Origin of the sequence: Niallia laureatilytica (assembly GCF_046613985.1) — a bacterium.
Taxonomy (GTDB): Bacteria; Bacillota; Bacilli; order Bacillales; family Cytobacillaceae; genus Niallia.
The window spans coordinates 115,343-173,013 of the sequence record NZ_JBKKHP010000007.1 but is presented as its reverse complement, the minus strand read 5'-3'; the positions used below and the strand labels follow the sequence as shown (position 1 = coordinate 173,013).

56 protein-coding genes (2 of these 56 running past the window's edge) are annotated in these 57,671 nt (G+C 38.0%); 11 read left to right on the top strand and 45 right to left on the bottom strand.

Annotated features, from left to right (window positions below; genetic code table 11):
• The 7 genes in view from ACLIJJ_RS17615 to ACLIJJ_RS17585 are tightly spaced (at most 60 nt apart) and all read right to left on the bottom strand, a layout consistent with a single transcriptional unit that may run on beyond the window.
• A protein-coding gene (locus tag ACLIJJ_RS17615; RefSeq protein ID WP_251646736.1) for a pectinesterase family protein crosses the window boundary here: on the bottom strand, positions 1 to 424 show its start. The gene continues 500 nt to the left of window position 1, outside the view; the window shows 424 of its 924 coding nt (coding positions 1-424); the start codon lies at positions 422 to 424; its stop codon lies beyond the left edge, outside the window.
• Positions 394 to 1,293: a dienelactone hydrolase family protein gene (locus ACLIJJ_RS17610; protein WP_411411400.1), complete on the bottom strand. Its 900-nt coding sequence runs from the start codon at positions 1,291 to 1,293 to the stop codon at positions 394 to 396. The genes ACLIJJ_RS17615 and ACLIJJ_RS17610 overlap by 31 nt, the downstream gene beginning before the upstream one ends.
• Positions 1,290 to 2,624 carry a glycoside hydrolase family 28 protein gene (locus ACLIJJ_RS17605; RefSeq protein WP_341079677.1) on the bottom strand — a complete coding sequence of 445 codons (1,335 nt, stop codon included), beginning with the start codon at positions 2,622 to 2,624 and terminating at the stop codon, positions 1,290 to 1,292. The genes ACLIJJ_RS17610 and ACLIJJ_RS17605 overlap by 4 nt, the downstream gene beginning before the upstream one ends.
• 2 nt (positions 2,625 to 2,626) lie before the next feature.
• Positions 2,627 to 3,748, bottom strand: a complete 1,122-nt coding sequence (locus ACLIJJ_RS17600) for a glycoside hydrolase family 88/105 protein (protein ID WP_233314874.1) — start codon at positions 3,746 to 3,748, stop codon at positions 2,627 to 2,629.
• A 60-nt stretch (positions 3,749 to 3,808) separates the two neighbouring features.
• A complete protein-coding gene (locus ACLIJJ_RS17595; protein ID WP_237943188.1) occupies positions 3,809 to 5,335 on the bottom strand; it encodes an extracellular solute-binding protein in 1,527 nt (508 codons plus the stop codon).
• Entirely contained in the window at positions 5,286 to 5,948 is a 663-nt protein-coding gene (locus ACLIJJ_RS17590) for a YesL family protein (protein ID WP_233314872.1), read from the bottom strand. Before ACLIJJ_RS17590 ends, ACLIJJ_RS17595 begins: the two co-directional genes overlap by 50 nt.
• A gap of 24 nt (positions 5,949 to 5,972) precedes the next feature.
• Entirely contained in the window at positions 5,973 to 6,884 is a 912-nt protein-coding gene (locus ACLIJJ_RS17585) for an ABC transporter permease (RefSeq protein WP_282581473.1), read from the bottom strand.
• 367 nt (positions 6,885 to 7,251) lie between these two features.
• Here ACLIJJ_RS17585 and ACLIJJ_RS17580 point away from each other — a divergent pair, with 367 nt between their 5' ends.
• On the top strand, positions 7,252 to 8,136 hold the full coding sequence (locus ACLIJJ_RS17580) for a carbohydrate ABC transporter permease (RefSeq protein ID WP_233314870.1): 885 nt from the start codon (positions 7,252 to 7,254) through the stop codon (positions 8,134 to 8,136).
• Positions 8,137 to 8,192: 56 nt separating this feature from the next.
• Here the strand turns inward: ACLIJJ_RS17580 and ACLIJJ_RS17575 are convergent, their stop codons facing one another.
• Positions 8,193 to 10,424 (bottom strand): helix-turn-helix transcriptional regulator, encoded by a 2,232-nt coding sequence (locus ACLIJJ_RS17575; protein WP_233314869.1) that lies wholly within the window; start codon positions 10,422 to 10,424, stop codon positions 8,193 to 8,195.
• A 298-nt stretch (positions 10,425 to 10,722) separates the two neighbouring features.
• Here ACLIJJ_RS17575 and ACLIJJ_RS17570 point away from each other — a divergent pair, with 298 nt between their 5' ends.
• Positions 10,723 to 11,454: a rhamnogalacturonan acetylesterase gene (locus ACLIJJ_RS17570; protein ID WP_411411399.1), complete on the top strand. Its 732-nt coding sequence runs from the start codon at positions 10,723 to 10,725 to the stop codon at positions 11,452 to 11,454.
• Positions 11,455 to 11,564: 110 nt separating this feature from the next.
• Positions 11,565 to 12,464, top strand: a complete 900-nt coding sequence (locus tag ACLIJJ_RS17565) for a LysR family transcriptional regulator (protein WP_233314867.1) — start codon at positions 11,565 to 11,567, stop codon at positions 12,462 to 12,464.
• A gap of 38 nt (positions 12,465 to 12,502) precedes the next feature.
• Here ACLIJJ_RS17565 and ACLIJJ_RS17560 read toward each other — a convergent pair whose 3' ends face one another.
• Both ACLIJJ_RS17560 and ACLIJJ_RS17555 read right to left on the bottom strand, forming a co-directional pair.
• Positions 12,503 to 13,402 (bottom strand): 3-hydroxyacyl-CoA dehydrogenase, encoded by a 900-nt coding sequence (locus tag ACLIJJ_RS17560; protein WP_233314866.1) that lies wholly within the window; start codon positions 13,400 to 13,402, stop codon positions 12,503 to 12,505.
• 130 nt (positions 13,403 to 13,532) lie between these two features.
• Complete coding sequence (locus ACLIJJ_RS17555) at positions 13,533 to 14,129, bottom strand: TetR/AcrR family transcriptional regulator (protein WP_411411398.1); 597 nt, start codon at positions 14,127 to 14,129, stop codon at positions 13,533 to 13,535.
• A 156-nt stretch (positions 14,130 to 14,285) separates the two neighbouring features.
• Between ACLIJJ_RS17555 and ACLIJJ_RS17550 the strand changes: the two genes are divergently transcribed.
• The gene (locus ACLIJJ_RS17550) at positions 14,286 to 15,056 is read left to right on the top strand and encodes an SDR family NAD(P)-dependent oxidoreductase (RefSeq protein ID WP_233314864.1); all 771 of its coding nucleotides are present in this window, start codon (positions 14,286 to 14,288) and stop codon (positions 15,054 to 15,056) included.
• 50 nt (positions 15,057 to 15,106) lie between these two features.
• On the opposite strand, the gene ACLIJJ_RS17545 is transcribed toward ACLIJJ_RS17550, so the two are convergent.
• The 6 genes from ACLIJJ_RS17545 to ACLIJJ_RS17520 all read right to left on the bottom strand — a co-directional run bounded on the left by ACLIJJ_RS17545 (position 15,107) and on the right by ACLIJJ_RS17520 (position 21,320).
• Positions 15,107 to 16,966, bottom strand: coding sequence for an ABC transporter permease (locus ACLIJJ_RS17545; protein ID WP_411411397.1), 1,860 nt, complete (start codon positions 16,964 to 16,966; stop codon positions 15,107 to 15,109).
• Positions 16,941 to 17,705, bottom strand: a complete 765-nt coding sequence (locus ACLIJJ_RS17540; protein ID WP_233314862.1) for an ABC transporter ATP-binding protein — start codon at positions 17,703 to 17,705, stop codon at positions 16,941 to 16,943. Before ACLIJJ_RS17540 ends, ACLIJJ_RS17545 begins: the two co-directional genes overlap by 26 nt.
• Before the next feature lie 86 nt (positions 17,706 to 17,791).
• A complete protein-coding gene (locus ACLIJJ_RS17535) occupies positions 17,792 to 18,793 on the bottom strand; it encodes a sensor histidine kinase (protein WP_411411430.1) in 1,002 nt (333 codons plus the stop codon).
• Complete coding sequence (locus ACLIJJ_RS17530; protein ID WP_411411396.1) at positions 18,790 to 19,494, bottom strand: response regulator transcription factor; 705 nt, start codon at positions 19,492 to 19,494, stop codon at positions 18,790 to 18,792. The genes ACLIJJ_RS17535 and ACLIJJ_RS17530 overlap by 4 nt, the downstream gene beginning before the upstream one ends.
• A 323-nt stretch (positions 19,495 to 19,817) precedes the next feature.
• Complete coding sequence (locus tag ACLIJJ_RS17525) at positions 19,818 to 20,420, bottom strand: NADPH-dependent FMN reductase (RefSeq protein ID WP_411411395.1); 603 nt, start codon at positions 20,418 to 20,420, stop codon at positions 19,818 to 19,820.
• Between the two features lie 33 nt (positions 20,421 to 20,453).
• On the bottom strand, positions 20,454 to 21,320 hold the full coding sequence (locus ACLIJJ_RS17520) for an SDR family oxidoreductase (protein ID WP_411411394.1): 867 nt from the start codon (positions 21,318 to 21,320) through the stop codon (positions 20,454 to 20,456).
• 204 nt (positions 21,321 to 21,524) lie between these two features.
• Between ACLIJJ_RS17520 and ACLIJJ_RS17515 the strand changes: the two genes are divergently transcribed.
• On the top strand, positions 21,525 to 21,971 hold the full coding sequence (locus ACLIJJ_RS17515; RefSeq protein ID WP_411411393.1) for an Rrf2 family transcriptional regulator: 447 nt from the start codon (positions 21,525 to 21,527) through the stop codon (positions 21,969 to 21,971).
• A gap of 66 nt (positions 21,972 to 22,037) precedes the next feature.
• Here the strand turns inward: ACLIJJ_RS17515 and ACLIJJ_RS17510 are convergent, their stop codons facing one another.
• From ACLIJJ_RS17510 to ACLIJJ_RS17500, 3 genes are read right to left on the bottom strand one after another with little or no spacing between them, the layout of a single operon-like run.
• On the bottom strand, positions 22,038 to 23,174 hold the full coding sequence (locus ACLIJJ_RS17510) for a zinc-dependent alcohol dehydrogenase (protein WP_233314856.1): 1,137 nt from the start codon (positions 23,172 to 23,174) through the stop codon (positions 22,038 to 22,040).
• A gap of 15 nt (positions 23,175 to 23,189) precedes the next feature.
• Positions 23,190 to 23,558 (bottom strand): spore coat protein, encoded by a 369-nt coding sequence (locus ACLIJJ_RS17505; RefSeq protein WP_411411392.1) that lies wholly within the window; start codon positions 23,556 to 23,558, stop codon positions 23,190 to 23,192.
• Positions 23,551 to 23,778, bottom strand: a complete 228-nt coding sequence (locus ACLIJJ_RS17500; RefSeq protein WP_233314854.1) for a spore coat protein — start codon at positions 23,776 to 23,778, stop codon at positions 23,551 to 23,553. Before ACLIJJ_RS17500 ends, ACLIJJ_RS17505 begins: the two co-directional genes overlap by 8 nt.
• A gap of 417 nt (positions 23,779 to 24,195) precedes the next feature.
• Between ACLIJJ_RS17500 and ACLIJJ_RS17495 the strand changes: the two genes are divergently transcribed.
• Positions 24,196 to 24,405: a hypothetical protein gene (locus ACLIJJ_RS17495; RefSeq protein WP_411411391.1), complete on the top strand. Its 210-nt coding sequence runs from the start codon at positions 24,196 to 24,198 to the stop codon at positions 24,403 to 24,405.
• Complete coding sequence (locus ACLIJJ_RS17490) at positions 24,402 to 24,710, top strand: spore coat protein (RefSeq protein WP_411411390.1); 309 nt, start codon at positions 24,402 to 24,404, stop codon at positions 24,708 to 24,710. Before ACLIJJ_RS17495 ends, ACLIJJ_RS17490 begins: the two co-directional genes overlap by 4 nt.
• 61 nt (positions 24,711 to 24,771) lie before the next feature.
• On the opposite strand, the gene ACLIJJ_RS17485 is transcribed toward ACLIJJ_RS17490, so the two are convergent.
• Complete coding sequence (locus ACLIJJ_RS17485; protein ID WP_411411389.1) at positions 24,772 to 25,572, bottom strand: carbonic anhydrase; 801 nt, start codon at positions 25,570 to 25,572, stop codon at positions 24,772 to 24,774.
• A gap of 970 nt (positions 25,573 to 26,542) precedes the next feature.
• Here ACLIJJ_RS17485 and ACLIJJ_RS17480 point away from each other — a divergent pair.
• Positions 26,543 to 28,249, top strand: coding sequence for a methyl-accepting chemotaxis protein (locus ACLIJJ_RS17480; protein WP_411411388.1), 1,707 nt, complete (start codon positions 26,543 to 26,545; stop codon positions 28,247 to 28,249).
• Between the two features lie 111 nt (positions 28,250 to 28,360).
• Positions 28,361 to 28,882, top strand: coding sequence for a CBO0543 family protein (locus ACLIJJ_RS17475; RefSeq protein WP_233314849.1), 522 nt, complete (start codon positions 28,361 to 28,363; stop codon positions 28,880 to 28,882).
• 47 nt (positions 28,883 to 28,929) lie between these two features.
• Here ACLIJJ_RS17475 and ACLIJJ_RS17470 read toward each other — a convergent pair whose 3' ends face one another.
• From ACLIJJ_RS17470 to uxaC, 13 genes are all read right to left on the bottom strand, one after another.
• Positions 28,930 to 29,574: a HupE/UreJ family protein gene (locus tag ACLIJJ_RS17470; RefSeq protein ID WP_233314848.1), complete on the bottom strand. Its 645-nt coding sequence runs from the start codon at positions 29,572 to 29,574 to the stop codon at positions 28,930 to 28,932.
• Between the two features lie 15 nt (positions 29,575 to 29,589).
• Positions 29,590 to 30,072 (bottom strand): nickel pincer cofactor biosynthesis protein LarC2, encoded by a 483-nt coding sequence (gene larC2 / locus ACLIJJ_RS17465; RefSeq protein WP_411411387.1) that lies wholly within the window; start codon positions 30,070 to 30,072, stop codon positions 29,590 to 29,592.
• Positions 30,069 to 30,938 carry a nickel pincer cofactor biosynthesis protein LarC gene (gene larC, locus ACLIJJ_RS17460; protein ID WP_411411386.1) on the bottom strand — a complete coding sequence of 290 codons (870 nt, stop codon included), beginning with the start codon at positions 30,936 to 30,938 and terminating at the stop codon, positions 30,069 to 30,071. The genes larC2 and larC overlap by 4 nt, the downstream gene beginning before the upstream one ends.
• Complete coding sequence (gene larB, locus ACLIJJ_RS17455; RefSeq protein ID WP_411411385.1) at positions 30,919 to 31,698, bottom strand: nickel pincer cofactor biosynthesis protein LarB; 780 nt, start codon at positions 31,696 to 31,698, stop codon at positions 30,919 to 30,921. The genes larC and larB overlap by 20 nt, the downstream gene beginning before the upstream one ends.
• Positions 31,699 to 31,771: 73 nt before the next feature.
• Positions 31,772 to 32,599, bottom strand: coding sequence for an ATP-dependent sacrificial sulfur transferase LarE (larE, locus tag ACLIJJ_RS17450; RefSeq protein ID WP_233314846.1), 828 nt, complete (start codon positions 32,597 to 32,599; stop codon positions 31,772 to 31,774).
• Between the two features lie 58 nt (positions 32,600 to 32,657).
• Positions 32,658 to 33,428 carry an SDR family oxidoreductase gene (locus ACLIJJ_RS17445; RefSeq protein WP_411411384.1) on the bottom strand — a complete coding sequence of 257 codons (771 nt, stop codon included), beginning with the start codon at positions 33,426 to 33,428 and terminating at the stop codon, positions 32,658 to 32,660.
• Positions 33,429 to 33,447: 19 nt separating this feature from the next.
• Positions 33,448 to 34,716 (bottom strand): nickel pincer cofactor-dependent isomerase, group 22, encoded by a 1,269-nt coding sequence (locus tag ACLIJJ_RS17440; protein ID WP_411411383.1) that lies wholly within the window; start codon positions 34,714 to 34,716, stop codon positions 33,448 to 33,450.
• Positions 34,717 to 34,968: 252 nt separating this feature from the next.
• Positions 34,969 to 35,820 (bottom strand): sugar phosphate isomerase/epimerase family protein, encoded by an 852-nt coding sequence (locus ACLIJJ_RS17435; RefSeq protein WP_341081561.1) that lies wholly within the window; start codon positions 35,818 to 35,820, stop codon positions 34,969 to 34,971.
• A complete protein-coding gene (locus ACLIJJ_RS17430; protein WP_411411382.1) occupies positions 35,820 to 36,830 on the bottom strand; it encodes a Gfo/Idh/MocA family protein in 1,011 nt (336 codons plus the stop codon). The genes ACLIJJ_RS17435 and ACLIJJ_RS17430 overlap by 1 nt, the downstream gene beginning before the upstream one ends.
• Before the next feature lie 26 nt (positions 36,831 to 36,856).
• The gene (locus ACLIJJ_RS17425; RefSeq protein WP_237943217.1) at positions 36,857 to 38,020 is read right to left on the bottom strand and encodes a Gfo/Idh/MocA family protein; all 1,164 of its coding nucleotides are present in this window, start codon (positions 38,018 to 38,020) and stop codon (positions 36,857 to 36,859) included.
• Positions 38,020 to 38,907, bottom strand: coding sequence for a sugar phosphate isomerase/epimerase family protein (locus ACLIJJ_RS17420; RefSeq protein WP_251646764.1), 888 nt, complete (start codon positions 38,905 to 38,907; stop codon positions 38,020 to 38,022). Before ACLIJJ_RS17420 ends, ACLIJJ_RS17425 begins: the two co-directional genes overlap by 1 nt.
• 19 nt (positions 38,908 to 38,926) lie before the next feature.
• Positions 38,927 to 39,772, bottom strand: coding sequence for an AraC family transcriptional regulator (locus tag ACLIJJ_RS17415; RefSeq protein WP_233314840.1), 846 nt, complete (start codon positions 39,770 to 39,772; stop codon positions 38,927 to 38,929).
• A gap of 201 nt (positions 39,773 to 39,973) precedes the next feature.
• On the bottom strand, positions 39,974 to 41,377 hold the full coding sequence (uxaC, locus tag ACLIJJ_RS17410; protein ID WP_411411381.1) for a glucuronate isomerase: 1,404 nt from the start codon (positions 41,375 to 41,377) through the stop codon (positions 39,974 to 39,976).
• A 229-nt stretch (positions 41,378 to 41,606) separates the two neighbouring features.
• On the opposite strand from uxaC, the gene ACLIJJ_RS17405 reads away from it, so the two are divergent.
• Positions 41,607 to 42,776 (top strand): ROK family transcriptional regulator, encoded by a 1,170-nt coding sequence (locus tag ACLIJJ_RS17405; RefSeq protein WP_411411429.1) that lies wholly within the window; start codon positions 41,607 to 41,609, stop codon positions 42,774 to 42,776.
• An 85-nt stretch (positions 42,777 to 42,861) separates the two neighbouring features.
• Here ACLIJJ_RS17405 and ACLIJJ_RS17400 read toward each other — a convergent pair whose 3' ends face one another.
• From ACLIJJ_RS17400 to ACLIJJ_RS17375, 6 genes are all read right to left on the bottom strand, one after another.
• Positions 42,862 to 44,268: an MFS transporter gene (locus ACLIJJ_RS17400; RefSeq protein WP_411411380.1), complete on the bottom strand. Its 1,407-nt coding sequence runs from the start codon at positions 44,266 to 44,268 to the stop codon at positions 42,862 to 42,864.
• A 339-nt stretch (positions 44,269 to 44,607) separates the two neighbouring features.
• Entirely contained in the window at positions 44,608 to 45,342 is a 735-nt protein-coding gene (locus ACLIJJ_RS17395; RefSeq protein ID WP_411411379.1) for an alpha/beta hydrolase, read from the bottom strand.
• 9 nt (positions 45,343 to 45,351) lie between these two features.
• Positions 45,352 to 46,347: a FecCD family ABC transporter permease gene (locus tag ACLIJJ_RS17390; RefSeq protein WP_411411428.1), complete on the bottom strand. Its 996-nt coding sequence runs from the start codon at positions 46,345 to 46,347 to the stop codon at positions 45,352 to 45,354.
• 13 nt (positions 46,348 to 46,360) lie between these two features.
• Complete coding sequence (locus ACLIJJ_RS17385; RefSeq protein WP_233314836.1) at positions 46,361 to 47,371, bottom strand: FecCD family ABC transporter permease; 1,011 nt, start codon at positions 47,369 to 47,371, stop codon at positions 46,361 to 46,363.
• A 60-nt stretch (positions 47,372 to 47,431) separates the two neighbouring features.
• Entirely contained in the window at positions 47,432 to 48,388 is a 957-nt protein-coding gene (locus tag ACLIJJ_RS17380) for an iron-hydroxamate ABC transporter substrate-binding protein (protein WP_411411378.1), read from the bottom strand.
• An 89-nt stretch (positions 48,389 to 48,477) separates the two neighbouring features.
• Positions 48,478 to 50,094, bottom strand: coding sequence for an ABC transporter substrate-binding protein (locus tag ACLIJJ_RS17375; RefSeq protein ID WP_411411377.1), 1,617 nt, complete (start codon positions 50,092 to 50,094; stop codon positions 48,478 to 48,480).
• Between the two features lie 121 nt (positions 50,095 to 50,215).
• Here ACLIJJ_RS17375 and ACLIJJ_RS17370 point away from each other — a divergent pair, with 121 nt between their 5' ends.
• Positions 50,216 to 51,031, top strand: coding sequence for an alpha/beta hydrolase (locus tag ACLIJJ_RS17370; RefSeq protein ID WP_411411376.1), 816 nt, complete (start codon positions 50,216 to 50,218; stop codon positions 51,029 to 51,031).
• A 143-nt stretch (positions 51,032 to 51,174) separates the two neighbouring features.
• On the opposite strand, the gene ACLIJJ_RS17365 is transcribed toward ACLIJJ_RS17370, so the two are convergent.
• The 6 genes from ACLIJJ_RS17365 to ACLIJJ_RS17340 form a co-directional block, all read right to left on the bottom strand.
• Positions 51,175 to 51,327: a hypothetical protein gene (locus ACLIJJ_RS17365; RefSeq protein ID WP_233314833.1), complete on the bottom strand. Its 153-nt coding sequence runs from the start codon at positions 51,325 to 51,327 to the stop codon at positions 51,175 to 51,177.
• A gap of 345 nt (positions 51,328 to 51,672) precedes the next feature.
• A complete protein-coding gene (locus ACLIJJ_RS17360) occupies positions 51,673 to 53,754 on the bottom strand; it encodes a TerD family protein (RefSeq protein ID WP_411411375.1) in 2,082 nt (693 codons plus the stop codon).
• A 158-nt stretch (positions 53,755 to 53,912) separates the two neighbouring features.
• A complete protein-coding gene (locus ACLIJJ_RS17355) occupies positions 53,913 to 54,833 on the bottom strand; it encodes a hypothetical protein (RefSeq protein ID WP_233314831.1) in 921 nt (306 codons plus the stop codon).
• Positions 54,834 to 54,980: 147 nt separating this feature from the next.
• Entirely contained in the window at positions 54,981 to 55,655 is a 675-nt protein-coding gene (locus tag ACLIJJ_RS17350) for an aspartate/glutamate racemase family protein (protein ID WP_411229600.1), read from the bottom strand.
• A 25-nt stretch (positions 55,656 to 55,680) separates the two neighbouring features.
• The gene (locus ACLIJJ_RS17345) at positions 55,681 to 56,562 is read right to left on the bottom strand and encodes a LysR family transcriptional regulator (protein ID WP_341079731.1); all 882 of its coding nucleotides are present in this window, start codon (positions 56,560 to 56,562) and stop codon (positions 55,681 to 55,683) included.
• Between the two features lie 70 nt (positions 56,563 to 56,632).
• A protein-coding gene (locus ACLIJJ_RS17340; protein ID WP_411411374.1) for a four-carbon acid sugar kinase family protein crosses the window boundary here: on the bottom strand, positions 56,633 to 57,671 show its 3' portion. It continues 239 nt past the right edge of the window; only the last 1,039 of its 1,278 coding nucleotides appear in the window; the start codon falls outside the window, past its right edge; the stop codon is at positions 56,633 to 56,635.

Below are 57,671 nucleotides of genomic sequence, written 5' to 3'. Positions count from 1 at the left end.
GATAACCTTTAAAAGAACAACTCTTGAACATAACATTAGTTCCTTCATTATAGAGAGCTACCGCCTGCCCCACCTTCTCTCCTGGTCCTGCATTATTAATCATGTCAATATTTTCGATTGCTATATTAGATCCATTGATAAAAAAAGTGGCTGTTTGAAAGGTTCCTATTTCCTGCTGCTGCTCATTTTTTTGTAAGGCAAACCGATTGCCAATAATTCTTACCGTTCCAACACCAATTATGGAAATGTCTGATTGATACAGAAGGATGTTTTCATAATAGTCTCCACTCAAAACCGTTAGCTCAAATGGTCCTTGTTCATCCTGCCAATAATCTAATGCAGATTGAATACTGGAAAAATCACAAAATTCATTTCTGCCAACAATTAACCTCTTTAAAGATGTTTCTTTAAGAACTTTTTCCATAATGCCCTCATCTCCCTTGTTTCTTGATGCCCTCCTGTAAGCATAAAGCCTTCAAAGTTTTGAGGAACGTGTTGGTTTGTATATGTTTTCTGCAGTTGTTCGTTTAAATATTTGGCACCTTCTATTGGACACATTCTGTCATCCCTGCCTGCCAGGCTTAAGCGCGGCCTTGGCGCTATCAGCTCTTGAACTCCCAAAGTGGAAAAATACTTTAAAAACCGAGGCACATAATAGTAGAAACCGTGATGATCCAAACCGCGTTTTTGAATCAGTGTCTCGATATGAACCTGACCAGCTATGTCAACAGACACTTTAATACGGTCATCAAGTGCAGCTAACCACCAGCTCATCAAACCGCCCATAGACATACCGATGGTTGCTAGTCTGCTAGAATCTACATCCGGCCGGGTTTCTAAATAATCAAGCAGTGTCAAGTTATCGTATAAACGCATCCCCCACAATGTCTGGCCATTTAAGAGCATCTCTTTAACAAGTTCACTTTCCTGTCTCCCTTTTCGCTCATTAAATCCCCACATATCAATGCAGCAAACAGCAAAGCCAAGCCCTGTAATCTCTTCTACAAAGGAGGGATTTTGTAAATACATACTGCTAGTTAGGAGTTCTTCTTTCCCTTGATCAAAATTCCCGCCATGGGAGTGATTAAAGATAATTGTTGGTAGTGCGCCGTCTGCGTTCTGCGGTTTGGCAAAATAGGCTGGCACCTTTTCGAAGCCATTTAATCCCAGCATTAAACTTTCCAATATATATCCGTTTCGTTCCTCCAACCTAACTATCTCTGCAGATAAGGCTTCTGGTTTTGAGCGTTCTCCTAAAAGTTCAAATAATTTCCTTAGCTGTTTGTCTTTCACTTGACCTCCACTTCTTTAAGAAGTTCTTCTTCCGCTTTAGTATTCTTGGACTTACAATGAGTTACCTCAATATCCTCTGAATATTCAATATGGAAGGCTGGGCCTTCATGGTTCTCAACTGACACGCGATTAAACAAGACATCTTTGGCATAGCCAACATAAAAACCGCGATTATTCATATCCTCAATTCCAGCCATCATTGCCGGTTTCCCTGGAATAGCATTTTCAGCCATGGAGATATCGATATGATTAAAGCTGAGTTCTGACACATACTGTTCCGCTAACCCATAAATAAAGCCTGCTGCTGCATGGACATTGCGAGCTGTAATATGGGAGAAATGGATCCGTCTAAACATCGGAGTCTCCTCTGTTATTGGGTAAGGATTTTTATCCCATACATATTTATCTTTTCCGCGGGGACCACAGAAATAATACAAGTTTAATATAAATGGACACATTACTCTGTCCATCACAATATTATCAACGCGAATGTCCTCTACTACACCGCCGCGTCCCCGGCGTGATTTTAGGCGAATCCCTCGATCTGTATCTTGAAAAACACAGTTACTAATGGTCACATTGCGGATATCACCGCTCATTTCACTGCCCAATACAACAGCTCCATGCCCATGAATCATCGTACAGTTTGAAATCGTGATATTCTCGCAAGGAACACGTTCTGCTGTATCTTCTGTTCCGGATTTAATGGCGATACAGTCATCTCCTACATCAATGTGGCAATTGCTGATTCTTACATTGGAGCAAGATTCCGGATCAATTCCATCTGTATTCGGTGAGTCTGATGGATTAAAGATCGACACATTATCAATGGTCACATTGTTGCAACGGATTGGATTAACCGTCCAGCTTGGTGAGTTAATTAGTGTCACATCTTTAATGGTGATATTTTCACATCCATCAAAACTAATTAGCTTGGGACGTGGATAGGCGAGCTTCTCCCGTTGATTTCGGAATATGTCCCACCACTCCATTCCATTTCCATCAATCGTTCCAAATCCAGTTACAGAAATGTTTTTTGCATTTTCAGCATACAAACAAGATGCATAAACCTCTCTTTTGACACCTTCCCAACGAGATGTTACCACAGGGTAATGATGCTGCTTGTTGGAAAATTTCAATACAGCACCTCTCGACAAGTTCAATTCAATATTGTCTTTTAAAAATAACGCTCCGGTTAAGTATTCACCTGCAGGAATATTTATCGTACCACCGCCATTTTCATAGGCTTCATCAATCGCTGTTTGGATAGATGTGGTACATAATTCACCATCCTTTAGTACTTCAATCCCTTTTATCGTATAAGTTGTCATGGCTACACCTCTTTTATTACTTCTTCAAATTCAGCTAAAGCCTGCAGAAAAGCTCCCAACCCTTTTTGGTCGTTACAAATAATCGGTTCACTAATATAATAGGCATACGAGCCATCCCTTTTATCAGCACCGCCTAGTCCTGCAACTTGGCAAGTTTTATTTAGATTCACCCAGCCTTCCTTCGTTAACAGAACAAATTCCTCTAATAAGCCTTGATGAGATTTCTTTAATTGTGCTTCCCATGCTTTTCGATTCAAAACTCCTAAACGGATACCTTTTGCTATCGCACACACATACATACTGCTGCATGACGCTTCTAAGTAATTTCCTTTTTCATTTCCTTTATCTGTTACCTGATACCAAACACCGCTCTTCTCATCTTGGTAGTTTACTAGTGCTTGCAGTGTGTTCTCTAAAATTCGGACAAGATAATCACGGCCTAACGTTTTTTCCGGAAGTATTTCCAGCGTATCGACTACTGCTAACAAATACCACCCTATCGAACGGCCCCAGAAATTTGCTGACAATCCTGTTCTTTGATCGGCCCATGGCTGCACTTTTTGTTCATCCCATGCATGATACAAAAGCCCTGTCTCTCGATCTAGTAAATGCTCATAGCTTAGCTTAAACTGCCGAATGATATCCTCTAAACCTTCCCCATTAGCGAAAGTTGTCTGATACTCTGCATAGAAAGGAGAGCCCATATACAATCCGTCCAGCCAAATTTGGTATGGATAAATTTGTTTATGCCAGAATACACCTTCAGATGTGCGCGGATGTTCTTCTAACTGTCTCCGCAATAGTTCACAAGCTTTTTTATACTTCTCTTCCCCGGTTTCCCTATATAGCACAAATAGAAGCTTTCCATTGTTAATGTGATCAATATTATATTCCTCTAAGTGATAGCCTCTTATGGAACCATCTTCCTGTACAAAATAATCTATATTGTCCTTAATAAAGTTGAAATACTTCTGTTCTCCCGTTTGCCTCCACACTTTTTCAAAGCCTTTTAATATAACTCCATAATCATAGGACCATTTTCCATTGTTGCCTCTGTCTTCATATAAGCGGGGCAGTCTTTCCATAATGGAGTTCGCTGTTTTAACAGACCAGTTCATTTTCATGTTCTACTCCTTTTCTTTCAGAAGTTAACTTTTTAATTCACCATTCAATGGAGAAAACCATTAATTTGTAGCTTTATATGCTTCCTTATATTCTTCTTTGATTGTTTTTCCTCCTTGTTCATTCCAATTCTTAACTGCTTGCTTAAAGTCAGCTAGGGAGATTTCACCTAAGATATATTGATAGGTAGCGTCCGTAATAATCTTTTGTAATTCAGAACCTTGAGTTGTAAAAGTTGGAGATTCTAATGGAACTGCAGGATTCATCAGGGCGTATTCTGCGTTTTCAGCTATTTTTTCATCAGCTTCGGCCTTGATTGGGTTAGGATCCTTCAAGTTGTAACCGGTTTCATTAGGTCGCGAAGATGCAAATGGCTGAACTTCCTGCTGCCATAAATCCTGATTAATAATTTCATAGGCACCATCATCGTTAAGCTTATAATGGGTACCTTCAATTCCATATGTCATTAATGTATAGTTATCTTCTTCTATTAAATCATTAACAAATTTTAATAGCTTTTTCAATTCCTTTTCATCCTTAACTTCTGAACGTGGAAATGCTAATAATCCGCCAATCCCATTACCTCCAGACCAAATCGCTCTATCAGAATTAGACGCTGATGTCATATCGTTAACTAGAGCAAGTTCCATATTATCCTGGATTCCTGCTGCCATGGTTTCGAGATTTTTCGCGTCAAATAAGGCACCAACATAAATACCTCCTTTTCCTTGAGCAAAGTTTTGCTGCTGGTCAGTCTTCGCTGTTACAGCAAAATCTTTATTTATCCAGCCATTTTCATATAACTTTTTCATATAATCCATTGTTTCAATGTATCCGTCTGTTTCAAACTCTGCTACAAAGTCGCCTTTGGAGTCCACTTCCCAAGTGTTTGGTGTTCCAAAATAAGAACTTACTGTTTTGAATACGCCATACACTAAATCACTGCGGTCCATGAAACCAGTTGTATCATCTTTACCGTTGCCATCTGGGTCGTTCTCTGTAAATGCTTTTGCAACCTCCATTAATTCTTCTGTTGTTTTAGGAACCTCAAGACCTAAGTTATCTAACCAATCTTTACGAAGAACCACACCATTTCTTGCTAAGTCTTTTTGGAATGGTACACCATAAAGCTTCCCCTCTGTAGAAGCTGATTTTAGCATATCTTCGGGAATGGCTTTTAAGTTAGGGAATTCATCTAGATACTCTTCAATATTCCAGAACATACCAGATTTCAGTGCGTTTCTGACTGAAGAATTTTCTAAAATCGTTAATGTAACAATATCTGCCAAAGAGTCTGAAGCTAATGCAGTATTTATACGTTCCTCTTTTGAAGCATCGGGAATCCACGAGAATTTAATTTCTGTATCCGTTTTCTTTTCAAGTTCATTTAATATAGTATCTGTTGGAGGTGAAGCGGTATGGAGAATATTCAGCCAGGTGATCTCTGCTTTGCCATTATCCTTTTCACCATCTGCTGAATTATTGCTAGTTTTTGCCCCACTGCATCCTGCAAGCAGCAGCATGCTTGCAAGACTAACGCTAGCTAACTTTGATACCATTGGTTTTTTCATTACAATTCTCCTTTTCATTTATATTTGCTTCTTTAGCATCTTCGATTTCCATTCTGGTAAACACTTGATTGGCAGTCCAAGTGATTAGGAAGAAGAGGAAACTTACTCCAAAAAAGGTTAAAACGCCTGGAAAAAAAGTGATCGCTGCCCAATAAAGTACACCTGCCACTAGAAAAAAGATCAGCGAATATTGCAGACAGGCTATGCCAAATAGAAAGGACATCTTTATTTTCAAGAATATTCCATTCCAATTATAATGGGCCATAATTGGAAAGATATATACGAGAGATAACAAATAGATGCAGCCTACAATCAATAATGCCACTCTTAAGTACCAATTGGTCACGGTCAATAAGTCGACAACTAAAACAAAGCCAACAAAAAGATAAATCCAACTAATGATAACCGATTCCTTAAAGTTTTCTTTATAATACTGCCAATAGGTCTTAAAAACAGGGACGCTGTTTCCGCGAATCCATTGCCGGCATATACTAACTAAGGCGTAAGTAGAAGGGCCGATCCCAAACACACCTAATCCTAATAAAGTAAATAAAACCCACAATATATTTACATAAACTAAATTTAGGATGCTGGTAAAAATGGAATTTATTTTTTCTACCGATTTGAGCATCGTAGTCCCCTCTTTCTGGAATTATTAGTACACGCCATCTTCTCCAAATTTTTTAGCTAGTTTGTTAGCTAAAATAACTAATATCAATCCAACAATACCTTTAAATAAACCTACTGCTGTACTAAAGCTTAGCTGCCCATTCTTCAGCCCAGCTGTATAAATATAGGTGTCGAATATTTCAGCAACACTTCTGTTTAATGAATTAAGTAAAAGATACATATGCTCAAAGCCTAAATCTAAGGTACTTCCGATTTTTAAGATTAGGAGCGTAATTATAACAGGACGAATCGCTGGTAGCGTAACATGCCAGGTTTTTCTTAAAACACCAGCACCGTCCATTTCAGCAGCTTCATATAATTGTGTATCAACAGCAGTAATAGCAGCTAGATAAATAATCGTTGACCATCCTAATTCCTTCCATATTATTTGACTAATATAAACCGTTCGTGTCCAATCGGGGGACGTTAAAAAGCTGATTTTCTCAAATCCCATGGTTGCTAATAATTCATTAATAACCCCACCATCTACATTTAAGAAAACATAAGTGATGGATACAATGATTACCCAAGACATAAAGTGCGGAATATAAATCAAGGTTTGGATTCCTGATTTGAAATATTTGTTTTTCACTTCATTTAGCATGAGTGACAGGATAATCGGTAATGGAAAGAAGATTACAATATTTAAGGCAAACAAAATTAACGTATTATTCAATAACATGAAGAAAGTAGGTTCCGTAAATAATCGGATAAAATGTTTAAGACCCACCCACGGACTTTCCAGAATTCCTAAGTATGGTTGATAATCCTGAAATGCGATGATAAGTCCCGCCATCGGTAAGTATTTAAATATTAAAAAATAAAGCACTCCAGGGAAAATCATCAAATATAGGAGCTTATTCGTTTTTATCCCTGCCAGGATCTTTTGCCTCCGCATTACTTTTTCCTGCTTAACAGACAAGGTTGGCAAAGTATGATTTGGGTTCACAGCACCTCCCATTTTACTCCTCCTTTAATTGTGAAATATCTTTCTGGTTTAAGCTTACTGAATCTAAATAATTACGTACATAATCATTTTATGATTACGCTTACAAACTTTGTTTTATCAACGTTTGTAACGATAATATTTGATTTTGATTATCCTTCTTTCCCTGAAATGATTATCCTGTTTTTTCTCTTCACGAACACATAGAAAGCGTTTTCTTCATTCTTTTTTATCAATGTAGGATAGTGATTATATACGTAATATTATTTTGAATGATAAGGTAGGCTTATCTTTAAACTGTAAATGAAGGAGGATTTATATGATGAAAACAAAAAAGAAAAAAATGACTAAAGGAGGCCGGGCTTTTTCCATAATTAATGGAACGATATTAATTATTATCGCACTCATTTGTTTCCTCCCATTTGTCAATGTGATTGCCAGTTCGTTTGCATCCACACAGGAAGTGGTAGCGAGAAAGTTTATCTTATTTCCTCGTACCTTCTCTCTCGATGCTTATCGGTATATTTTATCAACTCCAACTCTATTTAAATCTTTAGCCGTTTCGATTGGGGTTACTGGTATTGGAACCTTGGTGAGTATGGTTCTTACTGCTTTAATGGCATATGGTCTATCCCGGAAATATTTATTCGGAAGAAATTTCGTTAATTTCATTGTTGTGTTCTCGATGCTGTTCAGCGGAGGAATGATACCAACCTTCTTAGTTGTTAAATCAGTCGGATTGATTGATTCTTATTGGTCTTTAATTCTGCCAGTCGCCATTAATGCTTTTAACCTTATTATAATGAGGAATTTCTTCCAAGCCCTTCCCGATAGTTTGGAAGAATCTGCGAAAATGGATGGCTGCACCGATTTTGGTGTATTCTTAAAAATCATGCTGCCTCTTGCCTTGCCATCCATTGCAACTATTTCCCTCTTTTATGCAGTGACCTATTGGAATACGTATATGACAGCAATCTTATACATCAATGATTCCTCTAAATGGCCGATTCAAGTATTATTACGCCAGATAGTTATTGTATCTAGCGGTATGCAAGCCGAGGGTTCCTCTGTAGATGTGGTTCCTCCTGCTCAAACAATTAAAATGGCTGTCATTGTAATTGCAACGGTTCCAATGCTTATTGCTTATCCATTTGTACAGAAGTACTTAGTAAAAGGTGCCTTGGTTGGATCTGTCAAAGGGTAATGTCTAACAAGAAAAAGCTTCTGGAAGCGCAGCAGAAGCTTTTTCTATTGTATTCTTTAGGAATGCCGATATTCTTTTCGGTAGTCCCCTGGCGTTATGCCCAATTTCTTTTTAAAAAAACGGATAAAATTTTGCGGGTTCCGATATTTCAAACGCTCTGCGATATCTTTTATCGCTAAATCTGTGTCTTTTAACCAGGTTTGAGCCATTTGTAAACGATAATTCATTAAATAATCCACGAAGGTCTGCCCATATTCTTTTTTAAAGACATTGCTTAAATAGTTAGGATTATAATGCAAGCGGTCAGCAATTATATCAAGAGATATCTCCTCATCAAATTCCGTTTGGATAATATAGACCATTTTTTCTGACAGAGATTTAAAGCCACGCTCTGTTTTATCTTGCGTGCTAATGATTACTGGCTTTATTAAATCAATGATTAGCATTTGCTTAATTTTTTCCGGATGATAGACTGTTATCGCTGCTTGATACATCTTTTTTATATTTTCAAAGATTTTTGATTCTGCACCTAACAGCTGGCCTAACTGGACTAACTCATTTATGACTCTTATTAAGGTAACTCCTAAGCTTATCGGGTTTTTATTTAAGCGAAAAATTTCGTCCACTAATACTCCAACCATCGCAATGACAACTTCTTCGTCCCCCGACCGGATCGCATTCATTAACTCATTCTGTAACTCGACAGGAAATTTTGAAATGGACGCATCATTTAGAATCGAAGCGATATCATAATAGAATATAATCGATTCTGAACCAACATTCACGCGATAATGAAGTGATTCTTTAGCTAAGTCCACTGCCTTTTTACTTTCTATTAAAGTATCATAAACAGGGCTTATACCTGCGCTTATCACAATATTCAAGTATTTTTTTACAGCTATTTGAATTTCTTCATAATACTTCATAATCCGCCGCTCAGCTTCTTGGTCCTCTTTATCAAGGACAAAGATGACTGCTTGCATCTCATCATTTAAAACAATCGGAATTAATCGTTCCGTCTTCGGAATCATTTCTTCCACAATATTATTAATAGCCAATAAAAATATGTTTCTATCGTCCATTAGCTGTTCATCTATGCTGTCTATTTGAATTAACCCAGTATAAAATACCTTATTTTCATCGAAATGGTAACCAAACTGCTCCAGACGGTGAATGACCTCGTTTTCTGTTATGCGTTTTCTAAATAAACTCAAAACAAATAAGGTTTCTAACTGTGGTTTTTGCATGGTAAGACTTGCTGTCAGAACCTCTTTTTGTCCAACTACTCTTTCTACAGATTCTGCTAACAAGGAAAGTTCATTTTGCTTAAGATTTACCCTTTGAATGTCTAGCTTGTCTTGGATTCTTTTTATCGGACGTGAAAAGGACTCAGCTAACAGAAAAGAAATGAAGCCAACAAGCAGAACTAAAATTGCTGATGCAATCAAAAGCCCTATTCGCGTATTATGGATGATACTTCCTATTTCCCCCTCATTAATCTCTACTATGTAAAGCCAATGATTATAATCTGAGCGGGTAAAAACGTATTTTTTGCCGTCTTCAGTATCTATTACACTCGAACTTTGTCCATTTTCCATTGCAGCTGCTGTTAGTTTTTTAGAGCTTTCCTCCGACAACTTCCTATCATTTCCTGTACGTGAATAAATCAACTCTTCCTTTTGATTATATATTTGCACCAGTTGTTTATTATCACCAACGATCTTATCAATGCTTAACTTGGGAATATTGGCTATTCCTAACGCAAATTTTTCACTTTGATAAATAGGTAAAGTCATAACCATTTGAATACCATTCTTGATTGGTTTCCAAAAAAGACTTCTGCTCGAATCAGATACATAATCTTTTTGATAAGTTGTTACTTCATCCTTCGGCAGAGTTTTTAAAGAACCTTCGATAATTCCCCAATGCTCTGTTAAGCTAATCAAACTATAGTGACTTCCTTCAATCCCCATCATTTCGATATAGCTCATTTCTTTTTTGATATCGCGATAAACAGAGAAATCTTTTCCTGATAATGGATTATTAAAAATATTTTCAAAATTGGAAGTGGAACTGTATGCCGTAAATCCATATTCGATTGTTCTTACCTTCTGTTCCACGTTCTGAAGGATTTGGTTTGTATAATTTTTCTTATCTGTTAAAAAACTTTCCTCAACAGATTCGTAGGTAGAGTTATAAATAAAAATACTAAACCCTGCAACAAGTCCGACTCCTACTAAGAAAAACGGAATAAAAAGACTGTAAAACACTCGCGTTTTTTTAAACAATACCATCACTCCTTCATTAAAATTCCTCGCAACTTGTAAGCGTTATCATTTTATAATACCTTAATTTCCATCATATTAGGAGGTCTAATTAGCTTTCTTCATATGCCACTAGTCTATAGTAATCCAGTTTTCTAATTGTAATTGACATTTAAACCTTTAAATTATAATATGTAAGCGTTAACTCATAATTCATAATTATCAAAAACAATCGTACTAATATGATTATACATAATAGTGTTAACGTGTGCATATACCTAATTTGAAAAAATTGGATAAATAATAAGAAGAGGTGGTATAAATGCGAAAAAAAGCAACTATTTTCATAGCTGGAGATTCGACAGCTGCGATTAAAGTACCGGAAAAGCGACCAGAAACAGGCTGGGGTGAAGCCTTCCAAGCTTATGTTAAGGAGAATGTCAGACTTGATAATCGTGCGATTAATGGCAAAAGTACGAAATCATTCATTAAGGAAGGTCATTTAGAAGCAATTGAAAAGAGCATTAAATCAGGAGATCACCTGATTATTCAATTTGGCCATAATGATCAAAAACTTGAAGATCCTGAAAGAGGTACACATCCTTATGAAGATTATCAACAAAACCTACTTAAATATGTTCAGGTTGCACAAAGTGTAAATGCCCATCCCTTATTATTGACATCTGTTACTAGACGCAATTTTGTTGGAAATAAGATTGCCGAGAACTCAGTTGGCGATTATCCAAACGCAATGATTGAATTTGCCAAACAAAACAAGGTGCCAGTACTGGATATTCATAAAATAACTCGCGAGTTTTTGAATGCTGCCGGTGAAGAAAAATCAAAGGATTATTTTTTACATCTACCTCCTGGCCAATCTGAAAACTATCCAGAAGGTATTATAGACAATACCCACTTTAATGAAGCAGGAGCTGCAATGACAGCTCAATTAATTGTCGCGGCAATGCAGGAAAGTAATCTACCGATAAAAGAATTATTAAACGGCTTAGATACTTCGGACAAGGAAAAGCTCAGCGGTTTTCTCCACAACTAGGAACTTACTTTAAGTTTTTCACCTATCATTTTACCCCTCTTCTCAAAATATTTGATAAAATATCTTTAAGGAACAAAAGCTAATCTTAAAAAATATTTAAGGTGACAAACATGAATATAACCCAGCTTCAATATTTAGTGGACGTCGGAGAACTAGGCTCCTTTACTGATGCCGCTAAAAAGAATTTAATGACAGTCCCAGCAATCAGCCTCTCGATTACGCAATTAGAGGCAGAATTAGACGTATTGCTGTTTACACGTTCACGAAAAGGTGTAACCCCAACAGCTGAAGGCAAAAAAGTTATCCAGCATGCTGTTACCGTTTTGAAAACAATCGACAGGCTCAAATATGATATTGCTGTTTCAAAAAACAATCAGTACGGAAATATTGTTATTGCCACGATTCCCGGGCTAGTCTCACAAATCATTAATAATACCCTCGAATTCCGTGAAAACTATCCTTATATTAATGTCCAGGTGATGGAGGAAGATACAGCTGCAGTGCTCGAACAGGTTAAAAACGGCCATGCAGATATGGGATTTGTTTCACTTGGATCAAACAATCATGATGTGGCTTTAGATTGGGAACCGATTAAAAGGGTCGAAGTGGTGCTTGCCGTGAATAAAAGCTCTATCTTGAGATTCAACAATAAAATCTCTCTTGACCAAATCATTAACGAAATGAATGAATCAATTGTCCTGTACAATGATCCTTATTTGAAGAAAATTGCCGACGATTTGTTTCCAGATAACTTGAGGAACAGGATTGCATTGACAACAAATAATGGGGACGTGCTTTTACAAATGGTGCTGCAACGGAATGCGATCACGATTACAAATGACTATATTATTCGAGCATTGCCGCCACATCTAAAAGATGAGGTGGTAACGATTTCTATCAATGAGTATCTTACCCTTTCTAATTATTTATGGCGTGTGACACGAAAAAATGAAAAATGCCCAGAAATGATTGATCAGTTTACAGAGCATCTGTTGCAGGATTTAATATAGCAAAAAAGCCTTCCGAATTCGGAAGGCTTTCTATTATATTAATTTCCCAAGAAATCAGGGTCCATAAATCGAGGATTTGGGTACTTATAGAAGCCTTCTCCTGTTGCAACCCCAAGTTTACCTTTGTCAACATACTCTGTTTTCAAGAGCTCTGCCAACTTTTTGAATTCTGGATTTCCTGTTGCTTCTGCTTTGGCTTTCACAATATTGTAAGATGTAGTGATGCCGACAACGTCAAGGATTGCAAAAGGTCCTTTTGGAGCGCCAGTAGCAATCATCCATGTTTTATCGATAGTTTCAACGTCAGCAACCTCTCTTGACAAAAGCAGCTCAGCAGCGTCTAAAAGTGGCACAAGCAAGGAATTCAAAATATATCCTGGCTGCTCCTTATGTAGAGGCAGCGCCACCATTCCAATTGCTTTTGCAAAATCGACTACTTGATCAAACACTTTCATGTCTGTACCTGGATGCTTCATAATCTCCGCTGTATTGTTAATCCAAATCTCATTAGCAAAGTGAAGTGCCAAAAACTTCTCTGGACGCCCAGTTGCTTCAGCAAACTGGCTCGGCAATAATGTCGATGAGTTTGTGGCAAAAACAGTTTTTTCTGGTGCTACTTTGCTAAGATTTTGATAAAACTCTGTTTTTATTGGCACAATTTCTGGTATTGCTTCAATTAGTAAATCTGCATCAGCAGCTGCTTTTGCCAGGTCACTGTAATAAGAAATACGGCCAAAGGCTGCATCTACCTGCTCTTGGCTGGCATTTAGATCCTTTTGATAACGACCTTTTAATATGTTGATTTTTTCCTTCGCTGATTGCAGTGCTTCATCATTAATATCATAAATTGTTACATTGAAACCGTGGAAAGCTGATTGGAAAGCGATTTGGCTTCCTAAAACCCCGCTGCCTGCAACTGTGATTTGTTTGAATTCCATGATTTATACCATCCCTTTGTACAATTAATAAACTATTTAGTACTACAATACTATTTTAAAATAGATTATATATTAAATAAAGTTAATAAAACTTAATTTACTTTAAGTTTTATTTAAGATAAGTGCTGTCTTATTTCTTTACGGACACTGTTGGTGTAGAAAACCTTAATATATGTATAAGCTGTTTTCCCATATAATCGGACTGTTCCTGAAAATCACTGTCGATCCACTGCAGCAGAATGCCGATTATCCCATGAATTCTATAAGTAGAAAAAAGGTTGATATCAATATCAGAATCTACATCATCTGTGAAGAACTCAAATTCGGACCTGAAAAGCTGATCTAGCCTGTTAATCATTTTTTCCTTAAAGGAATAATTTGTTTCAGGAGACAGCATCAGCTTGTAAAACTCCTTATGCTCCAAAAAATGATCAAATAATACAATAGCGTTGGCAGACAGCTTGTGAAAATCAATGATAGATAAATGCTCATATGGCTTTTTATATGCTTCATCCATCAACTCAAACATGTCCTCTATAATCTCATCTAATAGCTCTTCTTTACATTTATAGTGTGCATAAAAGGTGCCTCTATTATAATCTGCAGCATGAACAATTTCAGTGATGGTAATATCTTGAAAACGCTTCTTTTTCATTAATTCCAACAACGCTGCCTTGAAATTTTCAACTGTTCTTTTAACCCGTTTATCTGGATAAATAGTAGACAATGGAAGGACTCCTTTAATAATTTTACTAGACAAATGATTATCATTTGTATGTTTTCGTACATATTCATTATTATTGCATATTGAAGCCCTTTCATAAATAATCTAAGCTTTAATTGCAGATAAATATAATCTAAAACTCGAAAGGATTGATATAGTATGACATTTCCTGTACTAGACGGAAAAGTTGCCATAGTAACTGGTGCTGCAATGGGCATGGGTCTTGCAACGGCAAAACTATTTGCAGAAGCAAAGGCAAAAGTGGTAGTAGCTGATTTTAATGAAGAAAAAGGACAAGCAGCAGTAGCTGAAATCGAAGCTGCTGGCGGTACAGCTTACTTTGTAAAGGTTGATATTTCTAAATCAGAGCAAGTCCAAAACCTTGTTGCAAAGACAGTAGAAAAATTCGGCCGTCTTGATGTTGCAGTAAATAACGCAGCATTAACTCCAGACAATGCTCCAGCGGCTGAATTTGATGAGGCATATTGGGACAGATTAATCTCTGTTGATTTGACTGGAACAGCTCTTTGCATGAAATATGAATTACAGCAAATGATTAAACAAGGTGAAGGCGGCAGCATCATCAACATTTCTTCTGTGAGCGGATTCCGTCCTCAGCCGAACAATATTGCATACGTGGCTGCAAAGCATGGCGTTGTTGGAATGACAAAGGTTGCTGCATTAGAAAATGGCGACAAAAATATCCGTGTCAACACAGTTGCACCAGGTGCAATCGATACACCAATGCTGCGCGGCTCCTTGGAAGAAACAGGGCAGACAGAAGAAGAATTCGCTCCTCAGCTCAGCTTGTTAGGAAGATTTGGCCAACCGGCTGAAATCGCACAAGCAAGCCTATGGTTAGCTTCCGACCAATCATCTTATGTAACAGGAACAACTATCCATGCTGATGCTGGTTATACAAGCAGATAATCATACGAAAGCAGCAGCTCCATCATCGGGCTGCTGCTTTTTTTCCTTCATCAAAGGACATTTTTAACCTGCTTTGTGTAAAAAAAGCGGACAATCGCAAAGTAAATTATTTGGATTAATGTAAATACACCTAGTACTGCTGTGGATATTTTTGTTAAATCATAATAAAATAAATGTGATAACGCTGTTAGTGCAACTGCCCCATGAATCAGTGCCACCAAAATCGGCGTAAAGAATAGAATTGCCGTTTGTCTTGTAAGAACGTTCTTCAATTCTTTCTCTGTTAATCCCATTTTGGCAATAGACCGAAACTTCTGTTTGTCTTCCTCTAAATCTGCGTACAGTCGGAAATATAGAAAGCTTCCCGCTGAAACAAAAAAGACTATTCCAATAAACAAGCCTACAAATAATACTAAGCCATATTGCTTGTTGAGCTGATAGATACTATAATCCTTAGCAGAAAATTCATAAGGAGGAACTACTTCTTCTATCTTTTTGGAAGCTGCTATAATATTGTCTTGCCCTTCTGTGACTTGCCATGCATGATAGCTCTCCTCACTTAAAGGAGCTGGCAGTTCCTCAAAGTCCTGGTCAGAAACTACATAATAAGAATCCGTTGCTGGAAGGGCTCTGGAATAAATCACTTCTTTTGGAACCAAGGATGTACCTGAATTCAATTTTAACGGTTGTTTAAGTAATTCTTCCGTTTGGCCAAATTCATTGCCGGTAAATTCAACTACCTTAACCTCACCTTTGCCAATATTAATTGTGTTTTCTCCCAATAAAACAGCAAATCGATTAAATTCTGTTTCACTAGTTATAACGATATGATTTTGTCCTACCTCATAATAGCGGAGCTGGGTTTGCTCATGATTTGCTTCCATCTTTTCTTCCTTGATTGTTTCATTTATAAAAGCAACATCTTCCTTGTCTTGATCTACCGTTATATAGTCAAACGTATAAGGATTGTTATTTTTCAGCCCTGCCGTTAGGAAGGTTTGAAACCCAAACAATGTTCCGATTGCACTAAAGGCTACTGTAGATATAATGGCAACCATAAAAAAAGTACGGGCATTATCCTTCATCCGGAAGGATAAATCAGAAAAAAGAATCATATTTGTTTTTCGCCAGAATATGTTGTTGTTATGTTTCAATCTGCGGATGATATATACACTCAGCTGTGTAAACAACAGATAAGTACCGATAATTACGACTATTACTACTGGCAGCATCGCGACAATCACGACAGCACCTTCTACTATTAGAGCAGCTGCATAGCCAACTCCAATCAGCAATACTGCAGAAATCGTTAAAAAGATATTAGCTTTTGGTTCACCTTTTGACTTCTTATTTCCTTTGATTAAATCGATGAGCTTGCGACTGCGTAGTATATAGGAAACAAATAACGAAATAAACAAAAACAACAATATAAACGAAAGAAATGTGATGATAATGGCTTGTGTAGGAAAATAAAAGTTTAGCGCGTCATCCAAAACAAGCACATTTTCTGCGATTAATAATATCACTTTAGAAAAAATCAATCCTAATAAAATACCGCCTAAGGTTGCAAAAAAACCGATTACCATGTTCTCCATGAATATCATGAGACGAACTTGCCTAACGGACATCCCTTGCATCATCAATAACCCTAACTCTTTCTCCCGGGTGCTCAAGAATGAACTCATAGAATATAGTATGAAGAAGAAGGAAAAGACATAGATGATTCCTCCTGCAATATTCATCCCTTGTTGTACGGAGGAATTCATGTCACTTCCAGATATAACGTGATGGTAGGCGAAAATCGCAAATGTGAAGAATACCATCACCGTAAACATACTGCTTAGGAAGTAGGCTGCATACAGTCGTTTGTTGCGGATAACATTATTAAACGCGAATCTGCGAAAGGTCATGCCCATCTCCTCCTAGTAAAGAAAGTGTATCAATTATTCTTTGGAAGAAGGCTTGGCGATTATCGCCGCGATGAATTTCCGAATAAAAATTGCCGTCCCGAATAAAAATTACCCGATTACAGTAACTGGCTGCTTGCGGATCATGAGTCACAAGTAGCATCGTTGTGCGCTCCTGTTTATTTATCGTTTCCAGCATTTCCATGACATCTTTGGACGACTTCGAATCTAAATTTCCGGTTGGTTCATCAGCAAGCAGCAATTTAGGGACATGTATCATCGCCCTTGCCACTGCTGCCCTTTGTGCCTGACCTCCAGAAATCTCATAGGTGCGCTTATTCATAATAGCGGTAATCCCCAATTTTCCCGCGATTTCCTGTGCCTTTTGTTTCATCTCTTTTACTTTTTTGCCATCGAGTGTCAACGGAAGAACAATATTTTCTTCTACCGTTAAGGTATGCAGCAAATTAAAATCCTGAAATACAAAGCCCAGCTCCCGTCTGCGGAATTTTGCCAGCTCCTCTCTTTTGAGCTGATGCGGATTATTACCATTGATCAATATCTCGCCAGTCGTTGGCTCATCAATTGTTGCTATCATATTTAAAAGAGTCGTTTTCCCACTGCCAGAGGGTCCCATAATTCCTACAAATTCGCCGTTTTCAACAGATAAATTTATATTATTTAATGCTTTATAAGCAATTTTGCCTTCATATATTTTACTGACCTGGTTCACTTCTAACATCACAAGATCTCCTTTTCTGCTTTTGACCTGTGATTAGTATACCTTGCAAAAGTAGTGCTTAACTATCGATTCTTCTTACACTTTCCTTACAAGCTTGTAAGGTTTTGCGTGTCCGAGAAAACGATGCGAAAAGTTGTACCTTTACCTGATGCTGACTCCATTTCAATCTGGTGACCGAGAATATTCAGCGTCTCCTTCGTTAAATACAGTCCCATCCCTGTAGATTCCCGAAACCTTCTGCCATTTTCTCCGGTAAAAAAGGGATCGAAAATCCGCTTTTTATCGCTTTCTGGTATGCCAATTCCAAAATCCTTTACTTCCAGAATGGCTTGTTTCTCTCTTTCATAAATGGAAATAACAATCCGATTACTAATCCCAGAAGAATATTTAACTGCATTACTAATAAGCTGGGTGAGAATAAAAAACAGCCACTTCTCATCAGTCTCGACTGTCATTCCTGGCTTTTGCACCTCTAGCTTAGGATAAACCTTGTTCCTGATATAAAAGCGTTTATTCTCACCGTTCACTTCATCTATCAATTTTGCTAGATTTACCGGCTTGATATGAAAATCCTGCTCTATTGTTTTTAACCTGGCTATATACAAAACTGTGTTCAGACCAGTCTTCATTACTTCCGTCTCTTCGCGGATGCTGGATGACTCAGGTTCATCTAAATTTTGGGCAGTGAGTTCAATTACTGATAATGGGGTTTTCATCTGATGCACCCATTGGTCCATAAACTTACGATGCTCTTCCTGCTCTTTTTCAACTAGTTTCAATTGATTTTGAAAAAGTTTGTATTGAGTTCGCATCAACTCATCGAAGGCTTTAGAAATCGGGGCATCATCTGTTTTTTGATAGCTGTCATCAAGCGTTTCCAGCGGCTGATTTAAACGCTTGTACATTTCCTGCCGTGATAAATAATAATATAGGAAATAACTAACAAGGATGAAAAAGTTGAGAAAAACAGCGTAAGCAAACAGCTTAATATCTCGATAGCCATCAAACCAAAAAATCGAAAGAAAAAGGAGCATTTGCACAGCCTGCACAAAAATCAACAACGTATGCTCTTTTAAGAATAATCTCATTTCTTTTCCGCCGTCCATGATACATGTAACCGATATCCTGCTCCTCTTACAGTTTCCACTGCATCGTGTAAGCCAATTTCCTGAAACTTTTTACGGACTCTTGTAATATTAACATTCAATGTATTTTCATCTACATAGCTTTGGTCATCCCACAGCTTTTCCAGTAAATCCTCTCGTCCAGCCACACGAGGATATCGTTCCATCAAGCTTTCAATAATATCTGCTTCTTTCTTTGATAAAGAAATACTCTTGCTTCTATAGGTAAGCTCGAGTCTCTCTGGAAAGAATCTTAGACCAGCGTTTTCTAATATTCGGCTCTTTGGAATGCTGGCATACTCCCCGTAAGCACGGCGCAGCTGGCTGCGGATTTTTGCGATTACAATTTCTGCACTAAACGGCTTTGTTATATAGTCATCTCCGCCATTCTCTAATGCCATCACTTGATCCATCTCCCCTATCCTTGCAGAAAGAAAAATCACAGGACAAACCGATTCCTTGCGAATTTGCCTGCACCAATAATAACCATCAAAACTTGGCAAATTAATATCTAACAGCACTAGATTTGGATTTATTTCATAAAATGTATTCATTACATGTTCAAAATCAATGACACACGTCACATCATAACCATATTTTTCAATATGCGTCTTTAAATGGGTTGCAATTTTAGGGTCATCCTCAACAATCATTATTTTTTGCATGTTTGATCACTCCTTATTTCAGTTTCCATTATGGCATAGAATGGGAGCAGCGACAAAAAATTCATAAAATCGTAAAACGCTCTCTGCACAAGCAGCATCTTTAAAGGCGATGTATACATCTATAATGGGTACTTATAATTGATAAAACGGATTAGGCGCTTGCGCTAATTTAGGGCATTTAAAAATTATAATAATAGAGTTAAACGTATGGGATAACCATATTTCCAATTTCCGAAGCGAGAAAATCACACTTTTTTAGCTGAAACGTATGAAGCAAAAAACCGGCCATCCTTTCGGATGCCCGGTTTATCTATAATAAATCTTTACTTTCTTATTGTTTTTAAAGCGCCGCTCCAAGCATTTACTTGGTCAAGCATTGCATTTACATTTGTAAGATGCAGATCAGCTGGCTTAAATACAGAGCCATTTTCGAAATCTGTGAATAAGGATAAAGTTGGATGAACACGCACGTCGGCAATCAATAGTTCCCCTAAAATCCCTCTTAAATGTTCTGCAGCTCGAGCTCCGCCTGTTGAACCATAGCTTACTATCCCAGCTGCTTTATTGTTCCAGGCTTCGCGAGCTGAATCAAGGGCATTTTTTAATGCTCCTGTGATACTGTGGTTGTATTCTTGAACGATAAAGACAAATCCATCTAGGCTGTTGAGCTTTTGATTCCATGCCGTTATACTTGGCTCACTGCCATCTGTAGTGCCAAGAAACGGCAGATTAAATTCAGCAATATCAACGACTTCGTAATTAGCATCACCGCGTTTGTCAGCAATTTCTTTCATCCATGCCCCTACTTGCGGACTTACTCTACCTTCTCTAGTGCTTCCTAAAATAATCCCGATATTTAGCTTTTCAACTGCCATTGTCTCATCCTCCTCTGTTTGTTTCCCAAAAATCTTTTTGAAAAAACTCATTTTATCAACCACCTGTCACAAGAGAAAGATCTCTTATTTAGTGTTTTCTTTGACTATTTGCTCTAATCCTTTACGAATAGATGTTACTGGACGTCCAAGCACCTTTTCAAAGTCATTGCTTTCAATTTCTAATGTTCCTTCACGGATGTCTTTTTGAATATTAACAAGCATTGGCAGGAGAAACTCTGGAACACCTGCGCCCTTCATAATCTCTGTGTAAGCAGCATCATCCACATGCTGTACAGCAACATTTGCCCCAATAACAGCACCAAGCTCTGCGGCAATTTCATCCGTTGTTAGCAATGGGCCAGAAAGTTCATAAATTGTATTTTCGTGACCAGTTCCAGAAAGCACTATCGCTGCTGCCTCTGCATAATCCTGCTGCAACGCCCAGCCGACTTTGCCGTTTCCTGCTGATGTTACCCATGGTGCTCCTGCTAGAACTCCTTGGATGCTGGAGCTTTCATTTTCTAAGTACCAGTTGTTGCGCAAGAAAGAATATGGTATACCAGACTCTTGAATTCTTGTTTCTGTTGCTTTATGTGTTGGAGCAAGGAAATTGCTGCTTGCCTGTGCATTGCCGATACTTGTGTATGCGATGAATTTCACTCCAGCACGCTCGGCTTCGGCTACTGCATCTGTATGCTGGCGGATTCTTGTTTCGTTATCTCCATCTGCTGAAATGATAAGCAAACGGTCAATCCCTGCAAAAGCTGCAGCCAAAGTTTCAGGCTGATTAAAATCGCCTTGGCGAACTTCCACTCCAAGCGCAGAAATCCATTCTGCTTTCTCTGGATTGCGGACACTCACTGCCAGTTGTTCTGCAGGCACTTTTTTAAGTAATTCCTTCACCACCTTGCTTCCTAATTTGCCAGTTGCTCCAGTTACTAATAGTTTCATTGCAATTCCTCCAAGTAAATTTATTCATGTAATGATGTTATCATGCATAATAACGCTGTAATTATTTTGAATACCTGTATCCATAATAGATACCTCTATAACTTTTGTCAACGAGAATGTTTTTTTATTTTTTGGGGAATATCATGTATAATACTTTTTATTCTTATTCTAAGATCTTCATAATCGTATAAGCAGGTGAGTTTTGTGCAAATAAGCAGCAGATTTACTGTTGGTGTTCATATATTAGCTCTATTGGAAATTAATAAAAAAGGAGTCAGCTCTTCTGAATTTTTGGCAGGAAGTGTTAATACAAACCCCACTTTGATCAGAAAAATTATGGGAATGCTGAAAAAAAACGGGCTGATTGAAGTTCAGCCAGGAATTGCTGGGGCTAAGCTTGCTAAGCCTCCTTCCGCTATCCGCTTAATAGATGTATATAAAGCTGTTGCTGTTGTAAAAGAGCAGGAATTATTCAGTGTACATGAAAATCCGCTGCGTGACTGCCCTGTCGGCAGAAACATTCAGGATTCGATTACGCCTGTTTTATCATCAGCCCAAACAGCCTTAGAAAAAGAGCTGGAAAATGTGACAATTGAGGATATCATTAAAGATATTGAGCAAAAAGAGAATGATATGACAAGTAGCTCATAAATAAAAAAACTAACCCACTAGCCTTGCATAGCTGCACGGAATGTTTGTGGGTTAGTTTTTATTAATTCAAGGTTTAAGGACAACTTTAATACAGTTGTCTGTTCGTGTATCAAAATATTCATAGCCCTTTTCTGCCTCACTAAGGGGCATGACATGTGTGATTACATCACCGAAATCCATCTTGCCTTGTGATACAAGATTATATAGGTAAGGCATATAATGGATGACAGGAGCTTGTCCTGAACGGATATTAACATTTCTTTGAAAGATGTCGCCTAAAGGAAAAGCGTTATATCTTCCGCCATATACGCCGGTTACTTGAATGGTGCCGCCTTTGCGAACAGCCTGACTGGCAATAACTAATGCACTCAATGTTCCGCCATGGAGCTTTAAGCCAGTAGCGAGATATTCCATCGGTGTCATTTTCCCGTCCATACCAACTGCATCGATGACAACATCCGCTCCGCCCTTTGTTATCTCCTTTAAGTATTCACCTGTATTGGGATGATGCTCAAAATTAACTGTCTCGACTTTATTTGTTTTTTTTGCATGCTGCAGGCGATATTCGAGATTATCCACAGCGATAACTCTTTTTGCGCCTTTAAACCATGCAAACTTTTGGGCCAGCAAACCTACCGGACCGCAGCCGAGGATTACCACTGTGTCTCCATCCTTTACACCTGCATTATCAACGGACCAAAAAGCAGTAGAAGCTGCGTCTGACAGCAGTACCAATTGTTCATCCTCAACTTCACAATTTTCGGGTATTTTGAATGGGGTAAAATTGGCATATGGCACACGCAAATATTCAGCCTGACCGCCAGGATAGCCTCCCGTTAAATCGGAGTAACCAAAAAAACCACCAATTTCACCATTGTCATTAGAATTATCACATTGGCTTTCTAGATTATTTTTGCAAAAGAAGCATTCCCCGCAGGCTACGTTAAACGGAATGATAACTCTGTCCCCTTTTTGGAGATTTTTCACGTCAGGTCCCACTTCTTCGACAATCCCCATTGGCTCATGTCCGATAATATAATCTTCTGGAAAGTTCGGAATCATTCCATGTATTAAGTGAAGATCAGATCCGCATATTGCTGAAGTGGTGACTTTTATCACAATATCATCACTCTTTTCAATCTTTGGACTCGGCACTTCTTTAACCTTTACATCTTTAATGCCTTGGAAAGTAACAGCCTTCATTCTTTACATCCTTTCTTATTCATCGTCATCTATTTGCGCCATCATGCCAAGGCGGGAAGTATCTCCAGGAAATAAATCCATCTTTCCAATCATTAAAGCACCTTCAATAGCCTTTAAATCCATCTTGTATTGATCTTCTAAATTATATGGATGCAGCCACCCTTTTTTCATCATGAAGCTCGACACTTCTTCATGTAAAGCCAACCCTGCCTCAAGCTGAATCCGAAAAGCTTCCCGTAAATCTGGTGTTACCGTTTCAGACAAGGCAGTCGCAGCATTTCGAACACCGGTCTTAATGCTCAGCAAAAACTCCAGCGCTAATGCAGAATCAGCCATTTCCGGCATGCCTTCCGCATTTTCCACCTCTAAGTAATCTTTAATCATTGTAGTTCTCCTCCGAAACTGGGTTAGGCATTTTATAAAAGTTTTGCAAATATTCCAGTGCCTGAATGGATTGCTCCACATCCTTCTCCATTAACGCCTTTAATTCCTGATCAAAGACGACACCGGACATCATCTTGGATTTAATTACACAAGTTGTTTTGAAATTCAGCATTTCATGCAGCTCTAATGTCTCATGGTTTGCTAAGCCATTAGTCTCCATACACTCACCTCCATAGGTTTACTAAAGTATTTTTCGTTTACAATCTTTCCTTTATGCGGATTGCAAAAATTCCAGATTAATACAAAATACTTCAACAAGACTATACCTGTTGAAGTATTTCTATTTTATTTATTTTTTTGGTTTTGACTGTTCGAACTTTTCTTTACTCGGTCTTTCTTGCACTTTTCGGTTAGAATCAAATGATTCTATATTTGCAAACCCATGTGTACCTCTGCCATTTGGCATATTTCCACCTCATCTCTCCTGTTTATTTTGTATAAATCAGCCGAGAAAATGAACGGAATTGGAAGGAAAATTCAGGAACTCAGGATGAGTGTAAGACAGTGCATAAACTCTTTTATTAGTGAAATTATAACAAGGACTATGTATGCAAGTGTTATGAAGGAGGATTAACATATGCCAAGAAATTTAGGGTTGCATGAAAGCTTAGAACTTCATGAACTTCTTACATTTAAAAATACATGCTTGACTAAATCAACAACGATGGGTACTTTAGCAAAAGATGCCGCACTTCAAGATATTCTTAATCTAGATGCGGCACAATCTCGTGAGGCTGTCGAAGCACTTAGGAGCTTGCTGGCTCAGCAAGGAGGCACTTTATTATGAATGGCTTTATGCAAAACCTTGTCGGCTTAGGAGATATTACAGATCAGGTTATTGCCACAGATTTATTAATTTCCGCCAAATCTGGCATAAGAAACTATGCTTTTGCGATTACGGAGGCTGCTACCCCGGAGGTCCGTTGCGTGTTGAACAAACAATTGCATGATGCGATAGACTTACATGGCAAAATCAGTGATTATATGGTAGCAAACGGCTACTATCATCCCAGCAATGTGAATGAACAGCTGAATGTAGACTTGCAAACAACAGACACAGCCTTAAGCCTTCCAAATAAGCAGGATAAGTAACACTGTTATAGAAACAACAAAAGCTAAATTGTTTAGCTTTTGTTGTTCAGATTTGCCTTCCTTAGCTCTTTATGATGATTCGTTCATTTAAAGATTGAACGGGACGATGGTCGTCAGGGAAAATTCGTCGAAATGTCTCAATTTGTTCTTGCGACATTTCAATTGGTGTTTCAAACACAGTCCAGTTTACTTGTTCTGTACACGGCGGTGTTGTTAAAGACCCATCATAATGAAAGGCAGTTTGCTCTTTTGGAAGCAATGCACTTAAATTAACTGGTTTAGTTAAGGAGATATCTGCCTTTGTTTCTTCTTGTGGAAGTTGATTCCATAAATTAGCTAATATTTTATTTTCTTTCCCTTCCTGAATCATTACACCAATAACCGCAATCTTCCCATCTTCATCTTTATGAACTAAATGAAGCTCCATCTCATAATTTTTTCCGTTAAATTGATGTTCGCTCGGGGTATGAAAATGAAACTGTGCAAGGTTGTATTCCTTCCCGTTAATTACAGCCGTATTGCTTTTGTCTACTGCATTTGCTTGAATTGTATGCCCATTGTTTTGAAGAGTAAAGAACGAAGACTTATACTTAATTTCCGTCTCCCCTTCAGATGTCTCTGCTTCTACTTGAGAGAAATCAATATTAATTGGTGACTGTTCCGTTCCATCAACACAAGCTAAGTTTGCTTGACCTAATTCTCCCCAGTGAACAGGACTAGTGTCTCCTTCATAAGACCAATGCGCAGCATCGATTTCTCTTTCTTTTTCTGCTTTTAATCCTGCACCAGTTTCTGTCGAACAGGCTCCCATCCCAAAAACACTGACAACAGCTAACAATGGATATACAAGTATCTTTTTCATCTTTATTGTCTCCCCATTCTTTTATTAAAACTTATATTAATAAGATACTAAATTTCCATAATAATACATACATAGTAATTTTTTTGTTAATCGCTTACATATGAAAAATAGATTTATTTTACCATTTTTAACTTTATTCGAAAAACTAGACTCTCTTAACTATTCATGAATATAGATGTATGATTAATAACAAACCTATAAAAATACAGATATTGAGTACTTTGGAATTTGCAACAAGGAGTGCTCACCCAATTTTACACAAGCATTCTAAGCAGGATGTCTATTAACCTCTTTCATATATGAATGTATATTGCGTTAAACAAAGTAAATATTTGTAATAAAAGTGATAATTAATATAAAGTCGAATGACTAAATTAAATATCTGAAACATTATTAATCTATTGTGCTATGTCATACTTGTTATTTTGTTTATTCGAGTTATTGATAACGATAAAAGGATTATTGCTTTAGGTATTATCATTTTTTCACTCCGAGCTATATATGACATTGTAAAATATCGTAAAAGCAAAACTAAAGAGTCTTCATAAGCCTTCTTTTCTATTATGATTGCAACTCTAAAATTGTTACTTACCAATTCCAGCTGGAATTAATATAGTAAAGGAGATTTATATAGTGGCGAATAAAATTAACTTTATCTTCACTGTCCTTTTCATTGTTGTTCCGTTCGTATTTCTAATTAGTTTTTTTATTTGGAGATTATTAATGAATACAGGTGGTTTAATAGTTATAGCCGCCGATTGTTTACCTATTCTAGGTATTTATTATTTTCTTACTAGTATTGTGTTCTTCATTATGTATATAAAAAAAATTGATTTAAAAAATTTGTAATCGCTCACAACCTTTCCCTCTTGCTAAACTCCACATCATCTTCCGAAAAACCTCTTCAAATTCACTCAAACGGACCGATATAACATCTAGAAATATATGTTAAGATGAGTGAGGTTGGAGAATGAAAATTAAAACACAATTAATTATCATACTGACTGTTTTGCTTTTTTCTTTAGTTGGTATTGGTATTTACAGCAATAACAGCCTTCATAATGCAGAGGATTATTCTAAAAAATTAAATGAAGCAAAAGAGATGCAGCGTCTCGTTACACATGTTCAGTATCGTCTTGCAGGAATGTCCAATGATGAGAGAGGGTTCTTACTGACAGGTGACAGCCAGTATACAGATGGAATTAAAGAAAAGGCTGTAAACATTGAAGATACGCTAACTTCTATGGAGAAGTTATCAATTTATCAAACGTATAAAGACAGTATTGAGCAACTAGAAACCAGCTTCCAATCTTATACGTCTATGAGTGACAAAGTTGTCAACACATTCAATAATAGTCCTTCTGATTCGGAGGCATTGCATTTTGGTGACTTAAGAAATGTAAGAAAAGAAGTCCTTGATCCTGCTGTTGACAAGCTGGTAGAACAAATAAATGAGAATGTTAGTCAAATTGAAGCAGATAATGAAAAAAACAGTGATATGGCAAAAACTACATTAATTACTATCATTATATTAGCAGCAGGTTTAAGTATTGGATTAGGTTTTATACTGCTGCGTTCGATTTTACGCCCATTAAACATCATGAATAAGCAAATGGTTGAAATTGCATCAGGTGACGGAGACTTGACTAAAAGTGTGAAGGTAAGTGGTAAGAATGAATTTGCTCATTTGGCAACTTCCTTCAATGAATTTGTTGCTTCTCTAAGATCCATGATCTCACAAGTTGGACAAACTTCTAAGTCTGTTGCCCAATCCTCAGATGAGCTTGCTGCAAGCATGGAGCAATCACGAGTAACAGCAGAGCAAGTCGCTGACTCGATACAGATGATTTCGGAAAACAATAATGAGCAAAACAATTCTGCACAGCAAAGTCTGAACAGAGTTAATAATTCCTTACAAAATGTCTTAAATGTATCAACTAAAGCGAACCATGTAGCAAAAGAATCAGACCGTATTAAAGGAAAAGCAAACGATGGTGAACAGGCAATGGCCGAAATGCAAGGACAGATGGGCACTATCCACCATTCGGTTGGATTAGCAGAAAATGGCCTGCACTCCTTAGTCTCAAGCATCAATGAAATAAAAGATACTTTGAACAATATTCAGGAAATTTCCGGACAAACGAACTTGCTTGCCCTAAATGCGGCTATCGAGGCGGCAAGAGCTGGTGAACATGGTAAAGGCTTTGCCATCGTTGCTGATGAAGTGAGAAAATTGGCAGATATGACAAGTACTTCTGCCAACCATATTGATACATTAATCAACACTATTCAGAATCATTCATTAGAAACAGTGGAGAATATGACCCTTGTAAAGGAAAATGTGAATTCTGGAATGGAACTGGCGGATCGAACTAATTCACATATTAAAGAAATACTGAACAGCATCGAGGTTGTTGCTGGTCATATTAAAGAAGTTGCTTCTACAACAGACCAAATTACAACAGAGGTGCAAGGCGTTCAGCAGTCAATGGAAGAAATCGCACACAGCTCTAACAAAACATTAGCAAACACAGAAGAAGTCGCTGCTGCAACAGAAGAGCAAACTGCTTCCTTCCAGGAAGTGTCTGCATCAGCGACCGCTTTATCTAAGCTGTCTGAAGAACTGGAAAAATTAGTTCACCGCTTTAAGATTGCAGATGGAGAAATAAATGATTGAATCAAACTGCTCAAGGTAAATGAACCTTGGGCATTTTTTATGATTTTCTGGAGAGAAATTACATAAGATTAACCTTTTTGGCAACATTATTCAGTATATGAGGTGAGCTGAATGAAGTATAAAAAGGAAAAAATCATCGAAGGTTTTGTATTGGCCTTAAGCTTAATCATTCTCTTCAAACTTATCCCAAAGAAAAAGTCACGAACAGCAGTCTTGGCTTTCTTATTCAAACTAGTGATTACCTGGCTTTTTGGTTTATTAGTGGTAGAGAAGGATGCCATCAACTATCCTGTACGGCTTTTTTTCAAAAAAACATATAAGGGCAGCTTTACCTTTGAATATATTGGATACCCAGCACTATGCGCCTTATTTAATTCCTATTATCCTGAAAAAAAAGGACCCTTAGTTAAAATAGGATACTACTTTCTCCATACCGGTTTTATCATTATTGGTGAATTATTAGCACTTAAATACACGAAGCTGATTCAATATGAAAACTGGAAATGGTATTGGAGCTTTACGACTGTTTGGCTTACTTATTACTGCTCGCGTCTGTTCCATGTCTGGTTCTTTGGAAAAAGTCACTGGAAAAAGAAGTCATTGGGGAATGTTTTTAGAAATTTGTGGATGTAGAAAAAGATAGCAGCAACTTAGGCAGCTATCTTTTTCTATATACGAATTTATTTTATCCAGAGACTAAACAATCCATCTGTTATCCCGATTGAGTACATATAATAAAGACCAAATGCAAAGCTTATCGACCCAGCACATCTTACTAGCAGCTTATTTGTCCGAACACTTTTCGTGCTATACACAAATGGTATGCCAATAATTGTGGTAAAAACGAGCATTCCAATAATTGTTCCTATTCCAAAAACGAGTATGTACAAGGCACACTGCCAAACAGAAGAGACGGTTGACATCGTTAATATTACCATAGCTGCACTTCCTGCAAGACCGTGAATAATTCCTATAAAAGTAACTTTAATAAGTGAAGTCCGTTCAGCTTGCTTATTAATATTCTTGATTTTATCAAAAAAAATATTTTTGCTGCCTAAATATACGAGCATTATACCAACTATAAATTCGAGGGTCATTACCCATTTATCAGCAAGTTCCCCTTTTAGCAATACAATCAATATTCCAAAAACAAATAATGTTGCTGTATGGCCAACTCCCCAAAAGGCGCCTGCTAAAGTTGATCTGGAAAGTCGTTTATCCTTACTGACAATAGTAGATACAGCTATAATATGATCTGGTTCTAATGAATGCTTTATGCCAAGTATTAATCCTAAAAATAACACAGATATGAATTGAAAAATCATCACAGGCTCCCCCCTTTATTCCCTGACTTCCCCATTTCGCCACACTTGTTCATATACTCTTTTCAGTGGAACTTGATGGTGCACTGCTATTTTTTTACACTCTTCATACTCTGGCGCCCGCTGCACAATCTGTCCTTGCAAGATGCCCTCTTTTACTTTTACTGTCCCCCACTCTGTCTCGACATATCTAAATCTTCTTTCAAGCCGATGGACAGTAACTGGATAATAACGTACACCGAGTGTGGTAGTTTCTATAAAAAGAACCTTTTCTATTTCTGCTAGTTTTTCCTGTGAACACAACAATTGCAGCAGTATTCCCGGTCTATTTTTCTTCATGTAAATAGGAGTATAAAAAACATCGTTGGCTCCAGCATCGAACAATAAATCCATTACATAACCGAGCACTTCCCCAGAAATATCATCTAAGTTCACTTCCACTTTAATCATATTTCTATCGATATGCTCCTCATTAGAAGGATGAACTAGATTATCCATCATTGCTCCCCAATAATTACACGCAGAACATTTGGATGTTCAGCAAATTTTTTTGTGCCAGCACCATAACCGATAGATTGCACCATTATAGATGGAAATGCACAAAATTCGTCTGCCAATGCGGCAGCAATAGCGGCACCTGTCGGAGTAGTCAGCTCGCCCCGAATTTTAGTATGTTCAATTGGAATTTCTTTCAGAATTTCCAGGGTTGCAGGAGCAGGTACAGGATATATCCCGTGATCAATCTTAATTCTGCCAGTGCCAACAGGGAGAGCGGAAGCCTTAATGACAGAAACCTCCAGATGATGGATTAAGATAGCAGTCCCAACAATATCAATAATGGAATCTACTGCACCAACCTCATGAAAATGCACTTGTTCTAAGGGCATACCATGTATATGTCCTTCAGCTCGGCCAATTTTCTCAAATATTTTCAATGCTGTATTTTTAATATCATCAGAAAAGTCAGCGCTCTGTATAAGCTCCACAATGTCCTTATAAGAGCGGTGTTGATGACTATGATTATGATTGTGATGATGTGAATGCTCATGGCTATGATCATCGTCGTGGCTGTGTGAATGCTCATGGTTATGATCATCGTCGTGGCTGTGTGTGTGTTTATGGCTATGGTCCCCACTGTCGCCAGCAATACTATGTTCTGTTAAATTATCCACCAAAATTACGTCGAATTTCGTGCTGCTGATTCCATTTTTGACAACCTTCTTCCATACAAGCTTGTATTCATCTTCCATCTTAAGTTTTGACAGTTCTTGAACTAAGAATTCTGGGTCAGCTCCCGCATCGATTAATGCGCCAATTACCATATCACCGCTTATTCCAGAAAAACAATCAAAGTAGAGCGTTTTCATTTTTTCTTACTCCTTTCTGTGCGAGTTGATTGATTAGGACAGCGTTATAGCCGCCGCCAAAGCCATTATCTATATTTACAACACTTATTCCTGATGCACAGGAATTCAACATAGTTAATAATGCGGATAAGCCGTTGAAATTGGCACCGTAGCCTACGCTTGTCGGCACAGCGATTACCGGGTGTGACACAAGGCCGCCAACAACACTTGGCAGTGCTCCTTCCATTCCAGCTATAACTACAGAAACAGTTGCATTCTGGATTTCCTCCAGATGATTGAACAGGCGATGTATTCCTGCAACTCCTACATCATAAATGCGACGCACCTCACTTCCGAGCACTTCTGCTGTGACTGCCGCTTCTTCTGCCACTTTTAAATCCGATGTGCCCGCACAAATGACTGCAATATAGCCATTATCGGTAGCTTTAGCTTCCCTCTCAATCGGTTTTTTCCAATAGAGAACACGAGCTGTTTTATTATAGATAAACTCTGGACATACGCTTTGAATCGTTTCTGCTTTTTCTTTAGAAACTCTCGTCACGAGAACCTGATTGTTCCGCTTTTTTAAGGATTGGATGATGGAAATAATATGCTTTGCTTCCTTCCCTTCCCCGTAGACGATTTCTGCGAAGCCTTGACGTTTATTGCGGTGATGGTCTACTTTCGCAAATCCTAAGTTCTCAAATGTTGCTAACTTCTTTTTAGCTTCATTTATGCTTAACATACCACTTTGAACTTGAGACAAAATTTCCTCCAGCATGTTGGTCCCCCTCAGAGATGGTTTTTCGATTTAAATTAGAGATGCATACCTTACACATATTGTGCTATCTTTTCTAAATAGAAAAGTTTGAGTTATCCTTTACTGCTAGTGCCTTGTTCATGCTGCCACTCTGGTAGCCTATTAAATCTAAAGTGATATATTTGTAGCCGAATTCCTGCAATGCACTCACGATAAACTTGTTTTTTTCCAGTACGTTCCTCATATCATCTGGCTCTACCTCAATTCTGGCGATATCCTGATGGGTGCGGACTCGCACTTGACGGATTTGAAGTGTTTTTAGAAATGCTTCTGCTTTTTCTACCTTTGTAAGATTTTCCTTTGTGATCCTATCGCCATAGGCAATTCTTGAGGAAAGACATGCAAAGGATGGTTTATTCCAAGTCGGCAGTCCTTGCTCATACGAAAGCTCGCGGATTTCCGCTTTAAACAAATTCGCTTCTTGAAGCGGTCCCCGAATCCCTTTTTCTTTTGCTGCCTTCATGCCTGGTCTAAATTCATTCCTATCATCAGCGATGACCCCATAGATGACATTGTTAAATCCTGCCTCTTCCATAACTGGAATAATATGATCAAACAAACTGCTTTTACAAAAATAACATCTGTTTTTTGTATTTTCCGAGTAACCGGGAATCGCTAATTCAGAGGTTTCTATAAGGATATGTTTAACACCAATATGTACCGCAAGTGACTTCGCCTCTTCCAACTCGCTTGTCGGGTATGTTTCGGAGTCTGCGGTTACTGCCAGAACATTTTCTGTTCCTAGAGCATCTACCGCTGCTTTTAATAGAAAGGTACTGTCCACACCTCCTGAAAATGCAACAACAACCGTTTTCATTTCCTGAAGTATAGACATTAGAAGTTCATATTTTTTTGCAGGCATGTCTTTAGCACCCTTCCTAATCTAGATTTTTTTACAAAAGCATTGATACGCTCTTTCATTAGATTGTCATACTTCCAAATCCGCCATCTACCCTAATCAAAGCGCCTGTCACAAAACTGGACGCCTTATCAGAGGCAAGCCAAACCGCTGTACCTTGAAGCTCTTCTGCTTCCCCGAATCGTTTCATCGGCGTATGCTTCATTATGTCTTCTATCCTTTCTTGATCAAGAATCTTTTTGTTTTGCTCTGCCGGGAAAAAACCTGGAATAATAGCATTGACACGAATTTCATACGGAGCAAATTCACGAGCTAAAAATTGGGTGACACTATTGAGCCCTGCCTTTGAAACCGAGTATGTGAATACTCTTGAGAGGGGTGTTGTGGAAGAAACAGAAGAGATATTGATAATGCTGCCCTTTTTGCCATGTTTTATCATCTTCTCAGCAAAAATCTGACAAGTTAACACAATCCCTTTTAGGTTAACATCCATGATTCGATCCCATTCATCCATGTCAATCTCAAAAAAAGGTGTTGCACTATTAGTGCCAGGTACATTAAGAAGAATATCCCAACAGCCAGCCCATTGTTCTATTTCGTCTGCTGCTTTTAAGAGTGAGTCCTTTGTTAAAACATCTGCAAAAAATGCTTTTGCCTCGCCGCCGTTTTGGATTATTTCGTGGACTATTTCTTCTGCTTTAGCTAAATTGCGGCCAACAATCGCTACCTTTGCACCATGTTCTGCCAAGCCCTTTGCCATCGAGGATCCTAACACACCGTTTCCTCCTACTGCAACCGCCACTTTACCGCTTAAATCAAATAGTGTTGACATCAATTTCTCTCCTCATCGTCTAAAATAAATTGCCTTGCTCATTAAAAGGAACTTCATAAAGGCCAGTAATTTGCTCCATATTAGGATGATTGTTCACATATTCAAGTAAGCTTTCAGATACTTCAATCTCACTTAATACTAAGGTGTTTTTAATGCGAACAAGTTTAACATCGTGAAAGTTTAAGATATTGCATGTTTTCACTGCTGCTTGAAGAGCCATTTTATCGTTTGGCAATGTTGTGGCAATTTTTGTTGGTGCTACAACAGTGGAGGTCAGGCCATTAGCATACGTCCCTTCTCTGTCCATCTTGTTGAGCAAACGTTGTGTGGTGAAATCTGCCGTTCCAACACCATTCGCGTTTCCTTCTGATTGTGGAGTGACATCTAGCACAACCATCTTGTTTACATCTGGGCCGCCTGATGCATATGGCGTAGGATAGCGGCCAGTAATATTGGGATCCATTCCGTCACCGCTAATATTCTTGCCGATTTCATCAATCACAAGGACATCAAGCTGGTCAAAAAAAAGTTTAGGCAATAATGACTTTGCTTTTATCTGCAAGGCAGGCTCCGTTTCAATCACTTCTTCTGGTGTCAGCACTTCCATCGTGGCTATTTTATCGAATGCATTTTCCACTGTCGCTACACCGAACAGAAAGGGGGTTTTCTTCATAATGACCTTTGCCATGGCAGGAACGTTTTCTGCCATATATTTAAATCCCATTTGATGACAGGCCTCAGCACCTTTTTGTTTGCCCAGACCAATGCTTATCATCTTCATAATGCCGCTCTCAACAGGTCCACGAAAGGCTGTGTGTGGCTTGATGCGGTTAATCACCACGATGCCGTCTGCTTGCAAGGCATATTTATCTACATATACTGGTAAACCATTCGCTAATTTGCCGACCTGCTCTACTTCCATGGAGGAACGAATCTCTGCTCCTACTGATTCTTTCGAAATACCAAGATGCTCGAGAACGGCTCTCTGGCCCTCTGCCGTTGCTCCACCATGGCTGCCCATGCTTGGGACTATAAAAGGTTTTGCACCTAAACCTTTGAGAAATTTCACTGTTACAGAAGTAAGCTCGGTGATTCGATCTAGCCCCCTGCTTCCGACAGCAACGGCTATTTCCATGCCTGGTTTAATATTTTTTACTATTTGCTCACTTTGTAACTTCTTCATTAAGACGGAACCGAGATCATCTATTTTGCTATCATCAAATGAAACCTTCACTTTTGCCATTTTTGGGACTGGTATGTCTTTTAATAATTCTTCAAGAATACCCATCTACATCACTCCTTAGCCCACTGCGTTGTAAACCCTTCCATTTCTCCTTAAAAATATATTAATTTTAGAATCTATTGGTACGTAAATATTAATTTGTTTAGCAAACTAATTAATTAAATGTATATTATCATTATCGGAAATTTGCGTCAATCATTTATTAGATGCTAAATCCGATGTCTAACTAAAACCAATAAGAAAGAAGTCCCAATATTTAGGACCTCTAACTATTAATTAAGCATGAGGTTCCGATTATCAGAACAAATCTGCATACCCTAATTGTCTTAAATAGTCTCCTGACTCTTTAAGGCAATCAAATGGATCTCTTCCATATGTGTCGTCTTGTTCAATCAGAAAATATTGAACGCCCGCTTTTTTTCCAATCTCCATAATCGCTTTAATGTCCAGATTGCCTGTGCCAAGCTCAGCAAATTCAATATTACCTGTAAATTTGCTCATGAAATCGGACATATCCCTTAAATCTCCTAAATCAATTGGTCCGATGCGATAATCCTTTAAATGAATGAGTGAGACACGCCCGGCAAAACGATTGATGACATCTATCGGGTTTGCTCCTCCTCTTTGGGCCCAGTGAACATCGAGTTCAAAGCCGAGATTGGACGTTTGCTCTCTCATAATATCCAGCAGGCACTTCCCGTCATATTTCTCAAACTCAATATGATGGTTATGGTAATACAGCTCTATTCCATGCTGTTTGAGCCGTTCGGCCATCTTTTCAGCTTCGGTAATATACTCCATCGCCTTGATTTTATCTCCCATTAAATTAACAGGCATCATACCAATTCTAATAAAATTACAATCTAATGTTATACAATCACTGACAATCTTATCAAAATCTGCTGTTAAAGATTCACCTTGGCTCCCTGGCATTGAATCAAGGGGGGCGCTGATCGCTGCGACTTTGATATTAAAGTCTAAGCTTGCTCTTCTCAATTCAGACACATTTTCCTCTGTCATTTGAACTTGTGTGACTTCTACATAGCGGTAGCCCAGCTCATGAATTTTTTTCATTGTTTCATAGACGCCCAATTCGTCTATTTTATTTTTTAAATTGAACATTTGAACACCTATTTTTCCGCTTTTCATCAATTTAGCTCCTCCATTCTGACACGTCTTTTTTCTTCTGATGATTGCCTGATTGCATCAATCATTTTCATGGACATAAGGGCGTCCTTCACATGGGTATACTTGTCGCTGTCTGATGCAATACATTGATAGAACCGATTAATCAGCTTAGCGTGGCTCGCTCCATAATAGAACTTCGTCCCAGTAAGTCCGTCATCTGTTGCTAATTCTATCTTTTTGTCCTCTTCATTAGCTCTTGTTAAAATACTGTCCTTAATCGTAAATTTTTCTTCCTTAAATGTGACTTGCAGCTCTACACTGGAGTTTCGTTCATATGAAATCGTCGCAAAGAACAACCCTGTGGCACCGTTGGCAAATTGAATATGAGCACTTGCTGTATCCTCCACCTCTATTTCATAATCAAGTAATTGATCGATTGATCCTCTGATTGAATCTATGTCTCCCCCGAGGAGCTGCATTAAATCTAAAGTATGAATCGATTGGTTAATCATTACGCCACCGCCGGCATACTTCATCTTGCCTCGCCACGGTTTTACGTCATAATAAGCCTTTGGCCTATTCCATGTAACCAGCCCCTTTATTCCCAGAACTGGACCATAATGGCCGCTTTCAACCATTTCATTCAGCACTTCAACTGTTTTATTGTACCGATTCTGTAAGCACACACAGATTTTCACATGCTTATGTTTTTTTTCTAGTTCCACTAAGGAATAACCCTCTTTATGAGTCAATGCGATAGGCTTTTCGAGAAAGACATTAATGCCCGCTTCCACACAAGCTACTGTTGCAGGATAGTGAAGATAGTGCGGCAAGCAAATATGTACACAGTCCAGCACTTCCTCTGCCAGCATTGCTTCATAATCTTCGTAAAAATTCACATGAGGCACTATTGCTTTACGCTTCGGGTCTACATCACATACTGCCGTTAATTCCACATCTGGGTTTGCCTGTATGGCGGCAAGATGAATTTTTGAGATATCACCAAGTCCAATTACCGCTGCTTTCAGCATTCCAATCTCCCCTCCTGCAACCCATGTCAGCTTTTAATTGGGTTTAGTTTTTCCGCTTCTATCTTTTTGTTTAACTCAGCTAGATATACCTCTTCATCAATTGGCAGCTCTACTTCTTTGTCTAACCAGCTCGACAGATGAATGGCATTTGCCAGTGCAACCCCATTGATTCCATCAGAACCAGGGGCAAGGAGCGGCGTGCCGTCTATAATATTAGCTGCAAAATTTTCCAAAACAGCGATATGCTGCTCTCCCCAAACACTCTCGAATTCTAGCACCTCTTCTGAATAGAGCTCTTGTGTATTGCCGCCCATAAATATTTTTGTCACCTCATGCATGCTCATAGTAGCACTCATTTCTGACTCTGGTTTAACAAGGCGTTTAATCGTTATTTTCTGACTGTCATCAACAACGATTTTCCCCTTGTCTCCCAATATTTCAAAACGGTCCGTCCCTATTACATCATGTGTACAAGTAATGAACACACCTGTCGCACCATTTCCGTAATCAAGCAATGCAGTTACTTCATCTTCCACAGCAATATTGCGCTGAAATCCATATTTCACATTAGAATAAACTTTCTTTGGCATCCCGCAAATCCATTGCAGCAAATCAATTTGATGGGGCGCCTGATTCACAAGGACACCGCCGCCTTCACCATTCCAAGTGGCTCTCCATGCTCCTTGGTCATAATATCCTTGCGGCCTCCACCATGTTGTTATCATCCAGTTTGTGCGGCGGATGTTGCCAATTTCCCCTGTATCTATTAAACTCTTTAAAGTTTGGTAAAGTGGATTTGTCCGTTGATTAAACATAATCCCAAAGGTTAATTCCGGTTTTGTTGCTGCAAAATCATTCATTTCTTTGACTTGTTTTGTATAAACACCTGCTGGTTTTTCAACAAGTGCATGAATATCTCTTTTTAATGCTTCAATCGCCATTTCAGGATGAAGATAATGAGGAACGCATGTGACAATTGCGTCTATCTCACTTCCTTTAAGCATGTCAATATAGTTATCATAAAAAGGAATACCAGGAAACTTCTCAGCTGCTGCTGTCTTTTTCGCTGGATCAATATCACAAATCGCCCCTAGCACCATATTTGCGACTCGCCCCTCTGCCAAAAAGTCAGCATATGCTCCTCCTTGAGCTCCTAACCCAATAACACCTAATCTCACTTTGCTGCCCATTATACTTCCTCCTTACTTGTAATTTGGTTAAGAATGTCTAGCAATGACTCATATTGCAGCTTGTAGGCACTCGCTCCTGTAAGTGCTTCATTGTTTTCGATAAAGTGAAGCGATTCTTCCAGCTCCAAGTCCTTTAGCGAATCAAATAACACAAGATGCGGTTCCAGTGTCAAAAATCCCTGATAGCCTTCGTCCATTGCCAGTTCCAATATTTCTGGAATTCTGCCTTGCCCAGTACCGCATACTACATTCTGTCCAGTTTCTGATACTGCATCTTTTATATGAATATAGACGATGTCATCCTTCAAAAGGTCATAGCATTCTTTTGGTTCCTCACCACACTGTACAAAATTAGCAAAATCAAAAATTGCTTTAAAAGAAGCTGAGCCTACTTCATGCAAAATCTCTTTACAGCGCCGGCCAATATCCCCATAAATATCCTTCTCATTTTCATGGAGCAAAATAATATCATATGATTTAGCAATTGCAGCAAATTCCTTTAATTTACTAATAACATTCTCTCGATATTTGTCTGCTTCTTCCCCTTTCGGAATATAGAAGCTGAAAATTCGGATATACTTACAATCAAGCAAGCTGCAAATCTTGCATATTGTGTGGAGCATTTGCTTTTGCTCTTCAAAGCCGCTGTCGTCATCAATTAGGATCTTGCCTATTGGAGATCCTATAGACGAAACACCGATTTCTGCTTTTTGCAAACGGGGTAAAACATCATCCCTTATTTCATCTACCGAAAAATCACCAATATTTCTTCCGTCAATTCCACGCAAGGATATATAATGCATGCCAAGCTTTTTAACTACCTCAAGCTGTGTATTAAAGTCAGCTGAAATCTCATCTGAAAACCCTGAAATCAATAGGTTATTCATCTTTATAAAGCCTCCTTAACTATTTTTGGCCAGTCTTTAGTGCTCGATAATTTCTTGCCGTGTTTCCTACCTTTTCTTTGAAGTACCTGCTAAAATGAGAAATACTTTCAAAGCCTGATTTCTGCGCAATTTGAGATAACGGAAGATGTGGCTCCACTTCTAATAAATATTTGGCATGATTAAGACGACAGCCCATTAAGTACTCCATCACCGTAAACCCCGTAATTTCCTTGAAGACATGAGATGTATAATATTTGCTTAAATTTCGTTCTTTAGCTAATCTGTCTAAACTGACTTTTTCCGTAAAATGCTCATCAATCCACGATGCTATCATCTCGGCATGAATTTCCTTTTCTGGTCTTTTTGCCGGAAACATCTGTAAATCTTTTTTGCTCATTTTGTAAATCTCTACAAGCAGCTGTACAAGTTCTAATTTCACTTCTGCCTCTAATATGTCTGGTTGATTATTTTCCTGTTTATGATGGATTGCAAATAGGCTACTGATTTGACTCATTTTCTCTTCCACCAGCTTTGCTGACTTATCATAGCCTGTTCGAAGGAGGCAGTTGTTCAGTTTTCGAAAGGGGTCCAGCAAAGCTTCCATTCCAAGCACATGCAAAATTTCCTGTAAATAAGCTGGTGAAAAATGAATGACACTTCTAATATAGGGGGTTTCTAACGATGGATTCGGTTTATGCAATGTTAATCCGTCCATCAATAAAATATCTCCCGGCTGCAGTTCATAAATCCGGTTATTTATTAGATATTTGCAGTCTCCCGAGTGAAAAAAATATATCTCGTATTCGTGATGTGAATGAAACTCAAAGCCTGCCGTCTCCATTCCTCGCATCCTGTAATAGGCCATTATCCATTGCTCCAGCTAAAACCACCCCATTTGGTAAGCGTTATCATTTTTTTATTAAAGTAAGAACCTGTTTCTATTGTATTGCTTTCTGGAACATAATACATTCTCTAAAAATGCTGAAATCTGCTGTTTTTTTTACTGAAATTGCTTTTTTAAAAGCAGTTTCAGTAAAATTTCTAGAAACACCCTGCATGCTAACAATTACCTTACTAAAAAGTATCGCTCTGCGTTTTGAAATCCAATGTTTCTAATTGTTTCCTCAAGCAGGTCCATATCGTATGGTACCAAACCGGATTCTGCCCAATTACCGAAAAGATTACATACAATCCTGCGAAAATAATCGTGGCGGGCATATGAGAGAAAACTCCGTGAGTCTGTCAGCATTCCAATAAAATGGCTCAACATCCCTACATTCGCAAGATCCTTCATTTGCCTTTCCATACCATCGATATGATCATTGAACCACCAGCCTGAACCAAATTGAATTTTTCCAGACACACCCTTTTCTGAATAATTTCCAACCATGCCGGCAAGTACGGGATTGTCTTTTGGATTAAGATTGTATAAAACGGTTCTCGGCAAAGCACCCTCCTGGTCAAGGGCATCAAGAAATGCAGCCAGCGCTTGCGCATGATTAGCTTCTCCGACTGAATCAAAACCAGTATCTGGTCCAATAAGCTTCTTCATTTTTGTGTTATTGTTGCGCATCGCCCCTATATGTAATTGCATGACCCATTGTTTTTCCGCATACATTTTCCCTAGCTCTTTTAACAAAAAGGAACGATAGCATCCTGTTTCCTCTTCTGTCAGCTCGATACCTTTCATACCTTTTTGAAAGATGCTGTCAATGTCTTCCTTTTTCGCATCTATATATTCCATCTTAGGGATATCATGATCAGATGCACAGCAGCGATTTTGATGAAAAAAATCAACTCTCTCTTTCAATGCAGCTAATAAGCCGTCTAAATTATCAATCTGAATTCCAGAAGCGTCTGCTAATTTTTTTAACCATTCACTAAATGCTGGTCTTTCTATAAATAGTGCCCCATCAGGCCGGAAAGTAGGAGCAATGATCGTTTTAAATGTCTCATCATTATTCAATAATTGATGGTATGTTAACGGGGAAATGGGGTCATCTGTTGTTCCGATAAATGTAACATTTGATCTTCTTATCAATGCTCTTGCAGTGAATTGCGATGTCTTAAGCAATTGGCTGCACTGTTCATATATCTCAGAGGCTGTTTGTGGACTAAGCAGTTGATCAATACCAAAATACATTTTTAGTTCCATATGTGTCCAGTGATATAAAGGATTGCCAATCAGGTATGGCACTGTTTCAGCCCAAGCCTTAAACTTCTCCCAATCACTGGCATCTCCAGTAATAAAATGTTCATCCACACCATGAATACGCATGACTCTCCATTTATAATGGTCTCCACTAAGCCATAGCTCTGTCAGATTCTCGTATGTTTTATCTTCCCAAACCTCTTGCGGATTTAAATGGCAATGAAAATCAAAAATTGGTAAACTGGTAGCCGCATTTTTATATAACTGTTTTGCCGTATTCGTATCTAATAAGAAATCATTATCTAGAAATTTCTTCATATGCTCCCCTCTCCCATTCATATGTTTTCTCAAGTTATTGTAAGCATTTACATTTTATTTTATATTAATTTGTTCACTAAACAAATTAATTCCACACATAATGTAACATGTTTAAATTTGTTAGTCAATGCAGATTACAGATTTAACAGAGGTTTTGTTAAATGTTGCTGGTATAATAAGGGTAGTCTAATATTAAATATATCAATATATAAAACCAATGGAGGATCACATGATTACTGGTGATGCAGCATACATAAAAAGAATTAATCGCTCCTCAATTATAAGAAATATTATTAAAGAAGGTATGATCTCACGAGCAGATTTGTCTAAGGTTACAGATTTAACGAGAGCGACCATTTCTGTTCAAGTGGCTGATCTTTTAGAGGAAGGTTTAATTGTCGAGACACAGCTTGAGCATAATTCAGTTGGCCGAAAACCAATTATGCTTTCCTTAAATGGAAGTGCAGGTTTTGCTCTTGGTATTGATTTGGATAGCGGCAAAATCTCCTTCATTCTTTCAGACCTTCTCGGCCAGCCAGTTTCCACTAAATCTGTTGAATTGAAAACCAATGATTACGCTAAGATTTTACATATCCTCATAGAGGAGATAAAGAATTTCCAAGAAAATACGCCTGTAAGCGAATATGGAATTGTCGGTATTGTGATTGCTATTCACGGATTAGTATCAAAGGATGAAATTATACATTTCGTCCCTCGGCTTAACTGGAGCAACATCCATCTGAAAGAAGATTTAAAAAAGGAAATAGACATTCCTTTATATATAGAGAACAATGCTAATCTCTGTTCTTTTGCAGAAAGGGTCTATCAGCACCATGAAACTGACTATTTATTGTGTACAACTCTATACTCTGGTATTGGCATCGGTATGATGATGAATGATGAGTTTTTCCGTGGGTATGATGGCTTCGCTGGGGAAGCCGGCCATATGATTATCGTTCCTGGCGGAAAGCCCTGTAATTGTGGAAACAAGGGCTGCTGGGAGAAGTATGCTTCTGAAGCAAGTATATTTGAACAGCTTTCTTCAGCCAGAAATCTGGAGGATTTAACGTATGACCAAATCCAAGCTTGGATTGAAAGCGGCGACCAAGAGGTAATTGACTTAATGGAACAGCTTCTTTACTACCTTTCCATCGGTCTGAATAATTTAATTAACATGTACAATCCTGATACACTTGTGCTGGAAAGTGAATTGCTGCGCATCTATCCTAATTCACTAGAAAAAATCAAAGCTAACTTAACCTCTTCCACAAGCCATTATCAAGGGCTGTTAATCTCCCCATTGGGTAAAGGTGCTGTAGTTTTAGGTGCGTGTGCATTAGCAATTAAAAACTTTCTCGATGTGCCAATGCTCAATTTTTCTCTTGAAAGCAATGCTTAAGACTAAACGAAGCCTCACCTAAGTTGGGGCTTCGTTTGCTTTTGGCAAAAAAAAGATAGCTGCAATCCAGCTATCCTTCCCATATTTATTTAGCAGCATTCCTTCTATCAGCAAGATCTTGTGCAAGCTGTAGCGTTTTCTTTTTGCTGAGCGGGTATAAGAATACAAGCAGCAAGAAAACTAGAAATAAAGAGCTTGCTGTCAACAATGTCGCAAGGGTATGAATGCCTTGCAACGTGCTTTCTGATTGCACGTCTAATGACGCACTATAACCAACTGCAGCAAGTGCCGTTCCACCTAATCCACCTGCAACTGCTTGCCCTACCTTTCGAGCAAATGAATAAATAGAGTAAATCGTCCCATCTTCCTTCATGCCTGTTATGAATTCATGATAATCAATTACATCTGTGACAAATGCCCAAACAACAATCCCAAAGAACGAAAAACCAAACATTCCAACTGCAGAGATTGCAAGGAATTGACTAGCGCTAATATCTGATAAGAAATAGAGCAGCAAATAATCTATTACGGAAAGCAGCAAGCCTGCTGCTGCCACTTCTTTTTTCCCAAATCTTGCAACTAGCGGTTTTGCAATTACTATCGCAATAAACATGGCAGCTGTCGCAATAAGCCCTGAAATACTTAATGCTTTTGCATTATCAAAATAATTTTTGAACAAATATACATCAACAGCTCCCTTTAACATAGAGCTCATAATAAAAACGAGTGAAGCAATAAGGATAATCAGAAGCGGCTTGTTTTTCCCTACCCCTTGTAATGTCCGTTTCAGCGAGGTTTTGCCTTCCTTTCTTGTCTCTGTAATACGTTCCGTTGACATCTTGTAACATGCCATATAACAGGATAGTGAAAGAACTGCAAAAATGATGGCGGCCATAAAAAAACGGCTAGGATCTGCTTTATTATCGACAAATACAATTAACGGTCCTATCACGTTTACAATTAACCCAGCTAAAGTTGCCCCCATTGTTCGGAAACTTGACAGAGACGTACGCTCGACAGGATCACTTGTAATGACAGAAGCCATTGATCCGTAAGGAATGTTTACCGTACTATACAATGTTCCCCATAAAATATATGTCACAAAGGCATATGCTTCATAGAAGCCTGTTGACATGCCGGGAATATGTATAAACATCAACACTCCTGAAAACACGAGAGGAAAAGACATTCTGAAAATCCATGGTTTGAACTTTCCATTTTTACTTGGCTTTCTCGTGTCAATAAAACGGCCCCATGTTACGTCTGCAACTGCATCCCAAAGACGAGCAATAAGGAAAATCGTTCCTACCATTGCAGGACTTAGACCAAAGACATCTGTGTAATACACCATTAAAAACGAACCTACTAGTATAAAAAAGAAATCATTGCCAAAATCACCAAATAAATAACCTAACTGATCTTTAACTCCAAATTTTTGTACTTTCCTGTCTACATCTGGTATTACTAGCTCTCTGTTTGTTTGAGCCATCATTATCCCTCCAACAGAATTGTAATTATAAGACGGAAATTTCAAATAAATCAGTCGGTGCTTATGCAATTATCTTTAGATGTGCTTAAGCTTTGAACATTCAATCCGTTGTTAGCATAGAAAAACATTATTCCTCCCCTCTGCTTCACTATTTGTAACCCCTTACATTTCATAAAACACACAAGACCAAACTAACTAATGATGCCATAATTAATTTGTTTAATGAACTAATTAATTGGTCGTTATTAGATTAACACCCTCTAACTCGTTCGTCAAACACTTTTTGAAAGCGCTTTTTTAAATTTTATACAAAAAAGAACGATGCTTTTAAAAAGCATCGTTTCATTTCTTATATAGCCAGCGCAATGCCACCATAAATTGCTCAATAAAGTATTCCCGCTGGTGATTAGCAGCTTGCCTTACTTCAAAAAGCAGCTGCTGCTGAGAAAATCCCTTTCGTTCAAGGATGCCATTCGCATTTTGCACAGACTGAACCATTTCCTGCTGTATATTCTTTTTTCCTTTTCCTTCTTCACTGCCAACATATAAATACAGCTTCTTTTTCTCAGGAGAGCACTCTTCATTCTCTAAAAATTCGAGCATATTTGGAAACCATAAGGATGGGGATAGTAGACCGTACTTCCCGATTACCTCACTGGTAGAAAACAAGGCAAACAGCGTAATTAGTCCTCCTAAAGAAGCTCCGAGCATACCCGTTTCCTTCATATCAGGTATTGTGCGGAATTGACTATCTATATATGCTTTAATAGACTCTTCCCAAGTATGCAAATATTCTTTTCCTTCCCCCTTAAAATCAGGGAAGGCTGGTACTAAACTCTCCGCAGGCCATGGAGTATATTCATGAAGTCTATCAACAGGCTCCATTCCAATAAGAATCACTTCTTTGATTTCATTTACTTGATAAGACTCTTTTAACTTAGCCAAATTACTGGAGAATAAATAGTGTCCATCATGCACATACACGGCAGGATAATGCTGATCTGTTTGATAGTAGCTTGGAGGCAAGCAGATGTACAGCTTCCTGCCGCCAACTGTTTTTTCAATTAACTCTTCCATTCTTGCCTCCTAAACTTTTGCTTTTACTAATAAAAAGATGAAATATGGTGCTCCGATAATGCTTAGTATAATACCTACAGATATTTCTGCCGGTGCGACAACGCTTCTGCCGATATAATCAGCTACTGTCAAAAGCAGCATGCCGACAAGCCCGCAAACTAGCAAGGAATGACGGTTCTTCAATCCAACTAGAAGCCTAGCGATATGAGGACAGATTAGTCCAATAAATCCAATGCTACCGGAAACTGCCACACATGAACTTACTAATATAACGGCACCTGCCATCAACAGCCACTTCTCCTTCTCCACTTGTATGCCAAGTCCTTTCATGACATTTTCTTGGAGGCGGAATAAATCGAGCTTGTAAGCTTTAAAGAGGATGAAGGGTACGAAAAGTAAAAACCATGGAAGTATGGAAATGACATATGTCCATGTAGCATTATAGATGGTCCCGTTAAGCCAAACAGTTGCCATTTCAAAGTCCTGTGCTTTCATCTTTAGAGACAGAAACATGGACAGTGATCCAAACCCTGTGCTGATTGCAATTCCTGTTAAGAGCAGCCTTTGGGAATCAAGGCCGCTAATTCTGTTCCATGCTAACAGGAATATAATCGTAGCAGCAAACAGTCCGCCGATTAAACCAATCAGCGGCATTAACAGCTTCATCAGGAGCTGATCGCCAGAGAAGGTTCCTTGAAAGAGGAGCATATATGCAACAATAAAAGCTCCGGCTCCACTGTTTATACCAAGAATGGCCGGATCTGCAAGTCCATTTTTTGTAATGCCTTGAAGGACTGCACCGCCAACACCAAGGCCAAAGCCAATCAGCAAGGCAAGCACAAGTCTTGGCAGCCTTAATTCAAATAGTACTAAATCAATATCCTCCTGCGGACGTATGCGGAACAAACTTTCATAAAACTGCGAGAAGGTGATAGGATACACACCATTTGTGATGCTGTAATAACCTGCAGCAAGGATAAGGACAATCAGAACAAATACGGTTATGTAAAATCTTTTGTTAAACACGCTGATCGCCTCCTCCCTTTCGCTTAATTAAATAGAGAAAGAAAGGAACACCGATGAAGGATGTAATGATGCCAATCGGTGTTTCAAATGGGTAATTGACAAACCTGCTGATCACATCACAGAAAACTAAAAATACTCCGCCTAAAATGCCGGCGCACGGGATAACGGCCCGATAGTCACTTCCGACAAGATATCTTGTGATATGGGGAATAATCAGTCCGATAAAGCCAACTTTTCCGACCAATGCCACTGATATTCCTGTCATTAAGCCGACTGCTGCCATAGATAACAGCTGAATCCATCTTGTCTTTTGTCCCAATCCTGTCGCGAGATCCTTGCCTAAAGACAGGATTGTCACTGATTTCGATAAAAACATCGATATAATAATTCCAACTAAGGCAAATGGAATAACAAACGTTAATAAAGGTGAATCGATTTGATGAAGCCTCGCATTATACCAAAAGCTCATTGTTTGGGAAACTTGGAAATAGGAGGCGAGACTGGAGGATACACCGCTTAAAAATGTTCCGATAATCGTCCCGATTATCGCAAGCTTGACTGGCGAATAGCCGTTTTTCACGAATGCTGCCAAGCCCATTACAAGTGCCACGCCAAACAGTGATCCAAAAAATGAAAGACATAATAGCTGAAAGGAAGATAAATTAGGCAAAAAGATAAATGAAATGGTAATAAAAAAAGCAGAGCCGTCTGTCACTCCCATTATGGATGGAGATGCTAAATAATTTCTTGTGATGCCTTGCATTAATGCTCCCGAAACAGCTAATAGTATCCCAATCAGTAAGGCACCAACTGCTCTTGGTATTCTTGAACTCCTCACGATTGTCTGCTGCATATTATCTGGGTCATAATGGAAAACAGCTGCAAAAATATCCTTAAAGGATGTGTCTGTTGCACCATATCGGATGGAAAGAAGCGTTACGAGCGCAAACAAGATTGGAGATAATATAATAATTAAATAGGTTGCCAGTTTTTTTTGATACATACATATTCACCTTATATACAATTAGTACTTGTCCAGGAGTTCTGGACAAGTACTGTTATTTTACAGCCCTAATTCTTTCTTAAAAGCTGCTAGGAAGTTTGTTTTACTCCAAGCAGTACCGCCTGCTGCCATTGGGTCAATTGCATTTACATATACATGTCCGTCTTTAACTGCATTCAAGTTCGTCCATATAGCATTGCTTTCGAAATCCTTCAATGCGTCTTTATTTTCTTGATTTTCAGATTCCTCAAATTGCACAAACAAGTAATCAGGATTCATTTCAGCCAGCTTTTCCAATGAAATTTGTTCTTGGGCTTTAGCTGCTTTTACTTCTTCTGGTACTGTAAGTCCTAAATCAGTGTAAAGTACTGGATTGAAATAAACACTCTCTGGGTATACAAAAATGCTACCACTGCGAATTCTGACCATTACAACTTCTTTATCAGCAATTTTTTCCGCAACTGCTGTCTTTGTTTCCTTTACACTTGCTTCGTAATCAGAAATGTACTTTTCAGCTTCCGCTGTTTTACCCGTAATCTCTGCCAAAACAAGCAGATTATCCTTCCAATGAGTAGATATATGGGAAATCGGAATCATTGGTGCGACTTTATTTAAGCTTTCCACGACATCTGCTTGAAACTTGCTTGTTCCAAGAATGACATCCGGTTTTAATTGCAAGAGCTTCTCTGTGCTCGGCTGGAATTTGTCACCAATTTCTTGAGCCTCAGACATGGAATCTCCTAAAAATGCAGGAAACTCGCCACCAGTTGCTACTGCTCCTACTGGTTTAACTCCTAACACAGCTGCATCTTCCATTGCTTCCTGACTTGCTGTAACAATTTTTGTACTATCGCTTGGAATTTCATATTCTTTATCTAAAAATGCAATTGTTTTTGTCGTATCAGCACTTGCTTCCTCTGCAGGCTTATCACTGCTACCTGCAGACTCTTCTTTTCCGCATGCAGCTGCAATTACAAGCAGGATACCTAACATTATAATAAATGCATATTTTTTCACGAAGATCTTCCCCTTTTATATAGTCTAATTGATATTGATAACCACTTTCAATTAGGATTATACAAAACTATCTTTTATTGGAACATGGATTATTTCCTCTCATTTACTTGTACTTTTTCCGTAATCAATTCTAATAGATTATGAATAACACGAAGATGAGAGCTTGCAGAGCATTCATTCCAAGGATCTGATTGGATGTAATAAACTTGCTGGCGTTTCACAGCTTCAATATTGTTCCAATGCACCGATGTCCTGACAGTCTCCCAATGTTTTAGCGTTTCCTCATCCTGGCGTATATTCATTAAAAGGAAATCTGGCTGCATTTCCATAACAGTATCTATTGATATTTGTTCATTATGCTTCCATTTGTCTTTCTCTTGTGCAGAGCCTATCTGCAGCTCTTCATAGATTACTTCTATAATGGTTCTAGAGCGGTTTAAATAGTAATTATCCTTGAAAAGACTGATGACTAGTCCTTTTTTTCCGCTTAAATATGGAGCTAGCTGCGTAGATGCACTTAATGCCTGATTTTCATAGAAATCCATCCAATCCTTTGCTTCTTTTGTGCAGTTCAAATATTCTGCTATCTGAAAAAACTGATCTTTCCAATTGTCCTGCTCTGAATAATAAAAGACAGGAGCAATTTTAGCTAATTCTGCTTTTTCGTCTGCAGTTATTTCCTGTTTCGCTATAATTAGATGGGGCTTTGCCCTCTTTAGCTTCACAATGTTTTTGCGCCATTCTGTATGCTTTCGATAAGACTCGAGATGGAAGATAATATCATCTTTGTACTGCTCATAATAATCAAGCGTCCATTTCGGATGAATGGGGGCTGCATATGGAAGTATTTGCAACGCCAGCAGATGTCCTGTTGTTGCGAAATCATAGGAAGCTATTTTTCTATGTCTTTTCTCCCGATATGCCGATGGAGAAATGCCGACAGCTTGTTTAAACTTTCTGCTTAAGTAGAATTCATCCGCATAGCCGACAGAACTGGCAATAGAACGAATGCTGTCTTTTGTCATCAGCAATAGTTGTTTAGCTTTATTTACACGTAATCTCGTAATATAATCGCTTATCGTAATACCGTATTGTTTTTTAAACATTTCTGAGTAATATTTAGGACTAAGCTCTGCCTGCTGTGCCAGCATATCAATCTTTAAGCGTTCATGAAAATGAGCTTCCATATACCTTTTTGTTTCCTCGATTGCTAAGAGAGTATCATTAGGTGTGTCGTGCTTTTTATAGGACAATAAATGAAAGAATACCTCATCAAGCCTGGCTCTCTGCAGAAAATGGAGGTAAGGGGTGTCCTCCCCTTCAAGGCGATACATTTCCTCTATTAGTACTGCCGCCTCTTGATGATAAGGTATTACCTGCTGCTGCATACATGCCAAGCTGTCTAAGTAGGGCTGAATCTCTTCCTCCTTGTCTTTCAGAAACACTTGAAAGGAAATAAGATAATAATCTACATCACTAGCAAATGTAAGTTTATATGTACTGCTTGGCGGGATGACGAGGAGCTGGTGGCTGGCAAATTGCTTCACTTCTTTATTGATCGTAATGGTTCCTCTGCCAGTCTGAATATATATTAAATCGAAATAAGACGTAATTTTATTTTCCTTGCTTTGCTTGTGAATGCGCTTGATGCTCTTCAAGTCTAAATAAAAATTTTTCCAAATATTATTATTTTTTATGATTGCCACTTGTTTTCCTCACCAGTTCCCTTTAAAATATTTGATGATATTGATAATCATTTTCATTAATAATACCAAAATTTAACCAATTAATAAAGATAGCCTGCACTTAAATGAAACGGAGGAAAGTATGAAGACAGAACCATATACCTTGCCGCATACAGAATGCTGGTCTATCTTGTCACAAGGAAATCAGCAATTATATAAAATATTCGTATCTGTTCCTGATTCACCTGCGCCTGAAGATGGTTTTCCACTTATATATGTACTAGATGGAAACTCTATCTTTGCCAGTTTCACAGAAAGTATGAATCTGCAGACTAGACGGGGAGAGATTACAGGAAAAAAACCGCACATTATTGTGGGCATCGGTTATGAAACAACAGAACCATTTAATGACAGTAGATATTTTGACTATACCTTCTCACCTGAGATAGATTTCTTATCCTACCATCCCATAGACAGGGACTTTCCACCAGGGGGCGGCGGAAGCTTGTTTCTTTCTTTTATTGAAAAACAACTTAAGCCCCAAATTGAACAAAAATATGAGGTTAATACCGAAAAACAGACGATTGTCGGTCATTCTCTTGGCGGTTTATTCGTACTTTCTGCATTATTTACTTCGTCTTCTTCCTTTCAGTATTATGTGGCAAGCAGCCCCTCCATCCATTGGAATGAAGACTTTTTAAATACTGCAAAGCAAAGGTTTATGGAAACTGAGCCGAAAGCGAAGCTCCTTATCACAAGCGGAGAATTGGAAAGAGATCATTTTTCACAAATGAATGAAAAAGCGAAGAAACTTAATGATGAACTTCAAACACATGTTTCTGCTAAGTTTGATAGTGAATTTCTCGAATTTCCAGGAGAGGATCACACGACAGTTCTCCTGCCGCTCATTAACAAAACGATTTTGTTCATGAATGATATTAAACAGCAAATTAAATAAACTATACTGTTTTGCTTGAATTAATAGTAGCTTGGGTATAATATGTAACTATAAGCATAAACTAGAAAAAGCCAAGGAGCGGGTAACTCCTTGGCCCTGAACTACTGCCATATCGGGCGGTGCGGTCAGGCTAATATATTAGATTAGCGAGAAGAACCACCCTTACGTTTGTGGCGCGGGGTGGTTTTTCTTTGCTCTTTTTTCCTTTTGCCCGCTAAGCGCTGTGCGTAAGCTGCAGCAAAAGCAGTGAAAAATACTGTGACAGTATTCTCGAGCAGAGTCTTTAGAAAATCCATTGGCGTGTTCACCTCCTTCACCATAAGGGAAAGAGTGACCAGCACCACCCGCATCAAATATATGTAGTTCACTTCTATTATACACTTTTTTGGTAGGTTTTTCTTTACATTCCAAATAGTTTCATAAATTAGGATAAATCACCTAACAACAATAAATAAAGCCAGGCTTATTATAAAGCCTGACTTTATAAAGGAAACTGCCATACCTAAGTTCGATAAAACTTAAGAGTTTAAGAAGGAAGGTATAACAAAGCCTTTATATTAATTGGGAAAGCAATCCATCTAACGATTTACAAGATATAAGAGTTAGAAGGAAGATAGATAATAGCCCAATATGTATTCATACTATAGATATTCTGAAACAATGAGATCAAGATCAAAAGGAGTAATCCCTTTATCAACAGAGAAAATTAAATCTGCTTCCTCTATTGTAGCACAAAACTCTCCTCGTGCCTCAATATGAAGCTTAAATAAATCATATAAATTCGGTTTGACAAGTGAAGTTAATGCCTTTCCCATCAACACCATTCCCATTTGATTTTCTTCTACATTATTAGCAAAATATGGATCCGTTCGAAGTGCAACATCTGTCCAAATAATTTTATTATCCTGTAAATCAAGTATCATTGGAATACATATCTTAGAATCAGATGTAATATCCATTCTATTCTCGACTGTTTTTGGCTCATATATTTCCCCGGAATTAGGATTTTCTCTGCTCATCCAGCCCATAAAGCATTCTGGAAGCTCATTAAATGCCTCACCGCTAAAAGAATGGATAGAAAAGACAATATACCTTCCGCCGAAATTACGGACCGACTGTATATCCAAATCAATGAACTCACTAGCGCCTGCTGGTGCTGAAGTAATATCACCACTATGACTCGATTTATACTTAGCTGATCTTAAGTTCGTATACGAAACATGTTCCAAATATCCCCAGGCTTCATCATACATAACGGCGGATAAATCGATATCTGTGCCCCAATCTTTCGAGCCGTCTTTCCAATAAAGAAAAGTTCTAATTGTCTTCATGGACTCTGCCACATCTAGCTTTGAACCTCTCACAACAGCTTTAACCGACTTATTAGCGGAGCGCTGGGAAAATGGCACAAGATAATTTTTTAGTGCTTCGTCCAAATAAACCTTTCCAATCGGACCCTTTTGCTTATAAATACTGATTAAACTGTTGTCACAAATGCACACAATTTCCTCACAAACTTCCTCTGCAATGTCAGGGAGATTATTGTCTATCACAAACATCTTCGCTACATTTCCTTTAGGAAAAAATGATCTTTTTTCATTTCCTGCATTCCTGTTTTTAAAATGTTCTCTTACTTGCAACAGCACCGTCGTTTCTACTTTTTCAGCAATTGCCTTAAAATTCTCGATCACAATCTCAGGCTGGTGATGAAGTCTTAATAGGTGATCAAGCTTGCGCGCAAATTCACCTGGTCTTTCAGACAAAAAAGTCATAGCATCATCCATTCGCTTTGTGTACAGTGCCTCTGCAACAAGACCATTAAATGTAGGAATATGCTCATTATTTCTCAGCTTGAAAAAAGCTTCGTTCGCCTTTTTAAATTGCTTATATTCTCCTGGATGGAGCCGCTCTCCTAACCTAATCCATCTGTTCTTATACCTTTTCATATCCTCTTCGATATTGCCGCAGTTTTCAAGAAGCGTTAGAAGTAAACGTCTCTCCTTTCTTTTAAAGCTCTTAAATCTTGTACTTGCAGCTAAGCTGACATCCCCATCCGAAAGAGACACAGCAATCCGCAGGACATCTGTAGCTGTTTTAACATATTGAAACAGAATCTTATGATCTAAGTTGTTCTCCAATAATAACTTTCCAAGTAAAGCAATATTCTCCTTCAAAGGCACTTCTCGCGGTATAAGCTGCCCGGCCATTTCAGGAAAGCTTGAGAAGGCATACTCCAAGTCTGCCTTGTCAGTTGCTGAAAGGGACGTTTTTGAAGAAAGCAAGTTTCGGAAAATCATCAAAAAATCGGCAGTCGAACCAAGGGCTATCACTTTTTGCTCTGTTCTGTCATACAACGGCAGTCTTGTCTGTTGCTCATATTCAGGCAATATTGTCCCCTCTGACAAATAATGTATAAGCGCGTTTACAAATAGTTCTGCATCGCTCGCTTCCATCACCTGCTGCGGAAAGTTCGGATACATTGGCTTATAGGTCTTATTTGCACCCAATAATTCTTTCAAATTATCGATGGTGGATAAATAGAATTCATTAAGCTGGTTTGCGGAATATGTATATAGTGTATCAATGATAGATTTAGAAAATGTGTAGCCTAGTGATTCAAAATTGGCTAAGATGGTGGCTATGTAATGGAGATTAGGCGTATGTTCATTGCCTTTGGTTAGGATGAGTTTATTTTTTCTTCGTAAGTAGATTTGATTAATCATTATTCACCTCTTATAAATAAATACCTTTCTAGTTATATCATCATTTAGTAAAAAAATAAAATAATAACTTACATAATTAATATAATATGGAAACTCAGTTTAATAATAAAGAGAGGCAAACCTTTGAAAGGTTTGCCTTTGTATATGGTAATCTACTACTAAAATTCTTCTTCTTCCTCAACAGCAGTTATATCAAAGAGATAATCAGTTGTTGCTGTACCTTCCCATCCCTCTTGAGTAATATTACCTTGCTCATCTGTCTCTTCACTCATTTTTTTCAGAGCATATGTTGAGATAGAAAAACCTTCAACTGGTAACTGCTTTTCATCTAATTTCTTTATTTCTCCATTTGAAATAACATGAGGTTCATTTTCAGCAAAACCATATTGCGTTCTTTCGCCAAAGCTGTGTATCGCAAAAGTAGACAAACTTCCTTTAGCATTTGTAATGTCTGCAATATTAAGCGCGTTCATATTTACAAAGAAATACTTGGCATCTACTAAAGAAATAAGATTATCCCAGGCTTCAAAATGACTTTTAGAAATTTCATACCTATTCTTATCCACTACATAATTAATACTATAATATACTATGTCAAAGTGATCTTGCTGAATTAAATCCCAGCTTAATTCTGTCGGCTTGCCTGATTTAGTATATTGCAAGTTAAAATTTGTGAGCTTAATTTCACCATCTTTAAGTTTTAATTTCTTCATAACCAAATCGTTCTCTTTATCAAAATTAAGCTTATATACCGAACCAATTTCATGCTCAAGATTTATCGTGCGGCTCTCCCATTTATCTACAGCAATTGGTGTGATCCATTGTACGATTATAAATATAATGAAACCAAAGATGGCTGCTTGACGTTTAATAGGCGTATTTAACTTAGGTCGGAAAAACAGTAAATAAATGATAAAGCCAAGCGGTAAGGCAATTCCATTAAATTTAAATGCAAATACACCTAATATATAATAGCCAATTATTTTTAAAGAAAAATAGGCTTCTGAATCACTCTTTTTCTTGATTAAATACAATAATCCCCCAACTACTAACACTATGTAAACAATAGATGAAATCATCAAGTCCCCCTGTCTGGAATGCTGTCTCACTCCAGATATATGTATTATAATTCCAATACAAGTATAACATGGCAATTATAATTCATTTATAGAAAGTTATTTTGCTAATGAAAAAAGACCTTCATTCTAATGAAGGTCTCACTTATTTTAGCGGTAAAATGCTTCGATTTCACTAACAATCTTATTAGAACTAATTTCTGGACTAGTTAAAATCGGAATGGCAACATGCTTTAGAGCAGTCTTTGCTCTTGCCATTGAAAGTTGAGCCAGTATGATTAGATCTACTTGATTATTGAGAAGCTTTTCTACACTGCTTGCAATAAGGCTGTCATGCAATTCAAATTCTTTGTTATTTAGAGCAGCAAATGCTTCTGTATTAACTTCCACTAAAACCTCTACCTCTTTTCCCAAGATATCAGCCTTGTCTTTTACTGCTTTTTCCGTAGTCGGACCAGCAGTAGCTACTGTTGCAACGACACCTATTTTACTCCCCAGCTTAACGGCTTGTTCAATCATGGCATCATCTACATTTTCAATTGGAAGCTGCGGAAACCTTTTGCGCATTTCGGTAATTGTCGGACTGTAAGCAGAGCAGGATAGAAGGATTCCATCTACTTCTGTATCCACCGCTCGTTCTAGCAAACTCGCAAAACGTTCTACTAATGCTGCTGTAATTTCTCCTTCTTTATCTAGCGCTCTGAGCAGTCCCTCATCCATGAAATTAATCGTTTCTATATCAGGAAAATTCTTCGCAAAAGCTTCCAGTATTGGGTTAACAGAATTTAGTGTAGCATGGATTAAACCGACTTTATATTTGTTCATGTTCTACACTCCATCACTTTAAAATTTAATTTTGTTTAGATATCATATCTTGGAAGTTTATTTCGTCCATAAACTCAATGAAGGTTCTTACTAATTTCAAATTATAGTCATCTTGATTGTAGAACATCCAAGTGTGTCTAGTTATTGGATTATTATCTTTATCATTTAAGGGCAGCTGATATAAATTCCCTGTGTTTTTAATAACTAAGCTGGGCATTATCGCATACCCTAAATCATGTGCTACCATTTCCCTGCAAGTGTCTGTTTTATCTACTTTAATTCCAACTTTCGGGGGAACGGAAAAGTTCTCTGACCACCATGTATCTATCATATCTTGAAGTTTAACATCACATATATAATCAATTCGGGGTAATGTTGGAAGTTCTGCCAAATCGATTTTACTATAAGATACTAATGATAAGTTCTCTTCTAGTAATAATCTTTTTCCTCCAATCCACTTGTAATCTCCTCTTACAAATCCAATATGAATTTCGTGATTGTACACTTGATTATATATTTGGCTGCTCCATTTGCTTGTTAAGCTAAAATTAACTTTTGGATGCCTTGATTTAAACTCTTTAAGAACAGGCGGAATTTTTCTTGTAATAAAACTAGAAACACCTAGTCGTAATGTACCAGAAATTTCTTCATCCATATTAGCTAAATGATCCTGTACCTCTATATCTCTTGTAATCATTTCATCTGCATAGTTAACGAGGTATTCTCCTTGAGGTGTGAACTGAATTCCTTTTTTACTGCGATGAACGATTGTTACCTTATATTCTGCTTCCATTTGTTGAATTCTTTTTGTAAGTGCTGGCTGTGACATGAACAGACTTTCTGCAACTTTTGTTATATTTTTTTCCTTGTATAACTTCTGCAATATCTGCCAATCTCGTTTGTCCATGTTATACCCTCCTGAAATCATAACTTCTAGATTAAATTATATAGAACGTTAATTGATTTAGAAAGCGCACTTACGATGTAGTTAATTCTTTTAAATGCGAAACTGCTTTAACAAGAAAGTCCTTCTTACCGAAACTGCCTGACTTCAGTACAATTAACATTTCCTTATCAATTACTAATCCGGAAGGCACACCAGTATCAATTTCCTTCACAATATAATTTCCTTTAATCTCTAAATGCCTGCATACAGTGCCAGAAGTATCTCCGCCAGCTGCGACAATTCTTTTTAAATCTAAAGAATCAGTCAATCTTTTAGAAACAGCGGCTAAAAAACCTGATATTTTTTTACTAATAATTAATTCACTAAATCCCTTGAGTTTTCCAATTTCCTTTGTTTCCTTTACGATGATTGGATTATTTTCTGCCATAATCAACACATCTTGCCCGTCTCTTAACCGTAATTTCGCTTCGTTATAGACTTTATCAAGTTCTTCTTGATAATTGCTGTCTAAGATTTTCCTTGAATCAACTACTATGGAGAAAACGCCTGATTCTATTAACTCTTTTGTCTGTTCTTTTGTTTGCGGTGTTAGGCTTCCTGATATAATTAGAACTCCATTTGAATCCTTTATCGATACAGTGCTTGCTAAATTAGGAAACGCTGATTTTGGCAGAACTTTAGGCAGTTCTTCTCCTAATGCCGAGCTGCCAGCAAGTACTCTAAACCCTGCTGCTGCTTGTGCGATTATAGTTAAGTCTTCTTGTGTTTGACCATCAATGATTACGTACTGATAATCATTTTTTGCCTTTTCAATCGCCTTTTTTAATTCTTCAGGACCTTTTCTGACTGTCTCTAAATAAATAGAGGTTACATTTCTTCTTGTCTGTTTTTTCAAAATTGATTCTAGGTTGGACTCTATCATTGGATGAACGGGATCATGGAAGAACTCTGAATCTTCTAGTCTCTTGCCATTAACCTTGTGAATCCCATTTGTGGTTGTACGGCCGTTTTGTGGAAAAGAAAGAGAAATAATTGCAAAATCTTCATTCAATTCATCGAGCATGGCATCAAATTCCACACCTATATTGCCTCTAAACACAGAGCATGTT

Bases quoted from the DNA above. Each gene is read 5' to 3' on its own strand.
- ACLIJJ_RS17360 (WP_411411375.1), bottom strand. From the start codon at position 53,754: ATGATTAATCAAATCTACTTACGAAGAAAAAATAAACTCATCCTAACC.
- ACLIJJ_RS17495 (WP_411411391.1), top strand. From the start codon at position 24,196: ATGCCAAGAAATTTAGGGTTGCATGAAAGCTTAGAACTTCATGAACTT.
- ACLIJJ_RS17540 (WP_233314862.1), bottom strand. From the start codon at position 17,705: ATGTTAGAAGTGAACCAGGTCAGTAAAATATATGAAGGCAAAATTGCT.
- larE (WP_233314846.1), bottom strand. From the start codon at position 32,599: ATGCCTGCAAAAAAATATGAACTTCTAATGTCTATACTTCAGGAAATG.
- ACLIJJ_RS17500 (WP_233314854.1), bottom strand. From the start codon at position 23,778: ATGGAGACTAATGGCTTAGCAAACCATGAGACATTAGAGCTGCATGAA.
- ACLIJJ_RS17560 (WP_233314866.1), bottom strand. From the start codon at position 13,402: ATGGAATTCAAACAAATCACAGTTGCAGGCAGCGGGGTTTTAGGAAGC.
- ACLIJJ_RS17470 (WP_233314848.1), bottom strand. From the start codon at position 29,574: ATGATTTTTCAATTCATATCTGTGTTATTTTTAGGATTAATACTTGGC.
- ACLIJJ_RS17570 (WP_411411399.1), top strand. From the start codon at position 10,723: ATGCGAAAAAAAGCAACTATTTTCATAGCTGGAGATTCGACAGCTGCG.
- ACLIJJ_RS17550 (WP_233314864.1), top strand. From the start codon at position 14,286: ATGACATTTCCTGTACTAGACGGAAAAGTTGCCATAGTAACTGGTGCT.
- ACLIJJ_RS17475 (WP_233314849.1), top strand. From the start codon at position 28,361: ATGAAGTATAAAAAGGAAAAAATCATCGAAGGTTTTGTATTGGCCTTA.
- ACLIJJ_RS17350 (WP_411229600.1), bottom strand. From the start codon at position 55,655: ATGAACAAATATAAAGTCGGTTTAATCCATGCTACACTAAATTCTGTT.
- ACLIJJ_RS17395 (WP_411411379.1), bottom strand. From the start codon at position 45,342: ATGGAAGAGTTAATTGAAAAAACAGTTGGCGGCAGGAAGCTGTACATC.
- ACLIJJ_RS17430 (WP_411411382.1), bottom strand. From the start codon at position 36,830: ATGCTGAAAGCAGCGGTAATTGGACTTGGTGATATCTCAAAAATTCAT.
- ACLIJJ_RS17530 (WP_411411396.1), bottom strand. From the start codon at position 19,494: ATGCAAAAAATAATGATTGTTGAGGATGACCCTAAAATTGCAACCCAT.
- ACLIJJ_RS17535 (WP_411411430.1), bottom strand. From the start codon at position 18,793: ATGAGATTATTCTTAAAAGAGCATACGTTGTTGATTTTTGTGCAGGCT.
- ACLIJJ_RS17355 (WP_233314831.1), bottom strand. From the start codon at position 54,833: ATGATTTCATCTATTGTTTACATAGTGTTAGTAGTTGGGGGATTATTG.
- ACLIJJ_RS17585 (WP_282581473.1), bottom strand. From the start codon at position 6,884: ATGCGGAGGCAAAAGATCCTGGCAGGGATAAAAACGAATAAGCTCCTA.
- larB (WP_411411385.1), bottom strand. From the start codon at position 31,698: ATGCTGGAGGAAATTTTGTCTCAAGTTCAAAGTGGTATGTTAAGCATA.
- ACLIJJ_RS17345 (WP_341079731.1), bottom strand. From the start codon at position 56,562: ATGGACAAACGAGATTGGCAGATATTGCAGAAGTTATACAAGGAAAAA.
- ACLIJJ_RS17520 (WP_411411394.1), bottom strand. From the start codon at position 21,320: ATGAAACTATTAGTAACTGGAGCAACTGGCAAATTAGGAAGCAAGGTG.
- uxaC (WP_411411381.1), bottom strand. From the start codon at position 41,377: ATGAAGAAATTTCTAGATAATGATTTCTTATTAGATACGAATACGGCA.
- larC2 (WP_411411387.1), bottom strand. From the start codon at position 30,072: ATGATGGATAATCTAGTTCATCCTTCTAATGAGGAGCATATCGATAGA.
- ACLIJJ_RS17370 (WP_411411376.1), top strand. From the start codon at position 50,216: ATGAAGACAGAACCATATACCTTGCCGCATACAGAATGCTGGTCTATC.
- ACLIJJ_RS17525 (WP_411411395.1), bottom strand. From the start codon at position 20,420: ATGAGTTTTTTCAAAAAGATTTTTGGGAAACAAACAGAGGAGGATGAG.
- ACLIJJ_RS17485 (WP_411411389.1), bottom strand. From the start codon at position 25,572: ATGAAAAAGATACTTGTATATCCATTGTTAGCTGTTGTCAGTGTTTTT.
- ACLIJJ_RS17480 (WP_411411388.1), top strand. From the start codon at position 26,543: ATGAAAATTAAAACACAATTAATTATCATACTGACTGTTTTGCTTTTT.
- ACLIJJ_RS17505 (WP_411411392.1), bottom strand. From the start codon at position 23,558: ATGATTAAAGATTACTTAGAGGTGGAAAATGCGGAAGGCATGCCGGAA.
- ACLIJJ_RS17445 (WP_411411384.1), bottom strand. From the start codon at position 33,428: ATGTCAACACTATTTGATTTAAGCGGTAAAGTGGCGGTTGCAGTAGGA.
- ACLIJJ_RS17365 (WP_233314833.1), bottom strand. From the start codon at position 51,327: ATGGATTTTCTAAAGACTCTGCTCGAGAATACTGTCACAGTATTTTTC.
- ACLIJJ_RS17400 (WP_411411380.1), bottom strand. From the start codon at position 44,268: ATGATGGCTCAAACAAACAGAGAGCTAGTAATACCAGATGTAGACAGG.
- ACLIJJ_RS17490 (WP_411411390.1), top strand. From the start codon at position 24,402: ATGAATGGCTTTATGCAAAACCTTGTCGGCTTAGGAGATATTACAGAT.
- ACLIJJ_RS17510 (WP_233314856.1), bottom strand. From the start codon at position 23,174: ATGAAGGCTGTTACTTTCCAAGGCATTAAAGATGTAAAGGTTAAAGAA.
- ACLIJJ_RS17425 (WP_237943217.1), bottom strand. From the start codon at position 38,020: ATGGGCAGCAAAGTGAGATTAGGTGTTATTGGGTTAGGAGCTCAAGGA.
- ACLIJJ_RS17420 (WP_251646764.1), bottom strand. From the start codon at position 38,907: ATGAATAACCTATTGATTTCAGGGTTTTCAGATGAGATTTCAGCTGAC.
- ACLIJJ_RS17405 (WP_411411429.1), top strand. From the start codon at position 41,607: ATGATTACTGGTGATGCAGCATACATAAAAAGAATTAATCGCTCCTCA.
- ACLIJJ_RS17600 (WP_233314874.1), bottom strand. From the start codon at position 3,748: ATGAAAATGAACTGGTCTGTTAAAACAGCGAACTCCATTATGGAAAGA.
- ACLIJJ_RS17545 (WP_411411397.1), bottom strand. From the start codon at position 16,966: ATGACCTTTCGCAGATTCGCGTTTAATAATGTTATCCGCAACAAACGA.
- ACLIJJ_RS17580 (WP_233314870.1), top strand. From the start codon at position 7,252: ATGATGAAAACAAAAAAGAAAAAAATGACTAAAGGAGGCCGGGCTTTT.
- ACLIJJ_RS17605 (WP_341079677.1), bottom strand. From the start codon at position 2,624: ATGACAACTTATACGATAAAAGGGATTGAAGTACTAAAGGATGGTGAA.
- ACLIJJ_RS17590 (WP_233314872.1), bottom strand. From the start codon at position 5,948: ATGCTCAAATCGGTAGAAAAAATAAATTCCATTTTTACCAGCATCCTA.
- ACLIJJ_RS17595 (WP_237943188.1), bottom strand. From the start codon at position 5,335: ATGAAAAGGAGAATTGTAATGAAAAAACCAATGGTATCAAAGTTAGCT.
- ACLIJJ_RS17415 (WP_233314840.1), bottom strand. From the start codon at position 39,772: ATGGCCTATTACAGGATGCGAGGAATGGAGACGGCAGGCTTTGAGTTT.
- ACLIJJ_RS17385 (WP_233314836.1), bottom strand. From the start codon at position 47,371: ATGTATCAAAAAAAACTGGCAACCTATTTAATTATTATATTATCTCCA.
- ACLIJJ_RS17435 (WP_341081561.1), bottom strand. From the start codon at position 35,820: ATGAAAAGCGGAAAAATAGGTGTTCAAATGTTCAATTTAAAAAATAAA.
- larC (WP_411411386.1), bottom strand. From the start codon at position 30,938: ATGAAAACGCTCTACTTTGATTGTTTTTCTGGAATAAGCGGTGATATG.
- ACLIJJ_RS17440 (WP_411411383.1), bottom strand. From the start codon at position 34,716: ATGGGTATTCTTGAAGAATTATTAAAAGACATACCAGTCCCAAAAATG.
- ACLIJJ_RS17565 (WP_233314867.1), top strand. From the start codon at position 11,565: ATGAATATAACCCAGCTTCAATATTTAGTGGACGTCGGAGAACTAGGC.